Origin of the sequence: Pseudoalteromonas sp. B160, from assembly GCF_037162485.1 — a bacterium.
Taxonomy (GTDB): Bacteria; Pseudomonadota; Gammaproteobacteria; order Enterobacterales; family Alteromonadaceae; genus Pseudoalteromonas; species Pseudoalteromonas rhizosphaerae.
The window spans coordinates 1,845,486-1,903,156 of the sequence record NZ_JARLUX010000001.1 but is presented as its reverse complement, the minus strand read 5'-3'; the positions used below and the strand labels follow the sequence as shown (position 1 = coordinate 1,903,156).

The following is a 57,671-nucleotide window of genomic DNA, read 5'->3' as shown; positions in this document are numbered from 1 at the left end:
GCCAAACACGTAATCATTGCTGGGTACGGCCGTTTTGGACAAATTATGGGGCGCTTACTGAGCACCCAAGGGTATGATATTAGTGTCCTTGATCACAGTCCTAGCCAAATTGATCTGCTGCGCCGCTTTGGTAATACGGTGCATTATGGTGATGCAGCACGTAAAGAACTACTCGAAGCCGCTGGAGCTGATACCGCACAATTATTGGTTATTGCTATTGATAATGCCGACAAAACTCTCGAAATAGTTAAACTTGTCCGCAAACACTTTCCGCACTTAAAGATTGTGGCGCGCGCTAAAGATCGTCGCCATGCTTACCAATTACTTAATTTGCACGTTGATGCGTTTAACCGAGAAACCGTTGACTCCGCCATCAACCTTGCCGTTGAAACCCTAGAACTATTAGGAAATTCAAAGGAAGACTCGCAGCGCGCAGGACACTTATTTAGAGAGCACGATCGTGCTTCAGTACTGCAATTAGCAAAACTGTGGGGCGATGATCACAGTTATGGTGTAGCGGTACGCCAACGTACTGAAGATCTAAAACAAGTACTCAATCAAGATAAACGTGCCAGAGAATCACTCAATACCTGTGACCAAGGTGACTGCGAGGACAACCATAAAGATGCTTAAAATAACTTTAGAGCAATGGCGTATGTTTAGGGCTGTGGTTGAACATGGCGGTTTTAATCAAGCATCACTAAAAATTTATAAAAGCCAATCAAGTATTCACAATGCTGTTGGTAAAATTGAGACCGCTTTAGGTGTTAAGTTATTTACTATTGAAGGACGTAAAACAGTGATCACCGAAGCTGGTGAGATGATGATGCGCCGCGCTAATTACCTACTCGATGAAGCCGCCAAAATAGAAGCAATTGGGCAGACTCTCAGTGAGGGGATTGAAAGCAAATTACGCATTGCTGTTGATGAAGTTTTTCCGCAAGCACTGCTTTATAAAGTACTCAACAATACCTCGGCAATGTATCCATTATTACGTATTGAATTATACGAATCAGTACTGACTGGCGCGAATGAATTACTAGAGAACACCAGTGCCGATATTGCAATATCGGGATTCACTGGCAAAGCCGGGTTTAGTGAAGAGTTGTGCAATATCGAGTTTACTGCTGTTGCGCACCCAGATCATGCGTTACATAGCATCACTCGACCTATCACCCTTGAAGATTTAAAATCGCACCGACAAATTGTGGTACGCGATTCTGCCTTACACAATAAACAAGACGGTGGCTGGTTAGGTGCCGACCAGCGCTGGACAGTAAGCCATATGCGGACTTCCATTGATATGATCAGCAACGGCTTAGGCTTTGCTTGGCTACCTAGCACAGCGATTACCAATCAGTTAGCACAAAATCGGCTCAAGCCCCTTAATCTTAGCCACAATAGTAAGCGCAGTGCCATGCTACATTTACTATTTAAAGACGGTGATCGCCTTGGCCTGGCAGCGCGCACATTCATTGGCGAGTTACGATATCAAGTAATGCAGGCTGATCTTGATTGCTAACCAAGGGCTTTCATTCTATTAATTAGAACGAATAGTCCTTTTAAAAGCGATTTTAATCTTCCTTATAAAACTTATACTGCTGCTATTCAAATTAGCGTTTAATCAGGAGTTAAGTTATGCACTACATACGCAAAGCCAGCGAGCGCGGCCAAGTTGATCTTGGTTGGTTACAAAGTCAGCATAGTTTTTCATTTGGCCATTACCATGATCTAAAACACATGGGGGTGTCAGTACTTAGAGTGATCAACGAAGATAAAGTACTTGCAGGCCAAGGCTTTGGCACTCACGGACACCGAGATATGGAAATAATTTCCTATGTCATTTCCGGCGCATTAAAACACCAAGACAGCACTGGTAATGAATACATTGTTCCTGCTGGTGACGTGCAACGGATGAGTGCCGGTAGTGGTATTATGCACAGTGAATATAATGCTTCAAATTCAGCAACAGCGCACTTTTTACAAATTTGGATACAACCCAAATTGCGTGGTATAGCCCCTAGCTATGAGCAAAAAAGTATTCCGCAAACAACTCAGCTTACACCACTTGTTACACCAAATGGCGAACACGGCAGCGTGAGCATCAACCAAGATGCCAGTATCTATCGTTTAAAACTTGATGAGGGTCAATCGCATACATTGCAAACAGCGGATAGAAAAGGTTATTTGCATATTATCTGCGGGCATATAGACGCAAACAAGCAAAATTTTAGTAACGGCGATGCCTTTGCACTAAATCGCAATGAACGGGTAACATTAACAGCCACCAGCAGCTTAGAAGCGCTGTGGTTTGATCTACCAGCATAAAGTAAATAATCAGTAAGTAAAAAAACCAATGACAGTAACAACCCTCTCTATCATCGCATTTGTCGTATTGCTCACCGGCGTGTCAAAATCAGGCTTTGCAGGAGCGCTTGGAGTGTTTAGTGTCCCTTTACTAATGCTAGTGATGCCCCCGTTGCCGCAATCGGTTTGATGCTACCGGTACTTATTGTTGCCGATGTCTTTAGTTTAAAAAGTTACTGGCAACAATGGGATATACAGCAACTTAAACGCTTACTACCGGGTTTATTGGTAGGCGTAGTTATTGCACATGCGTTAATTGGCTGGTTAGATGCGGCGTTTATAAAAACAGCGATTGCTATTTTATGTATAGTGTTTGCTATTCGCAGTTTAGCCTTTAGCAAGTTTACTTTTAGTGCCTTAAATAGCCGTTTAGGTGCCTTCTCTATGGGCGGTTTAGCCGGTATTGCAAGTACCTTAGTACATGCTGGCGGCCCACCTTTAATAATGTATTTCAGTACCATTAAGTTACCACCGAAACGATTTGTCGCAACTGTGGCGATTATTTTTGCGATGATGAATGCCGTCAAGCTTATTGGCTTTATTAGTCTGGGTTTAATCGAAATAAAGTGGGCATTAATTGCACTTGCCAGCTTGCCGATTGCTTTTTGTGGTAATCGTTTAGGGATCTGGTTGCAGGGCAAACTCAATACTTCGCAGTTTCTGAAAATAATGAATATACTACTCTTGTTGCTGGGTATTTGGTTGTTAGTGATGTGATCTGGCTAGTTAAACATTTCGTAGTTAGGTAAACTGATTCAACAAACGCTATTTAAGGCTCTATTTTGTTAAATAACCAACCACTTCGTAAACCCTTCTCTGTACTGGTTGTTATTTATAAAAAAAATAAAGACTGTTTACTGATCCAACGTACCGATGATGCTAACTTTTGGCAATCAGTCACCGGCGGGATTGATGAAGGCGAAACGCCTGTTGTGACAGCTTACCGTGAGCTATTAGAAGAAACAGGGATAGATGCCCGCGCGCTGGGTTTAACAATACGCGATCACCAAAAAACCAATCAATATACCATTAGAGAGTCATGGCGACACCGCTATCAAGCCAATGCGTTAATTAATACTGAGTATGTTTTTAGTATTTGCGTACCCAATGATATCGCCATTACTTTAGATCCGAATGAGCACACCGATTTTATTTGGCTAACGCAACAACAAGCGGCTGACAAAGCCTGGTCGCCGAGTAATCGCGATGAAATCTTGGCGCTATAGTTTATTTAATTGTTATCAATTAGGTTAACTGCTTACTTGTAGCACTTATTGAAACAATAAGCCCATATTGATTGCTTGTGGCAACCACATCATTGCGTCTGAGGTCAACTCATCGCTAGAAACCTCTAGCTGTAATGCTGTTTGCTTAATCGCCATATTAAAGCTACTTCCTTGTATACAAAAACCGAGTAGCAAATACTGCCAATGAGCTAAAGACCAGACTCTAAATCTATAATGTATACGTGTTAAAGCAAGGTAACATGTTTGCTGAATAGGTAAAATCAACTCATCAGGCATTACTTCTAATTTTACTATGCAGGCTTCAATTTGTGAAATGAGCTCTAAAATAGGGTAATCTAATGTTATTACCCGCAAACAAGGCGCCGCTTGAATATCAGTATTATTTACTAAACACGTGAGCATTTGCTGTTCGATAGAAAGCTCGGTTGCCGTTACATTTTTTTCAAGACCTTGGGCTACTAACACCTCAGACTTGGTGCGTTCAAATAAGGCTATTTGAGCAGGTAAATCGACCATAGTTTGTTGAGCAACATCGATTATACCTTGTGGTTTAGTTTGTGCTAAAAATTCGGCAAATTGCTCACCTAAATAATATAGACTCCAACTTTTAGAAGGCACCGTCACAATAAATGCTTTAGCAAATGTGGAAAATAACGAATCTCCCATATACTGCGCCAACAATGAAAACTCACAACGTAAACAATCCACAAGCCTTAGCACATAACCTGCAGCGTAAATATCTACTCGCTGCTGGGCTGAAATTTTATCTGTACTTTTAATTAGCGTATCAAGCATAACGCCATCATGCGCATATGCCTGTAAGAGTTTATCATCCAAATCACCACGAACAATTAATACTGTTTGCAACCAATGTTGCACTTGCCTCAATGAATGTTCACTCATAATTTCTCTTTAGCTAAAACCAGCGGTGTAGAAATACAACCTTGTTGATGGTTATTTTGTACTGGAGCATGAGGAATTTGACCCGCTAATACAGTTTTAGCTTTGTTTAACTCAGCGACTAATTCAGGAAACGCAGGAATATTTGCATCCCATTCCAGTAAAGTCGAGACAGGCCCACATAAAGATTGCGCGAGTTGATACAATTCCCATACAGGTTCAGGAACTGGTTTATCATGGGTATCTATCAAACAATGCCCGCTGAGTGTTGGCCCCGCCAAATGCATTTGCACAATACTTTTAAGCGGTAAGTTTTTTATATATGTCTTTGGGCAAAAACCGTGATTATACGCCGACACATAAACATTATTAACGTCTAGCAGCATAGCACACTGTGTTTGTTCGACCAGCTGCGTAAAAAACTCCGGCTCCGTGAGCGACGAGTTTTGAAACTCTAAATAAGTAGAGGGGTTCTCCAGCACTAATGGCCGCTGTAAAAAGTCTTGTACCTGATTAACCCGGTTAATAACATGCTTTAAGCTTTCCTCAGTAAGCGGCATAGGTAGTAAATCGTGGCTATTTACTCCTGCAAAGCCTGTCCAACATAGATGATCTGATATCCACGCTGGTTTTACAAAATCCGCCAATGCTTTTAACTTTTCTAAATAGTCAAAATCAAGCGCAGAGCTACTGCCTATATTCATAGACACACCATGCATAACAATAGGGAAATCAGCCATCAATTGTTCTAATACATGACGGCCATAGCCATAATTATCGATGTAATTTTCACTAATGATCTCAAACCAATCAACCCCTGTTACTGGTTTTTGCATTAAGTACGGATAATGCTCACTGCGCAACCCCAAACCAAAGCCTAGCGGGTTTATTTGCTCAATAGCAGAAGCAGCAAAAGGCTGCTTCTGTATGTATGATGTCATGTATTCAATCCAATTAAGTTGAAGGCGGAAGCGCTAAGCGAATATCATCTGCAGGTGGCGGCGTAGTTTGCACTCCTTTTGCATTACAATAGGCCTGCCACGCGATACTGTAAACCGCATCACCTTCTTTAAATGGCATTTGCTCTAGAACTTTACCTGTTTCTGGGTCGGTATATGGTTTAGCCGTAGATGCATAGTCTGGTCCATCACCAAATTCAAATAATTGCATCTGGGGTTTTGCTGATGGCTCTTTTGGGAATAGCTGCGAGGCAGAAATCGGCACAGCACAGCCACCTAAATTATTACATTTGTTATTTGCAGGAGCGCTAAATGGACCATCAGCAGGGGCGCTACCACCACAGCTTCCTCCTGGTGTTGTGCTATGCACAAACCCACACCCACCTTGCGCTTTGCAATTGTTCGAACCTTTACAGCTGTGGAACACTGTTGCGGGAGGCAAATTATTTGAATTTTCTTTTGTATAATCCATACCTTGGCATGCATGGTATAAAACATCCTTAGACATATCCGCAATACCCGCAACCAGATCTGGAGCCTGCCCTGTTGTAGCCCAACAAATAGATACTCGATCGCCCGAACCACCCATTGCAGGACCTGGAAACTCAGTCGTTTTACCACCCCAATAGCGATCCAATGCTGTGGTAAGTCCTTTTAAAGTGCCAACCGCTGATTCACTAAAAATTTGATGTGTTTGTGCACGACGTTCAGGGCTAGAAAACAAATTATTCAATGCTTTTTCTACATCAACTACAGCAGGTAAATCTGGGTGCTTATGCTTAGCCTTATCGCCACCTTGCGGGTTAAGCATTGCTACTGTAAATTTACCGCACAAGTTATGCCACGTTTGCCAGGTCATATACACTTGGGCCGCGTTGTTATCACTGTAAGATTGACCCTCTTGGTATTCATATTGAATAATCAAATCAAGTACATCAGCAAAGGTAATAAAATGATCTTTTTTAGTATTTGTAATACGTGCGCATGCAATACCAGATAACGGAAGTGGCTTTTGCCCAGCGCTATCCGCTGGGTAATCTTCTTTCAGGTTATCAGCATTAGGTTGAAACTTAGCAGCGACCTGATGATCATCTGCCTCAATCGGTGTGCTTTTCAATGCTACCGTTTGTTGCTGCAAATACGTTATTACCCAACTCTCTGCCGCCCAGCGGCTGCAGATTTCAGAAACAACACCTTTACCTTCACCTTGATCCGTTATTGCATTGATATTATTAACAATTTCAATTTTTAACTTATCTAGATCATTACTTTCATTGATTGAACCATTAATCCCCGGGTATTGCGGTTTATATTCGGCTGAGTCACGAGTATTAAAGTAATCACGTTGCACGGAATCAGGTTTAGCTGGATTCACCAAAATATCAATTAAGCTACTACCATCCTCATACACAATTTCAAGATAGTCCCAATAACAGCAATACATATGCCCGATAGAACCAAACATAGGTAAATCAACTTCTGTATCTGTTGCTTTAAACCAATCAAAAGGAGCTGTTTCAAAGTATTTAGGGCGAACTCCATCTAAATCTTTATTAATTATTAATTTTTTTGCACTTTCCTCGGTTTCTTCAATCAATAAAAACAGTAAAGCCTGCTCTTTTGTCAATGCAGCTGCATTGACTCGCATATCTTGTAGTGTTTGCCCCTGAAAGTGAGTTGTAAAGTATTCTTTCACTTTAGGGCTAAGTTTTGATAAATCACGGCTGCAGTCTTTAAAATCTAAGATATGCGGGATTTGCGTTGTATCGTCATAACAATGCCAACCAAACTTTTCTGTTTGCAGTGCATTACTGGTAAATGAAGGAGTTAGATTTAGTTTACTGGCGATATTAGAAGCCAACTGTAAATGCAGCATTTCTTCTATAAACACACTATAAACAGCATTAAACGCCTGTTCATTTACGCTCAGTGGCTTGCTGGGTTTTGGCGTTGGAGTAATATCTAATTTTGCTATTCGTTCATTAGGAATAAAGCCTGCTGTTGCCCCTAACCCAGGCCATAAACGCTCGGGATACAAGCCTTCATCCCCACCTATTGCATGCATGCCTTGTATTGAATACAGACCTGTCATATATAACGGGATGGTAAATAACTCAACGTTAATCGCAGCTTGTGCGATGGCTTTTATACACGCAATATCAGCGTCTTTGTAACTTACGGGACGCTCTTTAATTTTTTTGTATTGTTTGATGCTGACTTTAAGATCAAGATCGAGGTTAATCCTTACCGCCTTTTGTGCACTCTGCATTTTCAATTGCTCCATGATGACAGTTATATGCGACCAAGAAACTTGTCGCGTAAGTCAAATGAGTGTAGAAGGTTTCATCAGCGATGCAGTATTACAATACATTACAAAAGTAGATATTTGGCACAGAAGTAAAACTAATACTTTAAAACCAAAGAAAAAGTGACTAAAAAAACATTGATAATAAAACCACTATTTTAAAAGCATTTAGATAAGTAAGTCCTTATTGCGATTGCAGATATTTCGCACTATATGAAAGCTAATAATTTTTTAGTCCCAAAAGCTCACAACCTACAACTTTTATTTATTGCCACTCCCATGCTATCAAAAGCATTATCAAATTTACTCCAATAGACACTCTAACTTTGTTTGGCTAGCATAACGACAAGCGGCCGAAAAGCTTGCTCACTCAGTAGTCGCGGTGAAATACTCACGCTAAATGACACAGTAAAGCTCTACTATTTGTCAAATTTATTGATACGTTTATTTATTCTGTAAATTTTTAGACTTATCAGCCATAGTAAAGATCTTATTTTATCTAAAAAGTACTCCGTATGGATAGTGAGTTTTTTCCAAACAATTTGAGTCTGTTTGGTTATTGATCCAATCAATGCTTAGCCAACAAGCAACGTATCTACAATTATTGGTGATCATCACCAGCTATGCTGCCGCCTATTGGATTTATTCTAAAACAGTTAAAAAGCGCGTTGATAAGCACACTAAAGTGGCGTCCGATCACCCAATAAACATTATGCTGTTTCGACTTAGCAATATCGTTTACCCGCTAGTAGCAATCATTTTACTACGAATATTTACCTCTATCGGCATCACTGTAGACTTGCAAGTGTGGTTAATGAATACCGCGCTCAACATTACTATATTGCTGTTTGCTTACTCAATTATTAAAGAGTTTGTTAGCAGCCCTTTTATGTCAGCACTGTTTAAGTTAGTTGGCCTGCCCGTTTTGCTGTTGCACCTACTGGGCTTTTTGCCAGCATTTATAAAAACCCTTGAAGCGGTTTCGATTAATTTAGGCAATATTCAAGTCAGTTTATATGGCCTAACTCGGGTATTGTTTTTTGGCGCTATTTTATTTTGGTTAGGTCGCGCTTCCAGTAATGTTGGTAAGGTTATAATTCGCAACCAGCAAACTCTGGATATCAGCACCCGCGAAGTCTTTACCAAACTCTTCGAAGTTGGCCTGTTTTGTGTCATCGCGTTATTACTGCTTAACATTATGGGGGTTAACCTCACCGCCCTTGCTGTGTTTGGTGGTGCGTTAGGTGTTGGCCTTGGTTTAGGGTTGCAATCAATCGCCTCCAACTTTATTTCTGGCATCATTATTTTGCTCGATAAGTCCCTCACCATTGGTGACTTTGTTGAGTTAGAAAACGGCAAAAGTGGCTTTGTTCGAGAGTTCAAAATGCGCCATGCAATTTTAGAAACTTACGACGGCAAAGACATACTGGTTCCTAACGAAACCTTTATTTCATCACTGCTGACCAACTGGACCCATAAAGACCCAAAACAGCGCTACCGTGTTGATTTTAGTGTGGCATACGCCACCGATGTTAGAGCCATGGTAGAAATAATTAAACAAGCTGTTGCCGAGCATCCACAAGTAATTAGCGGGCCTGATGTACCATTTGAAGAGCGTCCTGACTGTGAAATAGATAGCTTTGGCGATAATGGCATTAATATGTTTGTGGAATTTTGGATGCAGGGAATTGATGATGGTAAAAACCGAGTTGGTGGTGATTTACTATTAATTATTCTAGAAACCCTCAAAGCTCATAATATTGCGATACCATTCCCACAACGCGAAGTTAGAGTGCTTAATGAAGACATGCTAAAAAAATGTAAAAAATAAAGGCATAAAAAGCGGTGTTATAAACTTATAACACCGCTTTTAACCACTAAGTAAGTGTTATATCTCTAAAGATACTTTAACCAAGGTTTATTTGCTTTGCGCTTATAGTGACTAAATGCCTTAGTTGGCCAATATAACGTAACGGCTAACACAACCGTAATTAACCAAATCCATGTAATATCATTTACGGCAAAATATGCACCATGATTAGCACCAAAAATAGCTCTGCAAATTGTGTATAAAATCAATAAAACGTAAAGATGAAAAATATAAAAGAACATCGGCACCGAGCCATACACTCTTAAAGCATTACTAAAGCGATTTAACGGACGCTCAAAAAACCATAAGCCAAAAAACATCAGCGCTAAAGTGATTAATAAAAAGCTTAGTGAAGGTGGATATTTGGTAACGTTAAATATCGACATAGCCGTTTGCACTGCTGTTGAAAACTGCTGCCAAGGTAGCGTTTCGCCATAGATATTTAAGCCGCGTAAAATAGCAAATAACGCTATACACGCTAAGCCCAAACCAATCAGCCACTGTTTACGATCTTCACTGTCTCGATTATGTGCGTACAGTGGGCCTGCGCAGTAACCAAGTAATATAACCCCAATCCAAGGTAATACTGGGTAACTGATTTTGACATTAACTAAACCACCTTCAGAGATAAAGCCGCGATCGTGCAGAATAGTCCATAAGGTATAACCCCACTCATCTGGACTGAAGGTAATTGGTGTGAGTAAGTTATGGCCAAAAACGATCAATAAACCCAATGCTAACAATAGTCGTTGCGGTAAGTTAATTAGTAATGCCAGAGCCAGCATACACAGGCCAATAGCCCATATCACTTGTAGAAAAATAGTCGGGATAAACCAAATCCACAAAAAGCAAATAACCGTAACTTCAAGGGCAATTAAAAACAACCCCCGCTTAACTAAAAAACTACGTGCAGAGCGTACTTTACCTGAGCTTGGGTGGCTATAAAGCCACGCCGAAAGCCCTGTTAAAAAGATAAAGGTTGGCGCGCAAAAGTGCGCAGCAAAACGGCTCCAAAACAGCCCTGGAGAGGTAACGTCAACATCCATTGGGTCTAATACCGGCATTTGCGAGAAAAAACGCTCTCGCACATGATCAAGTAGCATGAGTAAGATAACCACGCCACGCATAATATCGATACTGTGAATACGGTTTTTAACTTGTTCAGAAGTCATATGTTATACCCAATTTAAACTGTGTTGGTGCACCAGGGTAGGCCCATAATGCGTTGTAGCTACTGGCTATGTAGCTTTCATCAAATACATTATCAACATTAAGTGAAACATTTGTCCGTTCAGTCGCCTGCCATTGAGCAAATAAACCCACCAGCTGATAACTTGGTAAGTTAAAAGATAAGCTTATTGGGTCGCCCAGTCGCTCTGAAATATATTGATAATGACCACCAAATTTAATGTCTTGCTCAAGTACACGGGTATTGTGATTTAAAGAAAGCGAAAAATTATTTTTTGGTACGTTAACTAACGGGCTACCTTTAGGAATAGGCTCTAACCACTCAACATTAATCATGTCTTTGGCCGTTTCAGCCTTTACGTAAGCATACGAAAGTGTGTACTGAGTGTTTTCACCTAAACTACCAGTCAGATCAACCTCAATACCTTTACTGGTTACTTTACCAATAGGTTTTGAATAACCCTTATCATCAGCCACCAACATGTTGCCTTTGCTAGCATCAAATAAAGCGATGGTACCGCTAACGTTGTCAAAGCCAAACTTCACACCCACTTCAAAGGAATCACTTTCTTCAAAACCAAACGATTTACCCTTAGCATCAGTACCACTTAAAGGTATAAACCCTTCGGAATAGCTGGTATAAAGGTTAATCGCATCATTTAGCTCATATACCATCCCTAGCCGTGGGCTAAGTCGGTTCATCGTGCTATCTGAGGCAACGCCTGACTTAGTCTCGAAAATATTCTGCTTAATTTCATCAAACCGCAATCCCAGCATTAATTTAAAACGCTCGGTAAGGTCTAACTGATCTTGTACATAAATACCGTATGCCTTTTGCTTTTCGTTGTTTTCATACAGTTGCGCAACATCGGGGCCTTGCCCTTCACTGTAGTTTGGCTGATAAATATTTAATGTGTACGTATCTTTACCACCACGATAACGATAAAGCCCAGTGCGAAGCTCATAGTCATACCCATCAACACCAATCAAAACATGGTTAGTGATATCAGCAAGATCAAAATGACCACTTAATTCTGCGCGTACTGACAAATCATTAGAGTAATAATCTCTATAACGGTGTTGACGCGTAAGCATAGGATTATCTAAAGACAAAGTCTGTCTTGGAGGAGATAGTTCAGCATCAGACGAAAAACCTGTTAACGTAGCGGTACGATGGTTAGCGCCCAATAAGAGTGACCAGTCGCGATTAAAGTCATAGTCATAATTAAGTTGGTGTCCGCGAGAGTGCACTTTAGTTGGCGCATCATTAGGGTTACCTAAAAAGCGACTTCTAGGTACGGTGTCAAAATTATCGTTAAGTACAACAATACCTCGGTCATACATTTGCTGCTGGTCAACGTACTCAAACTCATACGTTAATGACGATTTATCATTGATGCTGTAATACAAAGAAGGCGTGATCACAAACTTATCATGATGTACGTGATCTCGAAAACTGTCACTATCTTGCCATGCACCATTAATTCGAAATGCAATATCTTCAGTTAGGCCGTTAGTGTAATCACCTTGCACACGTTTATGATCTTCACTGCCAAGTTCAGCTTTTAACTGGCCTTGCTGATAGAACTGTGGTTTTTTAGTAATGATATTAATTGTACCACCTGGTTCAGAACGACCATAGAGTGCAGAACCAGGACCTTTTAACACTTCAATATATTCAATGTTAGATACATCACGTGGTCCCGCAAAACCTCGCCCACCACTAAAGCCATTAATTAAATAGCCGGATGGCATATTTTCATTACCCGATAGCCCCCGTATAGAGTAGCTATCCCACAATGCCCCGCCATTATTTTTACGAGAAATACTGGCAGAAAAATCCAGTGCATCTCTAAACTTGGTAATGCCATTATCAACCATCATTTCTTTACTTAATGTGGTAATTGACTGCGGTAATTCTTTAAGCGGAATATCGCCTCTAAAGGCTTGCTTATGTGCAATGGTGATGGTTTCTATATCTGATTCTGTGGCATTAGAGCCAAAAGAAAGTGCTGCAAAGACAAGAGTTAATGCTGAGTACTTCATGATCCACTTTTAATAATAGCTAGGTTTATTTGGATATAATATAACATACTAAAAATAGTGATACATTATAACGTTTAGTTTAATAAAAAATAAATAAACCTGTCTAAAAATCAAGCTGTTAATTATAAGCAAATTACGTTAAGGTTTAGCTCTGAGCAATATTTAAGGATGATTATGAAAGCCCTCGTTTACATAGCCTGCTTAATTTTTTCGTTTAATACTTTATCGCAAAGTAATGATATTTCAGATAAAAGGCCCATAGCAGACATTCAAGCTCAATACTTAGATCTACAAGGTGTTTGGCACCGACTACAAAAAATACCTAATCATGAATACCCGCTAGAATTATTGAATATTCAGGGTAAAGGCTGTGCAGAAACCAGCTTTGTCATTTCAAAAAGCGGCACAGTGAAGAATATAATAATAAATAATACCGATCCAAAACGCTATGGCCGCCAGCTACAAACGGCTACCCGACAACTTGTTCGTAAATGGCATTGGCCTGAGCAAGAGCAAGCGACTAACCTCACTATGCGCTTTGATTATTGCTTTGACAAAGATGTCACTCGTGACGAAATAATTAGCCACTGTATTAAGCAATCAAAGCAACTGTGCAGTTAATTTATTTTGATCAGTATATTGAGCCTAAGGCCTGTATTGCCTACAATGGCACACAATATATTCAATGCAGATCACAATTATGACTGATACAAATAAACCAGAATTACCAGATCAACTTTCGATCAACCCACGTAGCAAATTTTATGTAGAAGAAGTATTCGAGCATGAAATCGGCATTACACTTAACGGCAAAGAGCGTTTTGACGTTGAAGAGTACTGCATCAGTGAAGGTTGGATCAAAGTAGCCGCACCTAAAGCACTAGACCGCCGCGGCCAGCCATTACTTATGAAAGTAAAAGGCACAGTAGAAGCGTTTTATAAGTAAACTAACTGTTTACTGTAAATGAAAAAAGCCGACTGAAGTCGGCTTTTTTGTGTTTGTTACTTACGACGCCAGCCGCTCCATACATCATCTATATCATCGGCTTTATTTCTGTTCTTTTTCTTACCAGTACCTTCAGGCTTGGCCATTGGCTTGTCGTTTTTAAGCGCAAGTGCTGCATCAAGGTTGGCTTGGTTTACGGCAAAGCCTGTTACTTCTTCACGATCTAAACGTAGCTTGTTTTTCTTCTCGATGATTTTAAAGTGATGAAAGTCTTCATAATCAATCAGTGATAACGCTAAACCTACTTCACCAGCACGGCCACTTCGGCCAATGCGGTGCATGTAATCAGCTGGGCTGCGTGGTAAGTTAAAGTTAATCACTACTGGCAGTTTGGCAATGTCTAAACCACGGGCGGCAATATCCGTGGCTATTAGTACTTCTATTTCGCCATCTTTAAACTTTTCGATTACCCGAGTACGTTCACTTTGGCCTTTATCACCATGGAACACTTGCGCATTCACGCCGCGTTTTTCGAGCTTACTGGCTAAGTGCTCACAATCTTTTTTAGCGTTGACAAAAATAAGCGCCTGACGCCATTGCTGCTGTTTAATTAAATGCGCTAAAACCGTAGTTTTTTCGCCTTTATTAACCGTAAATACGCGCTGTACAAGCGTGCTCTCTTCTTTGCTTTGAACTTGTATTTCAACCGGATTATTTAACAGCTCTTGCGTTAATTGTGTGACCTGCTCTGGGAAAGTCGCTGAAAACAACATAGTTTGTTTTTTAGCGGGCATAAGCGCTAATAAGTTAGCCAATTCTTCGGTAAAGCCAAGGCTTAACATGCGGTCGGCTTCATCAAGCACCAATGTACTTACTTTATCGAGCTTAATCGCATTGCTTGAGATTAAATCGAGCAAGCGACCTGGGGTTGCCACAATAATATCGGCGCCACCACGAAGTGCCTGCATTTGGGTATTAACCGACACACCACCAAATACCGCCACGGTTTTAATCGCGCCATTAAAGTTTGCAGAGTATGATTTAACGCTATCAGCCACCTGCACTGCCAGCTCGCGTGTAGGCACTAAAATAAGCCCCGTTACAAAGTTACCTTTACTCGCTGCTTTTTTAGCGCCTTGCTCTAAAAATAGGGTTTGTAGCATAGGCAAAGCAAAGGTTGCTGTTTTACCTGAACCGGTATTCGCCCCTGCAATTAAGTCACTGCCCGCCAAGATACTTGGAATTACTTTTGCCTGAATCGGCGTAGGTTGCGTATATTCAAGATCAGACAATCGAGCTAGTAGCTCTGGGATAAGGCCAAGTTCGTTGAAATTACTAGGATTTGCGGCTGAGGTCATAAAAAGTGCGGGCTCATTGCTAAAAATAGCCTATAATTTTAGCGTATTTAGCGCTTATTAAGTAGAGATTAGTGATTTTAATGTTTTCATAGGTAACAGCTGCGCGATTCGAGCCAAGTTACGAGTAAATTTGTGATATTTGTAGGCTCGGGTTTATCCCGCGCTTTTATAATTGTGTTTAGAGTAGTTCTTTTATTCAAAGTACTTAAATGAATGAATTAAATGTTACCCAATAAGCTGCTCTGAAATTACTTTAAATGAGGCAATGCAAGTATCAAAGTCATGAGGATTTTGGCTGTATACCATTGGCGCAACAAACGCATTAAAACGCTCACGAAACTTCTCATTATTTTGAAGCTCCTTCAATCCCAGCTTTAGCTCATTACAGGGATCGTCAACAAACTCCTGATGTTGATTGCCAAATCGAAGTCTATCTTCCTCCAAAACAAAATAAAACATTGGCTTTAACACATCCATATCAACCTTATGATTAATAAAAATACAATGAACATCATAGATGTGACGAACCAGTGTATCATCATCCTTACGATTTGGATTACGCTTAACAGACATAGTACGGCGTAACATAGAAAGCACTTTTTCAACCAGCGTAGAATCAATCGATATACACAACATAGCCTTCACTTCAGCAGGTTGCTTGTAGCTCTGAGCCACCAACGATGAAATAGAGCGAAGCTCAGTCCCATGCAGTTCAATAGTCTCAATAAACTCTAATTTTATATACGGGCGTAGACACGGTGCTTGATGATATTGCTGTGGGTATTTTATTTCTATTTCGACATAGCGATACTCATCATTCACCGTTTTATCATTGTAATTAAGATAAGGATGGTCAGCCAACTTCATTATGATATGTTCAATTAGCGCTTTACGAGCTTTTTTCTTTGCTCCCTTACCCTTTTTGATAAACTCATCTGTAGGAATTAGTTTTATGTCGACGTCTTCAGACATTCGCAGGATTTTAATATTGGATTTAGCCAATGCAGTTCCGCCAGAAAAAACCAGTTGATGGCTTTCACTTTTTACACATTCCAACATTGCAAGAAGAGACACGACCCAATAGTCTTTTTCTGGAATTGATGGATTACCTAAATCCAATGCATTAGATACCTCCAAAAACTGCTTTTTCAGTTTTGGTATACTCATCTGCGATAACTCAACACTCTATTACCAACTTTAAGATTTCGATTAAATTGCTTAGAGTCCCAGCTGTACTTAATAGAAGCAGGTATTTGGGTAGATTTACCGTTAATACTCCTAAGTGACATTGCATCCATTTCAAAATCTACACCACGCAACTTTAAAATTTCACGCATGATTGCGTCAGTGCCACCAGGGTTTGTTGGCATAGGCTTATTAGTGAGACTATTGATCGTCGCTTTAGTATATAAACCATAGCCAATTTTTATCAGTTCACCTTTATCAACTAATTGCTTTAGTACACGCCCAACCTGATCGTAGCTCGCATAATTGTCGAAATCTTTACGTTCAAACACATAGCGGCGAGAACGCTTTATTTTTTGATAAATGCGGTCAATTGCAGTCATGGCTAATTCTCCTACGTAATGATTTGTTTTAGTATAACTCAAAACCACCTCTGCTTAAAAATAATACGGCGCTGAAAAAAGAAAAAACACGACAAAAACTATCACTGAAAATACACAAGCTGTTGTTTAAAAGCAGATATAAGAAAGTTAAACAAAACTGACATAAACTTTAAATTGCAGTCGACCTAATTATTGATAAAACCTTAGTAAGCAACGTAATAATGTTCGTTGAATAAAAAGCCAACAACTAAGTTAACAATATTATTAGTTCTTGCTAAGTTCTGCTTGTAACCTAGCTTTTGTTTCTTTTAAGTAGTTTATATAAGGATATGAATCGTCCGCAATTGCTAAAGCAGACTCCATCTGTTCAAGCGCTTGGCGAGTATCACCTTGTATTTCATAACCATAAGACAGGGCTGAAAGCGCATCGACTGATTTGGGGTGGTTTTTTATATTGTACTTAAACACCTCAATAGCACGGATAAACTGCTTGCTGCCCGTTAAGTTATAACCGAGTGATCTAACAGCGCGATCTGGTGGCGATATCTGCTCACCCCATTGTTGAGATAAGTTTTGATAATAAATATCAATAGATGCTACATCGTTGCTCAAAGCACTTATGGGCATTTGTTTAGGTAAAAATAAGTTGTGATAGGCATTAAATGCGCCAGCAGCAGACGTTAAGTTATGCGAGATGCCAGCAAACGCATCATTAAAAAAGCGTAACCCCCGCACTTTAGGCAATTGCATAGCTTGCAGCAATTCATCATACCTTTCACGCATGATGCCGGCTTCTTCGCCGATATTGATGTAAACGTAGCTGTTAAGCTCTTTGGTTTTAGTTATAAACGATTTTGTACTTTTTACCGATGCACCATAGTTCCACCAAACCGCAGGGCTATACGCAATATACGCTTGAAATAGTTCAGGGTTTGCCTGCAACGCATATAGCGCAAATACACCACCAGCAGATGCGCCAGAAATCACTTTATAATCATGCGTACGATAATTCTTATTAACTAAAGGAATGAGCTCTTGTTCAAAGAACGCTAAAAACTTATCAGCACCGCCCCCTTCACCGACAGGCCCTTGTGGCTCTTTATTCACTGTAGGATAAAAATCTCTGAGTCGATTAGTGCTTTCAATAGCGACAATAATAACCTCAGGCGCACGATTATCATTTTGTAAACGCTCAATAACAGCACTGGCAAGCGGTATATTACCTGCTCCATCTAGGCGATATATAACAGGATACACTTTATTTGGCTCAGCTTGATAGCTCTTTGGTAATTGCACTGTAACTGTGCGCTCTTCATTTAAAACAGCCGATTTAAAAGTATGCGTGTGCACAGAGTAATCTGTACTTTGTTGTTTAGTGTTAGATTGTGCAAAGGTATTTTGTGAACTAAAAACAAAAAAGCTAACAAAACACAGAGTGGTGAGTAAACGCATAACTAATCCCTTAGAGAATAATGAGTTACTTAAGCTAACAGAGTTTCAGGCACAAAAAAAGCGCATTGAGCGCCTTTTTATCTTTAACTGTGCACACGTTAAATAATGTTAGCAACTGGGATATGCTCTAAATATATAATCCTACATAAAAAGTACGATCCCAGCAAACTTAAAATGTATGCTACCAGCCCATGCTTATTAAAGTTCGCTACTAGGTAAGTTCGCAACTAAACAAAATTAGCTTTATGTTGTGATTCAATTAAACTGGACACTAATTTAGGTGGTATTATTACCACTCAAACAGAGGTGTTCTATGACAAAACAACGTCGCTCTTTTTCTCAAGAGTTTAAATTTGATTCAGCAAAATTAGTCCTTGATGATGGATACTCATTTCCAGAAGCTGCTCGTTCAATAGAAGTCGGTGAAACAGCCTTTCGACGTTGGGTTAAGCAATTACGAGAAGTCCCACAACCCTAAAAAATCGACTGTGACATTTTTGCTATGATTTTCAGTAAGGTTGTTTTCAGATAGATATTGCAAAACCGAACTGCGCCGCTTAGCCAAACTTCGATGGTCCCCAATCTGAGGTATTGTTCCCCAGAATCGTTTGTATTTGTAATAAATATCATCGACTACGTCGACTCGAGTGCTTTCTGGTAACCGGTTTAAATCTGGTAATCCAGCTACGTAGAGCATCGCCGATAAAATTCTTGCACTCCAAGCGCTCCGACTGAAACCAAATATATAAACCTTATCACCATCTTTGTAATTTTCAGCCAGAAACCGATATGCCTTCTGAACTCGCTTTGCGTTGCCCAACTCGGTCGTCATACCCGAGAACACCCCGCCAATACTTGTGCCTGCACCATCGATATAAATAATTGTAATGTTCGGAGATTATTGAAGCGTCCCTAGATTATGGAGCTTAGCTACGTTGGTGCGGCTCCAAGCATCATTTGCGGTTCCATCTAAAAACACATAGATTTTTTTGGCTCAGCTTCGTGGGCTCGCTGCGGAATATGTTTCGTAGAAATAACCGAACAGGCCGACAAAAATGTTGTAAAAAGCACTGTGATAAGAAGTTGCATTCGCAGATAAAGCATTCGTTTTCCCTCACGTTGATAAAAGTGTGTGACTGCTCTTGATGCCTTCGTAACTGCTTAGGTTCAAAAAGTACTTCCTGTCAAATTTTAGAACACTACTGGAATTGTACAGAATCTAAACAAGTTGCTATTTGAATAAGGTTTTCCTTAGTGCCAAGTGTGAGAAAAAATTGCGATTATTTAAGAATGTACTAATTTAATGAGAGCATATATTTTTCGAATTTTACTTAAAACGATAGATTTGGGTACGATACTAGAGTGACAAAAGCCAAGCAGTCACTCTAGGCGGGGTCAGATGAGTCCTGCATAGGTAAGACTCGAAAACCAAAAACATTGAGAATACAAAGAGCAACATGCTCGCAATAAAAAGGGATTTTTATGAATTTTAGAACTGTTGTTACCATTACAATAGTAATGCTCTCTTATCTATTGTTGTGCACAGCATGCGCACTCTAAAAGCCTAGACTCTAAAAATACTACAGAGACAGAAGTTGGTAGCAATGCTTCCAAAAACGCCTTAGTCATATCAGGAGGCGTTAGCTTAGGCGCGTATGAAGCAGGTGTGAATTACGCGATTTTAGCGGCAACGCGCACTAAAAAAGATGAAAAATATATCCTCCCCCAAATAGACGTAACTACAGGCGCATCAGCAGGAGCAATAAATGCTATTGCTACGGCGATACAAACCTGTACAAGCAAAGACATACCTTACTCACTTCATAAAAACATCTTCAGGGAAATTTGGATTGATGTGGGGTTCGATAATTTATTACCCCATGAGTTCTTCAACTATACATCGATCGAGCTTGCAGGTCTTAGTGCTTACGACGAGCAACAGAAGATTGAAGACGCTTTGTTTAACAGAGGCGCGTTTAAGTCAGTGATTACAACTCTTAAAGATATTGTTGATACGCATGAAGCCAAACCAAAGTGCAATGTGCTTGTTGGCTTGATGGTAACAAAGGCTCAACCAGAAAAAGAACTGTTGACACTTTCTAAAGGTCAAACCGTTAACGTAGATAAACAAAGCTATGCTATTCCAATCAAAGTGTTTACTAAAGAAAATAGTGAGGGCAAGCAGCGAATACACTTTTCTACTTTGCCATTGAAAAAACTTGAAAAGTTTAATGCGACAAATATAAAACGAAACTACATCAATTTAACCTCAGTAAAAGAAGAGATCCGCTTCGACGCCGTAATGCGTGCCACACTTGCTTCAAGCGCATTTCCTGTCGCGTTTAGTCCAATCAAGTTTGGGTACTGCGATAAAGAAGGTCCATCAATCTTCAAAAAAAACAAAAGCTGTCCCGATGATTTGTTTTATAAACAAGCAGATTTTATTGACGGAGGGTACTTCAATAATATACCGATTGGCTTTGCAGCAGAATTAGTTTCATACTCCTTAGCCGGAAATAACCTACATTCTGGTCAAAACTTTATCTATTTAGATCCCGATAACTCCATAGCACCCGAATTCCAAGAGCCTCAAGAAAAATCGAGCCCCTTAGCGCTAGAAGGGCAACTATCTAATACACTTCACGGACTAGGAACGCTCAGAAAACGAGACCTATATGAAGATTTAAATCTATATTTTGTCGATGAAACAACTCCTTGTGTGGACAACGACGAAAATAGTGTTTGCGCTAAGGTTGATGAAAAAAATGAAAACCGCGAAGAGCATAAAAAAATCCTCGCCAATACTTACCAACCCAACGAAGAGCAAGGTTAACGGGAAACTTTTTTGGTGCATTTGGTGCATTTTTCGACAAATCGTTTCGTGAGTATGACTATGCCGTCGGTGTATACGATGGTTTGCGATTTGCATCAGAACAATTTTGCAATAAAAACGAAAAGATGGATTGTGAATCAACAGCATTTGATTCAATGTTAAGCTCTATCATTAATCAGTCTGTAGGTTCAAAGGAAAAAGAAACTAAGGATTTTCTAGCACTTATTGGCGCGTTTATTCGCGATGATATTGTAAACGAGCAATCAGATACATGCTCGCCTCAAAGCTGCCAATGGTATGACATTAAAGCAAGGTTTTATCAAAAGGATTATCAATCTAAAACATACGCAATCTATCAGGCTCTTAAAAATACCCAAGAAAACGACTTTAATAAATTCTTAGCAACGCTCAAACAAACGGCAAGGCCTGATGAGTTTGCAACTGAAAGTACGCAACTTACTCAATTGGAATACATGTTATACCGGCCAGACTATTGGGCGAGCCTTTTAAATAAGCGAGTACTGAATCGCCTGATATATTTAGAGGATAAGTATGAGGGTGAGAATGCGAAACTGTTGACTACAGCTTATACCTTTTTGCCACGCGATGAATATGCTTCGAAGGGAATCGGTAATATGCAAGACCCTGATTTACTTGGTGGATGGTATCGTTTTATCCCCAATCATTTAGGTCTTGATGCAGTGCAGACTGGCGTGGTGGTTGGTAAAAGCTGGATGCCAAACTGGGACCATTGGGTCCCTTATCACGGAAATGTAGAGTTAGGAGTGTCTTTGCACTCTCAAATAAAAGACCAATCTGAAAATCGTGTGGATTACATCAATGGATGGGCTGGACTACGATGGAACAGACCATCAACGGCATTCTCTTCATATGGATTTGCATTAACGGTCAATCGAAACATCAGCAATACCTCCAACTTTGGTAGTGAGGAAATGATTGGCGCAGAGTTTAATGTGAGCTTTCTTTCAGACAAGCTTCGATTATCAATCGGTACACGAGATACGATCAGCAACTATCGAGGTGAAGATTGGAGCGTTCAACTCACGGTGACAAATATCGACGAGCTCATTTGGGCATTTGGAAGGTAATGCGAAAAAACATATGACGCTGCAATTCCGGTGTGTAAAAACAGGACACATATCGTGACCGTTTTGTTTCGTACTATATACCAGTAGCGAACTTATAAGTTGCGTACTTTCAATTTGTTGCGCACATTAAACATTGTATCAATCTTTATTTAACGTGCACAACAGATGTGGGTCAACAATAAAGTCTCATACTAAACAGAGGCAGAGGTTTTGTTTGTTTGTTATTCAAAGTGACTGAGTAATTAATAAAGTATCATACTGAATTTAGTCTTACCTATATAAATAAAGCATTTGAATAATAAAGTGTCATACTAAAAATCAGCTTTGTTCATAGTATTTGGTTAACTGAACAATTCAGCCGAAATACGCAATTGCTCTAATTAACTAAACTGTGACTTACTAATATTTTGACGTCTATCCATAAGAGTTTTTCTAATAACCTTTAAAGATTCGATTGCATCATCAGTCATTCCAAGTTGAGCTGAAAGTAATATCGCATCGTTACGATCTATTATTTCATCAATGTTTTTCTTATTATGAAAAGCTTCAACAAATTCATTGAACTCCTCTGTTGTAACTTTCATGTATGGGATAGGTAAAGACTTAAACTCTGATGGAGTCAGCTCTAAGACTCCACCACCGTAATACCTACCTTGCACTTCTGAAAATGCCAAAGTTAAAGAGTTATAAAATGAAAAAATCAAAGAGCGAATATCATATCCTTCTTTCATCTTAATCCTATATGATGAGTCTGTTACGAGGGCGTCAGCATCATTGTAGATAAATTTAGGGTAATCATGGCACCTTTTAAAGAAAAAACCGTCAGATACCCAAGCACCCGGCACCTCATACCATTTATTCCTAAGAGTGCACTTATAGCGCTCATCAATTTTTCTTTCTTTTCCTATACTGATATAATTTTTATGCTTTTGGTTTGTTAAATCAGCTTGTGACAAATCTAAAAAATGTGTCGGCTTATCTTGATCAATCAAACTTTTAAATTTATCTTTACTAAGACTCACACATCCATTAACAAAAATCCCTTTCTGTACAATAGGTTTTGATAAACTTTCTAACTCAAACTCATCCACTATTGACTTACTTACAATAAAATAGTCATTTGCAGCAGTAACAATCCCAGGAATAGTTTCACAATAAGAAATTATTGGAGGTAATTTTTTCTTAAGGCTCACAACACTTTTTATTTGCTTTTCCATCAATGGATAAGCACTCCACTTTAATTTCATGGCTTCTAGTGAGCGTTTCCTCTTAAGTTTAAATCTATTATTTATTAAGCAATTGGTGTCATGTATTGTTGTAAAATATAACCCTTCTTCGTTACTTTGTTTATACAAAAAAAGAATTACAGTGTCCTGCTCAATATTTGGAAATACATTTTTAGAAAAAGTGAAAATTTCAATTCGTTGAAATGATTTGAGTAATGCTCTTTGTATTTTTTCACCAAACTTTACTTTAAGAATCTCTGCTGGTAGAACAAAAGCTAATGTTCCATCAGAGGTAAGTCTTTCTACTCCATCGCATAAAAATGAAGTCCATATGTTATGAACTTCAGTACCAAAATCGCTATTCTTGGCATGTATATTTTTACAACTTTCTTTTTGAACTTCTGTTAAAAGCTTTTTAGAAATATAAGGAGGGTTACCAATGACTAAATCATACCTCTTGTCGGTATTAACACTCCAATTTAGATAATCGGCTTTAGTGACTGTATATTCACCGTGAAGCGTACTAACTACTTTCCTTGTTTTTTCTATCGCACAAGCATCAAAATCAATCGCATCAATAAATATGGTTTTTTCAGCGAAGTGCTGACTTATAGCTTTCAGAAAAGCCCCATCACCACAACTAGGCTCTAGAATATGAATAGGTTCATTGGAAAAAAGTTATTTTCCTGCACATACTTAACTATAAAATTAGCTAAATTTGCTGGAGTGTAATAAGAGCCGCTCTTTTTACTCACTTTGTATTAAGTCCTTGAGCTCATTATTCAAACAAGTATTTGCTTGATAAAACAACCGTTGATGTATTATTAGATATTACAGTAATTGTGGGGGTGTTGTCTGCAGGTAAATAAAATTTTTAAGGTTTCCTTTAGACACACTTTATTTATTTCCGTATTCGCAAATATAGGTTATCAAATTTCGATATTCCGAAGACAATTGTTGATATATCTGTAATTGTTCTGTTGATAGCTCCTCTATCTGGGTGTCCATTTTATCTAAATTTGATTCTATATGCTGAAGCTTCCACAAAACACTATGCCGTGTTAACCCTAATTTCAAAAGTTTGTGTATAAACCCGCCTAAGTTTGTAAGTGGATAAATGTAACCTTTCTCATTTCTAGCTAGATGTTCATCGTATTTAGCTTCACAAGGATCAATCACACCTTCTTCTTTTAAAACAGAAGTTTGGGAGCAATCTGATGGCCAATAGTCAGATTTTGAACCATTACAATAGCGACAAGAGTATATTAGGTTAGTATAATCAGTCTTCCGATCTTCAAATTTTTGAGGGGCAAAATGATCTACATGAAACGCAGCGCTTGCTCCTAAGAATTTATCATCTGCATCACAATAACCACAGCGTTTATTGAAGTCTTCTCTTAGATAGGGTTTGTAACTTCTATGTGATGCATATTGCTTAATTTCATTCCGTCGTTGAGGAACTATCCGTCTTAATAACATAAAGAGTCCTTTCTACTTTTCGATGTTTTTATCTATTTCTTTTAAAAGCTGATCTGACAACCTAATCAAAGAGTCTAATTTAGCTAACCCGTCGTAAGATTTTATTTCATTTGGAATCTTCTTATCGTCAAAAATGAACAACTCTATCTCATTACTTAACTCGACAAGTTCTCGTTCTCCTTCGACTGTTAATTGATTTTGCTGTAGTTTATTAAATAGTTCTTGTTGCTTATTAAGTAAGTTATCCAACAACCCCCTATTTACATGAATTTGTTGAAGAACTTTCTGACTAAATACAGGCCTATCATTCTCATCTTCATGAATTTCTTCTTTATCGTGAATCCAGTTCACGTCTAAAGTGACGTTGATTGCTTCCCCCTCATAACTTGTTAAGACAAAGCAAGGAAGCTTTGCTTTAATACTTTTCAGTTTTTTAACTAAATCAACCCCATCATATGTTACACGCGGCTCTTTGTCTTTCAACCGAAAATCTGAAACTACGGCTTCTGGACCTTCTTCTATGATAAAATCTACCATTTCATCAAGTTGAAATTTAGGGTGAACAATCACAAGATCACACATTTCTTTATTTACAAAATTTAGTTCAAACTCTTTTCGGGCATCCGGATCTTCATCAACGTAGACCACTTTAAACTTAGAATTCATTTTCTTCCTTTATATATTTTTTGGAATTTTTATTTCTAATCCAAATCCACTTTTATCTAGTAGCAGCTTTGTACTTCCCCTATATTCGTTGATGGTGCTTTTAACCATCCACATTCCAATACCAGTCCCCTCATCTTCTCCACTATGTTCATTTACCTTTGTAGTGAAAAAACATTGAAAAATACGTTGTGGATTGATGATATCTTTTGACAAACCAGGTCCTGAATCCGAATAAAATATAATAATGTCATTATCGCTACTTTTTATTTCTATCTTGATTATTCTTGTTGGAGGAGCGTCTTTTTGAGAAAAGGCTTCCACGCTGTTCACGACTAAGTTGTTAAAGATGCAATCTAGGTCAATTTCAAAGCACTTCAAGGCTGACTCATGGGATATTTCATCAATATCAAAGTCTACATCTCTATCTTCAAACTTTTTTGCCCACACTTTTTTCAATTGTTTAAAATATTGTTCGAAATAAACTTTACGTCTTCTTCTTTTATCTTTCTTGACTCCCAAGAGTGAGAAATTTATCCAATCTTTCATAGAGCTATCTTGGTTCTTGAACATCTCAACACGTTCCAATGAGTCATGTAAGCCTTCAGTAAATTGAAGATTATTATCAATGGAGTATCGATGATTTAACTCTAAAACTTTTTGAACAGGAATAAATCTCTTTATCAGTTTTCCATGTAAAAGTTTTAGGTCATGACTAAAAGATGAGCTAATCGTTCCAATAGTAGCCAAACTCCTCAAAATTTTCTGCTCTTCCATTAACTCTTCCAGTTGTTCTTTTTTCTTCTCATATTGAGAAGCTAGAAGCTTTAAGTTATCTTGTTCTGGAGTTGTTTCTTCTGTGCTAGTATTCCTATTCCCACTATTTGCACCTTTTAATAACTGCTTAGAAAGTGTATTTGCTTGCTCTTCTTTGAGAGCGTCTGCATTTTTACGATCATAAATAGCTTTAAGTTCAGCACCAATTTCCGCACGATCATTTTCAAAAATTTCTATTATTTTTACTATTACAGACTTAAATTGCGCAAACTCATCGTTTTCCTGTATCCCTTCACGACTTGATTTGTCTGCTAGTTTTGGGTTTTTAACTCTTGATATATTCACAACGCCTGATATCTGGTTTGGCCTCACCCTCCAACCACCGTCTGAATTACCAATACCTGCGGGGCTACTTGCAGCCCTATCACCTAATCCAAGCCAATCTTTCGCCGAGCCTGGTTCACCATATGGCCTAACGCGGAAGTTGTCCCTAAAAATTCTAAGACCACCAAAAGTCTCTGCCCAACTTTTTCTCGTAGACAAGTCAAATGACTTATACATGAATTTATCAAGATCGACTTTTGCGGGATTACCTTGCTTGGAAAAGTAAAAGCTAAGCGAGAGGCTACCAATTGATTCGAACTCATCAATTTTTGGAAAGAGATTTTTTAGAGTTAGTTTGTGAACCTGTACTCCTTTTTTGAAATCTTCTACTGACGTATCTAAATTTTTAAATTTTTCTGATTCATAAAACTCTTCGGGAAACTCTGATACTTCAAATTCATTTCGGTCTATTTCTATGATAATCGAATGATCATCGCTTAACCTCGCATTGACCTTATAATCGTAATTTGTATTTACTGCAGACGATACTTTTTTATTAAGATCACTAAATTTATTTGAAACAAAAAATAAAGAAAAATTATCCTTGTCTGTTGGAGGAATAAGAGTTTCTAGGCTATCACTGAGTCTCTTTTGTCTTTCTTTATGCCAATTTTCTTTATTGTAATCACAGCAAATAATTACACCATGATTCTCAAATTTAAAATCTAATTCATTTATGAAAATTTCATTTGGTAGGTAATTTAAATGAAATAACCTATCTAATGCACCATAACCAAGACGAGCCTTAACATTATCAAGCGTCTTACCCTCTTCTAGAAAGCTTTCCCATTTGTTGTACCACTCCATAGTTGAGTTTTCTTTATTTAGCTGATAATACTCCAAATCTGGACATATATAGACACTTGATAGGGCACCCAGCTTATCGAGGGCAAATCTACCAAGCCCTTTAGCTCCGGATTTGATCCTTTTAAATTTTTTAGTAACAGGTGATTTTTCTTTGTTATTTGTGCCAATTGTCATCCAATTGTCTTCAATAGTCTTTTCATTCATTCCATGACCATCGTCAACAATCCAAATCCGACAGATATTACTTAACCAATCAATTATTGATTCATGTAGCTCATCTTTTGTAACCCCTAACTTTATATCTTCCTCAGTTAATATTATTTCTATTTCATAAAGATTTTCTGGTAACGTTTTGAAATGGAGTGAAAAATCATTAAAAGCAGGAGCAACACAAAGATATTCGAACTCTTGTTTAGTAAAGAAGGAAGGGATTTCATTGAAAACATGCTCAAAATAAACAAGGCAAGTTTCAGCATCCGCATCATATGAGTTCTTGATCAACTCTATAACTGCGCTTTCAGCATTGGCAATATTCTCTGCACCAATCAGACGGGCAGCTCGAGCAGACACTTTAAAAGGTATTTCTTTCATTTCAATTACTTATTCCCTTAAACCAACTTGAGATACTTCGCTATCAAGGTAATAAAATTAATATACCTTATCTTTGAATATTATTCCTACATATAAAACTTAAATTATTACGTCAGGCTCGCTAAGCTTTTGATAAAATCTTTTACTCCAGTTATTAATGTCTTCTTGGGCTAAACTTCCACTCTTATTTGACTGTTGATGAGAAATGCTCTTGTGCTTAGTTACTCCAACTAATTCATCAAAATACTTTTTAGGCCAACTAAATTGATTACTTAGCAAACGCCTTTCTATTTCCGGTATAAAATCTATTAATGGTCCTATTGGTTGTAATGCCCTAGCTGAAATTACTTTTGTAGCGATTGATGCTCGACCATCCGAGGTATCTACCTCCAACAAAAAATAGCCTTCACCTTGATGTTCAATTCGCACGATAGTCATGCATCTTGGTGACCAGTCAGTCATTAGATGGCTTTTACTGCGACCTATTTCTGGCAACTTGCGAACAACTGGCTTGCTTTGTTTAACACCTTGCTCTTTTTCTAATATTTCCAGCATTTTAAAGAAACTATCAAACTTATTCAGGTATAAATTGGCGTTGTCGGTTTGATCATCTAAGCCATCAACGGCGGCTCTAGGTATGTCGCCACGAGAGTTTGAATCATCTGTGCTTACCTCTGGTGATAATGTACTAGGTTTTTCTTCATCTTCCTTACCACCTGATTTAGCTTTGGCTTTAGCATTAACTTTTCGAGTGCGAGGAGAGTTATTGAAATTAATTAGTGTAGCTTCACAGAATATTAAAGCTAATTCGTTATCTGAGCTACCATCACTCTCTTCGTCTATTTCTCGCTGTGTAGGTAATTGAGGATAAGTGCCACCTGTGCCTTTGCTAGAACCAGGTGTGTTCTCAGTAAAATTTGGATGAAAGTAACCAATATCTGCAATGTCTGGAAACGACAAGTTTTCTAGCGCTTCAATACGATTAATAAACCAAATATTTTCATCCGGTGATTTCCAGCCTCGTGCGGCGATTTTTACGCCCTTCAATTGAGGTGGATCAAACCTAAATGTCCAACGTTCAAACCTGTCTGTTTTTATAAGCTCTTGTGAGAAATACCTATAAATACTTTCAAACGAATCCTTTACATCACTGTCTAGCAATATCCAAGCAAGCAGATATCTAAATCCTTCATTATCAAATAATACTTTTGGGCAATTTGTTGTAGGCAAAGCGTTGATTAATACATCAAGTGGAAACTCTTCATCATCACTTGATGGATTGTGTTCAACGTCAAATTCAAAATCGAGAGCATTGTTAATCAGCGCTGCGTTAGCAAAATAGTTATTAGTAAAAAATAGTGCACGGGCGAGCTCCAATTGTGGGAGATAAATAGTTTTATCTTCACTTTCAAACATAAAGCAATTTTGAGATTGCTCATCACCAGCTTTGAATTTAACTAAACCACAATCTTTAACAGTAGCCATTTGCCAAAGTGCATTATCAGGTAAGGTAAATTTAAGTGGGAAGCCAGGAGGAATGGCTGCAGTAGTCTGATTTAATACGACTTGCCTGCTTAAATATGGGAGTTGGCTAAATTTAAGAGCTTGACGGGTGGAATTCTCAATACGAACACCAATATCCCATGTTAGACGGTCGCTGTATTTAAACAGGTTACCCATAGCCTGTATTCTGGCATTGTCTGGTAGTTTTTTAAATCGATCAACTTGCTTCATACTTTACTGCATATCCTAACAGTTGCGACACAATTGGTCGGGTTCTTTCCTTGCTTAATCCTGCTATACGCTCAATTCGCCATGCTTTCAATTGCTCGTATTTTTTTAAACTATCAATGCAAGCTAATGCAATTCTACGACATTGATACTCTTCTATACTTTCACAATATTTTTCAAAAAACAATTTACATAACGGTAACTTTTCTAAATGTTTGATCTGAGACAAAGGGATACTTGCATGGGTAACCAACCAGGTTACTGTATGGCGGTCTGAATCTAGCTGAGTTTCTACTTCATTTATCAATGAAATAAGTTGTTTTACATACTTTTTGTCTCTGCAGGGCCAATCAACTTTGTTTATTTTAGCAATACTTGGGCGCACTGAGTCTTGATTAAATTGCATTAGCCATTGCTTATCATGCCGATATAACCATATGTATAAGCCTGCAAACCCTTGGTTTCTCGCACCTTTAACGCCAAATTTAGCGACAACGTGTTGCCATTCTGTGCGACGTACTTGATCTACTATTACCGGCTCAATATGCGCAGGTACATCATCGTAATGTGATTGTGGTAATTGTGAGACTTCAAAGAGTATTTTCGCTAGATCCAGTTGTTGCTCATAGCACGCTTGCCATACAATCAAGTGCTGAAGATAGCTAAACGATTTTCTGTGTTTTCTAAACAAACACCTTAACCAATTGTTCTCATCTACTTTACTAATATTGAGCGAAAAACTAGCTAAGGTATGAGCTCCCCAGTAACCTAAAACCAAGTTTGCAATTAGATTATGCTCAACACGCTTTCTCCTAACAAAGCCTAACTGCTTAGCTAATTGATAATAAAAACAACTCCATTGCAACGAGTGAATACGCTGCTCAGGCAAGTTCAGTAATTGCTGAGCATACGCTGCAAGCATTGCAACTTTTTGGTTGTAAGCCGTGGGCTTGAGTGTAAAAGCACATGAGGACTAAGTGCGATAAATTGATGCCTGTGTACTTCGCTAATCAACACAGGGCTTCCTATAAGATACATTCCGTGCTCTGCACAAACTGATAAGCCAGGAAGCTGCCATCGCCTTGCCCAAAATGCCTCTCCATATTGTTTTACTTGTGCCCCTACGCATAACGGGCAATATCGCAAGTAGTGAGGACTTTTAACTTTGGATGCCGCCTTGCCTAGCTGTACTTCTGCAGAATGTCTGCAATCAGAGAGTAACTCATGCTTAGCGTGTTCGGTAATGTCTGGATGAACAAAAGATGAATATAATGGAAATAGTGTGTGAGCTTGTAATAACTTGCATGGCGTTAAATCAGCATTACCTTGATAATGTATAGAGATCTGCGATAAATGTCCTTGAAACGCAACTGAGGCGATTATTTTACGGTTTTGAAATACATCATCAAGTAATTGTTTGGGAGAGGTTATGCCTGAATGTACACCGTATCTTGCAATAACGCTATAAAGCAGCTCATCTGGATAAGGCACAGGTAAGCACGCCATGCTACACGCTTTGCTTAAGCCAAGCGGTTATATCAAAAATATTTCCTTGTTGCTTGTAGCGCTGATAAAGCTCAGTTGACTGCTTTTTGTGTTGAGAGTAACCAAACCGTAAATCGTTGCTTGATAGTGTATGCCAATCTTTAAGTTTGATTAGCTTTGGTTTTTCTTTGGACTGTTCAATTTCGTCTGGCGTTTGCTCATACCACTCAAGTACGAGTGGAATAAGCCCTCTTACCTGTAAGTTTGGGTGGTCTTTAACTGCTTTTTTAACTAATGGTACCAATAACTCCGAGTCGCACCCCATCCCGAGCAGGAGATTGTAAAGCCTCATTGCCTCTGAATCACTGGCGAAAGGTAGTGAGTCTAACTTAGTAGCTTCAACTTCAGAGATCTGCTTACTGAGCTCTAACAATCGTTTATCTATTTCTCTAAATTGTAAGTCTGAGTATTTTGCAATACTACCTGCTTTACCAGATTTAAGCGCCTCAATCATCGGATGAATAGGCTGCAATTCTGATTCATACACTTTCACAAATAGTTTCGATGATATGCGTTCAACACCCGTGATAATGGCGCGTAGCTGCGCAAGTACAAATAACTTAACCACAATGTCCAACACACCTTGGGATAATTCAAACCACGTATTTCGGATCTCTTCGGTGAGCGGTTCATCGCGGTGAATAAGCCACTGGTACTGCCAAAGCTTATCAGTCAATAATCGCCACTCTGTGGGCTTTGGCTTCCCCGTTTTCTTATCAATTCTATTTTTGTACTGCGGTAAAGGCTCCCAAACCATAGATCCAATTCCAGTACTGCGCCTTGCAGATTGCAACTCTAGTTCGAATATCGGCCTAGCTTTAGGGGTACCAACTAAAATCACCGGCACACCAATAATATTCACTAGTGCTACAAAGAACTCGAGCATCCGCTCTTGTCCTTCTTGTTGCTTACGTCCTAAGCGCTGAATTTCATCAATCACTAACACGCCAATAGCATATTGGTTGGCTACCTGCCCCATAAATGATAACAGTACCTCTGTACTATGACGTTTGCGACCGTACCTTTCAGTAAGGTCAGTATGAAGGTACTTATCTACCTCTTGGAAGAAGTTTAAGCATAAGCTCTTTAGAGACCCATCAACTGGGCACTCAATACGCAAATAGGTTAGCTGATAAGTATTATATTGCTCGTGATAAATCGTTTGTGGGTAGGTGGCTAATATCCGTAATACACTGGAACTTTTACCGCACCCAGAGCAACCGATTAGCGATAAACAACGCGCAGTTGACGGAGCTTCAGCGAAACGAAAACTATTGATATCTCCTGTCATCATTCGTTCGTAGCCATTTTGCAAATGTTGTTGCAGCTGACCAGTCGCGATGTTTCTGGCAACATAGCCACCACGGATCATTAGAGCTATTTTTTCCTCGAGTGCCACATGTATAGATAGCGGCTGAAAAAAGTCATCAAGTAAGCCACATAGCTCATGTGCTCGTTGCCTTGCATCTAGATAACCTGCTGCTGGGTCGTATTTAACCTTACCTTCTAGCTTAATTTTAAGCTCATTGATTTTGCTAACTTTTGGTAGTGCCTCAATAAACGGGTTACTTTTGTAACGCTCAATGTCAGATTCCTGATAAACGGCTCTGAAGATGTTATGTGGTAAATTCATACGTCGTCATCTTCCTTGAACAGTTGATCCGAAAAGTCAGGGAAATCCAAATCCTCATCAGGCTCTGAGAGGTAATGCACTTGAGCTGATTTACTGGTATCAATCTCAACTGGCTTATAAGCTCGTGTTTTGCGTTCTTTGGCCTTTTCATCAGCTCGATTATCACGGATATTGCGTATTCGTTCAGCATTTGACAAACCAGTTTGTTTTGGTGCTATTTTTTCTGCTTGTTTAACAACACCTATTACTTGCCGCTCCAAAACGCGCTTGCGTTCATCGGCAATTAGCTTTGCATCTGCCTGAGTTTGCTTTAGTTCATCATTTTGTTGCCATACATCCCAGAAACTAGCTCCAGAAAACTGCCTTGAGCGTGTTGATAATTGGCAGGCAAAGTAGCTGTTGCTTTTAGTGTCAGGGTATATGTATATGTAATCTGCTGTTGCTAAATCATATGCTACATCAACTTTTTCAGGTCGCTTAACTTCCTTACTTCGGTGCATCCAGCCAAGCCTTAAGAGCTCAGAACTGGTGTAATACAGGCCAAAAATGCAAGCTCCCGATTCTGATATCGTTGCGCGTGTTCGCGGCATGAGCGCCACACGTAGATATTCTGCTTCAGGCTTTTTTAATCGACCGGTGCGATGTTGTAAGCCCCAATTCCATAATGCTAGAGGGTTATTTGGTAAATCGGTTGGCATATCAGCTGCTTTATCATAGCCTTTAATTACGTGATATTGGTTGTGGTACAGTACTGACGCTAAAATAATTTTAGTGAACTCTTGAATCGTAAGCTTAGCGTCTAAGCGATAATCTCTGTCGCCTTGCTTTTTGATCTTGGTCCCTGTGACAACACCCGGTGAAAAAGGCTTAAACACTGCTTGAAAAGTGTTAAAAGAACGCTCAACAACACCTTTCGCCTCACTTCTAAATGGCGATGTATTTTCAATACGCACCCCAAATCCTTTGTCTAGGCATTCAATCTGATGCCCCATTAATTCACCTCTATCCGCTAAAAGTGCGGAAGGTAAGCCAATACATGGCCATTCTTCTGGGGTTATATCAAAGCCAAACTTACGACAATATTCAGTTTTATCAGTAGAAGCCATATGTAGAGCTTGGATTGCTGCTGCATATGATGGGTTTTCAAAGCCGATATAAAAGCCTGCCACCATACGGCTAAATACATCTATAACCATATAAATGATTGGACGACCAACAATATTGCTTCTTTCCGTGTCTGATACTAAATAAATATCAGCTATTGTCGCGTCAATTTCGTAACGCATACCTGGTCCCAAAACATCTGCTGCAGCAGTACCAGTAAGCGGCCGTATGTCTTTCTTATTTTTAATTTCGCCAGCCTGTGCTTCAATCTTATCAACTTGGCGGTATTCACGTTTGAAAAAGTGCTCCATTTGCCTAAGCGTCGGCAATTCTTCTTCAGGTAATTCAGGAAAATATTGCTCGTATATGTCTTTAAGGCGATTGTGTGCGTACCTAAATGATTTACTTTTATCAGTTAATACATGACGCTCAATGGCAATACGAAAGAGCTTCTCAGTAAAGTCATCAATTAAAGCGCCAGTACCAGTCATATACTTTCGAGGTCTACCTAATTTCGTAGTCGTTGCGCGGCGCTTTTGGCCTTTTGCACCTGAATTTTTATAGTCAGGTAACAATGCGTTCGGGATCTGACCGCGCTGCCAATACCTGCGGGCAAAGCGGTAAATAGATTGTTTGGTTTTACCTGTATCAGCTACTATTTGATTAACTACTCTGCCACGAGTTTTTGATTCATAGCAGTCTTCAAGCTCTATTAAGGGTTTAATTGCTGCATAGTTTTCATCACGCTTTATCTGAGCGGTAGAACCAAGTTCAGGAATAACTGTGAAAATATCACTGTATGGATCATTTTCACGTTTGATTACTTCATCTTGAAACCCTTGTTCTAGTTCAGCTATTTCAACAAACTCAGGAAAGGCCTTATCATCATTTACTTTTATCCAAAGTACGTAGTAATCAAACACCATTAAAATACGGTACAAAGTTTGTTCGTATAGTAATACTTCATTGATTTGAAACACGCAACACCTCCTTAATCTGATCAACATCACCTAAATTAAGTTGCCCAACTTGAAGCTTTTGAACTGGCGTAAAAATATCAAAGGTAAAATACCTATCTGCCATTAAGCAGCGTATTTCATAGAGTGACTCTCCTAAATCTAGTTCGTAGGCAGAATCAATTTCCTTACAGATGTTTATAAGAGTTTTGGTTGGATGTTTAGCAAAATAGTCCGCATAAAATCGAGCTTGCTCAATAGCTGATTCGGGTGTTTCTTTATGCGCCCCCTGCATTGAGTAAATCCATTCTATATTAATTTTCACTACGCGCGGGATTTCGGCCTCAGTTACTATTTGCCAAGGGATCTTTTTTTCATGCCAATAACGGCGTTCTAGTTCAAGAATCTCTATTTTTCGTAGCTCTTCAAACGAATTCACATACTTAGCTTGTAACGCAAAATAGGGGAGATCACGGGAGCTGGTTTCAACAAGAAAGTCACTTGATAAATATTGCTCTAAACCGCGCAAATTCGGGTGTTTAATACCTGCCGATTCAGCAAGCTCTTTAGTAATATCACGATCAAGCGGAAATTGTTCCTTTACTTGCAGCACATCTGACCGCCATTCAAGTAAGTAAAACATAGAAAGTTCGAGGTCAGATAATAAATGGTGTGTCCGCTTGGACTTATAACCAAAAACACGATGCACACGACCGTCGGATGGTACATCGTAAACGGTTAACCAAGGTTTATAATCTTGATATTCTCCTGAGCCACGCCCTTCTTTAATCCATTTACTATATTGAGCTTCAGTATGACCAATCTTCCTAGACATAATATACCGTTATAACTGATTCAAATTTGAGCATAGCTAGAGTCGAAGTGTGATGCAACCTTATTAATTCTATCCCTCTATCTAAACAGAAACTAACAGCTTGCAAAATCGACTTTGTAACCCCAGTATATATTTTGTGCAATGTTGCACTTGAAAAGTAGGGAAAAATAATGAACGATTGGGATTATGTAAATTTTAGCGAAGACCATGAAATGGATTACCATTTAGGATTAGTAAATAAATCAAAGTCTCACGCTAATCGAGCATTTTTGAGAGAGAATACACAATGGACCGCAAAAAATGGATTAAATAAGAAAATTATTACACACACTGAATTTAAGCCATTTGTGATAGCCGACAAGATTAATCTAGAAGACCCTAGATAAACATAGCTTTATCGCAGGAGCTCTCGAGAAATAAAAACGTAAAAAGTTAATAATTTAAGGCCGACATAATTGTCGGCTTTAAATTACTTATAAGAATTAAACTTTATTGTTTGAGATGATACTTTATTGTATGGGGTGATACTTTATTGTTCATCCACAACAGATAATTACCAGCTTGTTGATTTTATTCAACAGTAACCGATTTCGCTAGGTTACGTGGTTGGTCAACGTCAGTGCCTTTAATTACTGCTACGTAGTACGAAAGTAACTGTAGTGGGATTGTATATACAACTGGAGCAATTACGTCATCAACATGATTTACGTTGATCACACGCATGGTTTCGTCTGACTCAAAGTGTGAGTCTTTATCAGCGAATACATAGATGATGCCGCCGCGAGCACGGACTTCTTCTACGTTTGATTTAAGCTTTTCAAGCAATTCGTTGTTTGGTGCTACAACAATAATTGGCATGTCTGCGTCAATCAATGCTAATGGACCATGTTTAAGCTCACCTGCTGCATAGGCTTCTGCGTGAATGTATGAAATCTCTTTAAGCTTAAGTGCGCCTTCCATTGCGATTGGGTATTGCGACCCGCGACCTAAAAACAGTGAGTGGTGTTTATCAGCAAACTCTTCTGCAAGGTCTGCAATGCCATCAGCCAATAGTAGCGTTTCTTCTAATTTAGCTGGAAGCAATTTAATAGCGTTAACAATCGTACTTTGATCTAAGCCTTTCTCTTGCGCAATAGACGCAGTAAGCATTAACAAACCAACAAGCTGTGTAGTAAATGCTTTAGTAGAGGCTACACCAATTTCAGCACCGGCTTTGGTCATAAAGGCAAGGTCTGATTCGCGTACAAGCGATGAGCCTGGTACGTTACAAATAGTCATTGACCCCATATAGCCTTGCTCTTTAGCTAAACGAAGCGCAGCTAAAGTATCAGCCGTTTCACCCGATTGAGAAATAGTTACTAGCAGGCTATTTTCGTGTACAAACGACTGACGGTAACGGAACTCAGAGGCAATTTCTACGTTACAGCTAACACCTGCAAATTGCTCAAGCCAGTAGCGGGCAACCATACCTGAGTGGTAAGACGTACCACAGGCAATAATTTGTACGTGTTTTACGTCTTTAAATATTTGCTGAGCGCTTTCACCAAAGGCATCAATCGCTACGCGGTCGTCGTTTAAACGTCCTTCAAGGGTGTTACGTACAGCAAGCGGCTGCTCGTAAATCTCTTTAAGCATGTAGTGACGGTATTCACCTTTACCTGATGCATCTTGTGTGATGTTTGATTCAATGACTTCACGTTCAACGGCATTGCCGTCTACATCAAAAATTTCCACACTGTTACGGGTGATACGCGCTACATCACCTTCTTCAAGGTAGATAAAGGTACGAGTTACTGGTAATAATGCAAGTTGATCAGAAGCAATAAAGTTTTCACCAAGGCCTAAACCAATAACTAACGGGCTGCCTGAGCGCGCTACAATAATTTCGTTATCGTTGGCTTTATCAAATACAACTGTACCAAATGCACCTTCAAACTGTTTAACAGCTGCTTGAACTGAGGCTAATAAAGTGGTGTGCTGCTGGCGAAGTTGATGAATTAAATGCACCATTACTTCGGTATCTGTGTCTGATAAAAACTCGTAACCATCGCCTTTCAGCGCTTCACGTAAGCTGGCGTGGTTTTCAATAATACCATTGTGCACTAAGGCAATTTCGCTGTTTGAAATATGCGGGTGCGCGTTTGCTTTCGTCACGCCGCCGTGAGTTGCCCAGCGAGTGTGTGCAATACCGGTAGTACCTTTTACGCCAGCTTCATCAAGCGCGTTTTCAAGGTTTACTACTTTACCCACTGCTTTTACAGTATTAAGTGTATTACCATCTAAAAGTGCCACACCAGCTGAGTCGTAACCACGGTATTCAAGACGCTTAAGGCCTTCAACTAAAATTTTATTTACTGGGCGTTCTGCAACTGCCCCAACTATTCCACACATAATTTCTCCTTTTGCACATGCCAAAGCGTCAACTTTGGGTTTGTATGTGTTGTTTAATATTTAAATGAACATCACAGGTGTTGTCGGCCTGTAATAAACACGAATTTGTAAATTTATAGCTCAGCGCAGATCAACTGCACACCACACGCTTGTATTGCTTGGCGAGTATCGAGTGCTAAGTTGCTGTCGGTGATAAGCGTAGTCACTTGCTGCCAAGGTAATTCTAAATTAGGGATTTTTCGGCCGATTTTTTCTGACTCCACCAGCACTATAACTTCACGAGCAGCGCCCGCCATAACTTGGCTTAGGCCTACAAGTTCATTAAAGGTAGTGGTACCGCGCTCAACATCAATGCCATCAGCACCAATAAATAGCTGATCAAAATCATAAGAACGTAAAACCCCCTCAGCAACTTGCCCCTGAAACGACTCAGAATGCGGGTCCCACGTACCACCGGTCATCAAAAGTGTTGGCTCGTTTTCCAGCGCTAATAAGCGATTAGCCACTTTAATTGCATTAGTCATCACCACTAAACCGCGCTTATTACCCAGTTCAGGGATCATTGCTGCTGTAGTACGACCACTGTCGATAATAATGCGGTTATGATCTTTGATTAGTGCTGCTGCGGCTTTGGCAATCGCCACTTTACGTTTTGAATCAATATCATCGCTTACAATTTCTTGCGGCAATGCAATCGCGCCACCGTAGCGGCGCAGTAATAGTCCGCTTTTTTCAAGCGCTGTTAAGTCTTTACGAATGGTTACTTCAGAGGTTTGAAACTGCTCAGCTAAAATATCTACGGCTACTTCACCTAACTCATTAACTTGAGTAAGAATAAGGTGACGACGTTGCTGGGTGTTTCGTTTAGTCATTAAGTAAACCATTTAAGTTTCGTTTCGAAAGTTACGAGATTTTAAACGAAACTATGAAAATGGCAAGGTGTAGATCAAAAAAAGCGCAATATGCGCTTTTAATTAACCCCAAAACAATGGATTTCAAACGCATTTAAAACTATTGCATTAAAATCACTCACTGAATTTCAATTGTAATTATTTCACTAGTCCTACTACCTAAACGTTCAACTACAACCGTATTATTTATTTTGTCCACATAAAAATTTGGTCTGATCACACTAAAGTCAAACGTTTTAGAGCTTAGGCTAGAGCCATCAACATCATCTATATCGATTTCATTGAATGTTGTATTTATTAAGTTGTGGCTGCTCCATAAAATTTTACCGTTTACAACATCCCAGTTAGTATTTTTTTCTTTTGAAACAGTTATCTGCAGTGGGGTCATTGTTTTTAAATTAACATTAAAACGAGACAATTTGCCTGAATTATTACCTAATATATAGTCGCCTTTAAATTCTCTGACGAAACGATATCCCTCAAAAAGAATGGATTCTGTTTCTTCCTTAATAGAGTATTCAAAAACCAACCATTCACCATTACTTTTTCTGGTGTACAAAATAGATTTTTCATCTTCTGAGAAAGCAATATCGCCAATTAATTCATCCACTTTAGATATATCGGTTAGATTATTATTAAGCGTATTAAGTATAGCTATACGACCTTGGAGTTTAATTAATACATATTGCCCTGACAGAGAGGGTGCTATCAGCTCAAGCGACTTTTTCGTACTTAAAAACACCACCTTTTCCTTTGGCTTTTGTTTTTTATAAGAAGCTAAATCGCTTATACCTTTTAGTTTCTCGATCGCCCAAACCTTATCTCCCAATGGTTGATAATCTACAATACGACGTTGCCCTGATTGCTCACCATGAAACAATTCGATATCTTTAAAATTACTTAACGGCAATTTTTTCTCAGTAATTGTACTGATTCCATAGGTATCTCTAATAGCAAACAGCATGTTTGGGATCACCACATCAAGTGAGATAATACCTTGGCCTGTAGTGGCGATTTCATCTAAACGCCCAGTTTTAACATTTATTTTAGCTAGCTTTTTATCATCTAATAAAACAATGTGTTCATCATCAAGCCAATGAACATCATAAATAACCTCATTTTGATCATACTGAAAAAGTACACTGCCCGCCTTTAAATCTAAAACTCGAATAAAATTACGCTTACTATCCATATAAACTCGAAGTACAACCAACTTACCTGAATCTGGTGAAATATCAGCTCGGCTATCATGTTCTCCTTTTTGAGAGACAGAGGTCACTTCTTCTACCAAACCAGCGTCAGTATTGAATTTATAGATAAGCATTGCGCTTTCTCTACTTTTTTGAGCTGAAAAATAAATAACCTTACTTTCATTTTCATCGATAAACACATCTGAGATAAAATAAAAATGTGTCACTAAAACATCTATTTCATATTCTTTACTTTTAAGAGCTACCCGCTTTAATGATGCTGCATCACCGACATTATCAGAGAAAAATAAGTAATTTCCATCACGTGAGAAAGCTAAGCCCCCAGGTAACCTTGTATCATCAACTAGCACTTTTACTGTTTGACTATCTTGATCTTTTAAATAAATTTGATAGTCATTTCCACGTCTTAATTTACTTGTAAATGCGATAAACCGACCATCATTTGAAACTACCAGCGCTTTTTTATCAGAGATAATCGAGTCTATAACTTTTGTAACGACATGTGATTCGTCATCAATATTTTCATATATAAAATAGGCTAACGAAATCAATAAAGCTATAATTGCAAAAAGCAGAAAAGTTTTCGTTTTTTTTGTGTTGTTACTTTCTGTGGAGCTCAGTTTTTTACTGTCTTCTGAGACCGACAATGTAGAAAATTTAGAGACAGGACAAATTAATTTATAGCCGCGCTTAGAAAGTGATTGTAGGTATTTAGGATTTTTGTGATCATCATTCAACACTAAGCGTATTTTACTAATAATCCGCCGTACAGCCGCATCTGAAACACAGCGGTCTTTCCATAAGTTTTCATGCAACTCATCCATTGATATATAACGCTCATGATGCTCAATTAAGTACATTAATACTGCAAATACTTGGGGCTCTAGTGTCACCACTTGCTTATCAAATTGCAAAGACATTCCATCTGTATCTAAGCAATATTCACCTAATTGAATCAACATACTTCCATTACAGCTCTTAACGGCCAATTTCTTTTACTTAGTCCAATCATAACCTACGCAACCTATCATTACCACAACAGCTTAACTACTTGATTTTAAACATAGTCACAGTTTGGTTACAGTAAAATTATTAATACATTATTGCCTAATTGATACGTTGCCGTATTTTCGTTTAAAAAAGGAATAACTATGAAATTTACATCCAAACTAATCTATCAAGGGTTGATAGGTTTATCTGTCATTATGCTTATCTCTGGCTGGCAATTAGGCTTTGCAGATAATGCCGAAGTTATATCAAAAGACTCTGTCACCATTGCGAAGGTTGAGCGCGGTGATTTTTCAATTAAGGTTGATGGCTATGGCTCATTGCAATCAATCAATAAACGGCTTCTCACAGCTACAAGTAATGCGGTGGTTGACGAAATAAAACTAAAAGCGGGTGCTGTGGTTAACCATGACACTGTGATCCTCACTTTAAATAACCCCGAGCTAGAAAGTAAGCTCCGCTTGGCGTTAGCAAAGCTTAAAAATGCCAAAACCCAAAAACGGCAAACCGTATTACTGCAACAGCGTGAGTTGTTAAATAACGAGTCAACCGTGTCAGAGCTAAAAGCACAATCTGAAATAGCCATGCTGCAAGTTGAAGCAGAACGTACACTGGCTAAATCAGGTATTGTATCGGGGATCAGCGCGAAGAAAAATGAGCTCGAAGCCAAACAGCTATCAAAGCGTATTAACCTTGAAGAATCTAAGCTTGATAAATTAGCACAGATGCAAAAAGAGTCGCTTTCAATTCAAGATGACTTAATAGCCCAAGCGCAAGACGAGTTTGATGTCGCCAAATTAATGGTAGAGCAACTTTCAGTTAAAGCGGGAATGAATGGTGTTATTCAACGCTTGCCTTTAAGTTTAGGGCAAAGTGTCAGTGCAGGCTCTGAACTGGCACTAATAGGGAGCCTCTCCCCTCTAGTTGGTGAAATAAAAGTACCGCAAATTCAAGCTCATTTAATTCAAATAGGTATGACAGCCCAAATTAGCACGTTGAATGACCAGGTGCGCGGCCAAGTAGTGCGTGTAGATCCTGTGATCAGCGAAGGTGCTGTACAAATTGATATTGAGCTCGAGGTTTCTGAATCAGACACCATGAAACCCATGCAACAAGTAGATGCGACTATTTTTGCCGATGTACAAAAAGAGGTGAATTATATAAAACAACCAACAGGTGCAAGCGAAGGCAGTTATGGCTCATTATTTAAACTCACAATGGATAACAAAGCCGTTAAAGTTGAAGTGCAATACGGCAAAGCATCTGGCCAACTCATCCAAGTGTTGTCAGGACTTGAGCCTGGTGAACAAGTCATTATTTCTACATTAGATATCCCCGCTGAAACAACAACAATAAAAATTGCTGGTTAAGGAAGAATAATATGAATACTGAAATTTTAAGAGTTAATAACCTAAGCAAGTCTTTTTCTAATGGCGAACAAGTCAGTCAAATTTTAAAAGGGATTAGCTTTACCGTGTACGACGGCGAGTTTATTTCTATTTCTGGGCCTTCTGGTTGCGGCAAGTCAACACTCCTTAACATTATGGGGCTGCTCGACACCCCTCAAAGTGGTGAATATTACATTGACGGTTTACTCGTCTCTGATATGGACTCAAACCAACGTGCGAAAGTACGCGGTAATCGCATTGGCTTTGTGTTTCAATCGTTTAACTTAATTGATGAAATGACCGTACTTGAAAATGTCGCTTTACCATTAAAATATCGGGGAGACTCGCTATCTTCACGTCACGCAAGAGCGTTAGATTGCCTAGAAAAAGTAGGTTTGGCTGATAAAGCTGACTTACATCCGAATCAAATTTCTGGTGGTCAACAACAACGCGTATCGATTGCACGCGCACTAGCTGGCGATTCTGGCATCATGCTGGTCGATGAGCCCACAGGTAACTTAGACTCAAAAAACGGCGATGCAATCATGGCGTTAATAAAAGATCTTAATCAGCAAGGCACCACCATTGTATTGGTTACCCATGATCCCCGTTATGCCGATATGGCTACGCGCAATATCCAGTTAAGAGACGGTACTGTAGTTGCCCAAAACGATGAACTCGTGCCAAGCACACCTGCAAATGTAGAACAGGTTGCTCAGTCATGTTAAAAACTGCCTACAATACTTTTAAACGTGCCAAACAATACTATTTCACCACCGTTTTTACACTGGCACTTACACTGTCCATGGTGCTTAGTTCATTTAGCTTGGTTGATCTAGTGTTTTTCGCCCCACTACCTTATCAGCAGAGCGATAACTTATATTTGCTTGAAGGCACAATTAATTCTAAAGGTTATTCAGGGCCCGCTAGTAACTCAAAAATAATGAGCTACATACAGAGTGAAAATACCGTTTTTACTGATGTTGCTGCTTACCATCGATGGACTGACTACAAGCTACTAGATAAACCAACAAGACCTGCTGTGGACGTAATACTTGCCACACATAATTTATTTGATCTACTCGGCGTACAACCCAAACTTGGTCGGTTATTTAACAAAACAGAAGCACTCGGTACTCAGCAAATGTCGGTCGTATTAGGCTACCGCGCTTGGCAAACCCACTATAGTGGTGACCCGAATATTGTTGGTAAAAAAATACAGCTCAATCAACGTCGCTTTACCGTTGTTGGTGTCGCCCCCGATGATCTTATATTACCCACTTATAGCAATATAAATGATGCAATATGGCTTCCTATTGATGCAGACGAAGCTTTTAACCCTAAAACATCTAACGGTTTCATGGGCGCGTATAAGAGTGTTGTTAGATTTAAGCCCACAGCCTCAGAGCAAGAGATCACGGAACAATTAGCTGACTTATCACTTAAAGGTGCACAGTTACATGCCGCTGATATTTTAAAAGATTTTACTGTCAATGCGCGTGTTATTGCATTTAATGATGCACTTAGGGGTGACAGCGGTAAAATTGTATTAATGCTATTATTGGGTGTGTGCTTATTAATGCTCATTGCACTTATCAACCTTTCTAGTATGCAGCTCGCTAAAGCCATTACGCGCATCAACCCCCTTGCAATCAGCTTTGCATTTGGGGCAAGCAAAAAACAACTAATTATTGAAACGTTAAAACACAATATTTTACTTATTAGTATTGCAGTGTTACTTGCTTTAACACTTACTCAAATCGGCTTTATCGTTATTCAAAACCTAGCAGCTGACGCCATTCAACGTTTAGACACGCTTTCTCTTAGCTTTAATACTTTGTTATTTTCAGCTTTTCTAATTATTAGTATTGCCTCACTCTATTCATTTATAGAACTTAGTGTAGTGAAAGAGCAAAACTTAATGAGCAGCCTACAAAGCAGCGGTAAAGGCACGGGCAAGCAAATGAGTTCAGCCACCAGCCATTTACTTGTTGGTCTGCAAATTTTGTTTTCGTTTTTAGTATTAACCACTGCTAGCCACGTAGTTTTAGTAACACTTTCGGAAGCACTCAGAGATAACGGACTGGATACAGAAGGTAAATATTCATTAACAATAAACTATAGTAATGTCGATAAATCCGGCGAACGTATTAATTTACACAAAGCAATTAACCATAGGTTGCTGGCGCTTAATAATGTGAGCAGCTTAGCTGTGTCATCCGAAATGAGGCTGCCAAAAACGGTTAATGTCAATCAAATATATAACGAAGCTGGACAGTATATTGCCCAAGCACGTAATAGCTTAGTAACTGCCAATTACTTTACTGAACTTAACTTAACGATAACGGGTAATGGCTTTGCCAAAGGGGATGAACAATTAGAAAACCCACCGATCATTATCAATCAACGCCTTGCAGATTTACTTAATAAAAACAGTAATGAAGTACTAAACAGTAAAGTGAGTTTTGATAATAAAGATATTACTCAATCATAGGTATTGTCAGCAACACCTATGTACCGGGCAGCCCTGAAAGTGAAGACTTTGAAGTTTTTACACCTAAAGATTACCCTGGTTGGCAACAATTTACATATTTGATTACTGTTGCAGATGAAAATAATGCAATTGCCCATATTCAACAAGCAGTATTAGAAGTAGATCAACGATTAGACATTAATAACATAGCCTCTTTAACAAGTATGTTTGATGAAAAAAGGCAACGTCACTTAAATGCAGCATGGCTGGCTATTGTGTTGGCATCAACATCGCTGCTGATGGTGTGTATTGGCATAAACGGTATTGTTAGCTATTTAGTTAAAGTGCGCAGATATAGCTTAGGCGTAAAACTTTCTATGGGGGCTGACAATTATAGGTTACTAAAAGAAAGCTTATTAGAACTCATGCAACCCATAATAATGAGCTTAGTGTTAGCCTTTTCGTTGGCATTTTTAATTATAGGCTATTGTATGTCATTACCTGGGGTTGACTTGCCTATAGACTGGTGGTTAACAACGGTCATTTGGCTGGGTTTATTAGCGATATCAGTACTTGCCAGCTTTTTTCCGATCAACCAAACGTTACGACAAGATCCAATAAAGGCATTACGAAATGAGTAAAAAATGATACTCAGTCGCCGAGTATTTATAAACATCACCCGACTTTAATTTATTTTGCTTAAAGTCGGGTTTCATTGGATCACAACGGGTAATCCCGTTTGGTTAGCAGTCAATTTTGTTTTATTATCAATACATACTCATTAACTCCCTAAAACGATGACTCATCTAACTAGATTCAATAGCCTAGAAAAACCACTGATTGAGCAACGCAAAGTCGCCCATGAGACTTGTCGCTTGTTTGCAAAAAGTCCCAGCAAAGGAAATTTAAAACGCATTAAGAGTTTGTTTACAGTGTGTGGTGAAGGAGTGATCATTGAGGCTGGCTTCCACTGTGACTATGGCTCGCAATTTGAAATTGGTGATCGTACTTTTATAAACATTAATTGTACGGTGTTAGATGCCCCCATTAGTGAGGGGGCAATTACGATTGGCAGTGATTGTTTAATTGGCCCGAACGTTCAACTATTGGCCGTATCTCATGCAGTCAATCCAGCCGAGCGACTCAATAAAGAGAACTTTGCAGCACCGATTACTATTGGCAATAACGTTTGGATTGGCGCGGGGGTTATTATTTTAGCAGCTATTACCATTGGCGATAATGCTGTTATTGGCGCAGGGTCGATAGTAACAAAAAATGTGGCAGCGAATACAGTTGTTGCAGGAAACCCCGCTGTTAAGATTAAAGATATTTAAGAGGCCTAAACAAGAAAAAGGTCTATCGGTGTTCTGATAGACCTTAAGTAGGGTTATTTACTCGTTATTACTCATATCTTAGTGTTAACGATGGCCGTGTGCTGGCGGCTTTAAAGGCGAGGCTTGCAACCGTGAGCCAAGTAATTGCAGCAACACTTAGAGCTGCAACCAGATAAACCCACAGCGCTTGATCAACACGCTCATTAAAGTTGGCTAACCAATCGCCCACCAGCCAATAAGTTAGAGGAAAAGCGATTGCGATACTTGCGGCAACTAAAATCAAAAACTCTTTTGCTATTAAGTTCATAATGCTGATGCGTGATGCGCCAAGGACTTTGCGTACCGCGACTTCTTTTTGGCGACGAATCGTGGAAAATGAAGCTAAACCAAAAGTACCTAAGCAAGTTAAGAACACTGCAAGGCCAGTAAATATAAGTACGACAAGAGAAACACGCTCATCACCTTTTAATACCGCTTTATAGTTTTCAGCTAGCAGGTTTATTTTTGGCTCATAAATATTAGACACTTCAGCTAAAGCTGTGATCACTGCTTGCTTTATAGCAGGGAGGTTTTGTACGTTCACGGTTAAAATCACTTCAGATACTGGTGCTAAATAGTTAAAGCCACATAAAAACATAATGTTAGAATTCGCATCTTGTGCATTACCAACCTTTACATCTTTTACAACACCAACAACTCGCATATCCACATTACGCCCCGTGTCTTTAATTGTTTGTCCAACAATATCAGCCACATTGCTATAACCAGCCTGCTTGGCAACGGTTTCTGTAATAATTGTACCTACTGTTGTAACCCCATTTGCTCGCGTCGCCCAGTCTGAGGAAAACTCACGGCTAAAGTCTCTGCCAGCAATGAGCGTAAGGCCTAGCCCTTTTACTACATCAAAACCAGAACCTATCACAGGGGTTATTCCACCTGAAAATTCACCATTGGGCCAAGTAGGCTGTAATGTATTATTAATTGAAACGGTTAAACGAGTATCAATAATCGTTGCTTGCTCTACACCATCTATAGCCGTCAAGCGATTAATTAGTGCGCTAGGCTGCTGCGTAAATACCGACTGCACAGGCAACTCTGAAACCACTAAGCGTTGCTGCGTTTGATAGCCTAAAGGAAGATTTTGTAAGTGAGATAATTGTTTTAACAACGTAACCGATGCAATGATCAAACCGATTGCCAATGAAGCTTGCAAGGTCAATAAACATTTACGTACCCAAATGGCCGTATTACCGCGCTGTAAATCGCCACTTAACACTCGTTTTGCGCTAAATGATGAGATAAACAATGCCAGGTACAAACCTGCAAGTATGCCTACAGCAATAACGACAGCCATAATGCTCAAACCAAAGGCTGAAAAATAATTCACTATCAGTTCACGATCGACCAGCTGGTTAAAGCTTGGCAATAACAATTCCACTAACACACAGGCAATAATCATCGACAATAGAGCAACCAAAGTAGATTCAGCCAAAAACTGTGTTACTAACTGCAGCTTACTTGCACCAAGTGCCTTACGCACACCCACTTCTTTAGCGCGCTTTGCAGACTGTGCTACTGTCATATTGATAAAGTTAAAGCCAGCAATCAAAATAAGTAACACGCTCAACCCTGCACAAATCGTTACAACTTGCTTTGCGCCGCCTGCTTTCATTTCAAATGGCGATTTTGCTGTTAAATGTAAGTCTAGTAATGGGTGTAACTCAATGGCAATTTGACCCGCCATTTGCCCATTGAAGTACTGTTTAGACAGTGTATCAGCGAGTGCTTTTGGATCGGCCTGTGGCGCCAAGCGCATATAAACATAGCTACTATTAATCATCAGGTTATTTGGATCATGTTTTACATAAACGAGGTTTTTAAATGCAAAGTGAGTATTGCTTGGTAAATCTGCAAACACCGCCCGTACAGTATATTGCCCTTGTTCGTGCTGTAGCGTGTTACCAATAACATTTATTGTACCGAAAATACGTAGTGCTTCAGATTCACTAAGAGCCAAGCTCTCAGGTGTACTCATTGCATTTTTTAAATCACCAGCCAATGTGTTTATATTGATAAAGTTCTCAATATTTGGCGTTGCCCCATACAAGTCATTAAGTTTAAAACCCTGATCCCGATACTGCACGTCAACCATAGCTTCTCGAGTCAGCGATACCATCGTCAAACCAAACACTTCTTCAACTTGACTATATTCAGTGGCTTTTGCCGCTTGAGAATAATTAAAAATAGGAATGACTGATAAGCCCAACTTTGAGAAATCTTGGCCTACACGGTAAACACGTTCAGCGTGAGGCTGCTGACTATCGTACGATAGCTCGTTTTGTGCAAATAGTGCCACTAAAATAGCCGCAGCTAAGCCAATACTTAACCCTAAAAGGTTTAGGATAAAGTGCTGTTTTTGTTGCTTGAATGATCTTAAAGCAGTGACTAAATAATTAATAAACATATTAAGCAACCTCAACAACGGCTTGCTGTACAACATTCGCCTTATCAAGCATCACTTGGCCATCTAGTAAGCGTACTAGGCGGTCAGCATAGGCACCTTCTTTTTCTGAGTGAGTCACCATAATTACCGTGGTGCCTTCACGGTTTAATTCGCGTAGCATGGCCATCACTTCATCACCGTTTTTAGAATCGAGGTTACCAGTTGGCTCATCGGCTAAAATAAGTTTAGGGTTAATCACTAATGCACGCGCAACGGCTACCCGCTGCTGCTGACCACCTGACAGTTGCTGTGGTAAATGCTCGCCTCGGTGATCAATACCTACGCGTTTTAAAATGGCTTCAACGCGATCTTTGCGCTCGCTTTTGCTTATTTTTTGATACTGCAATGGCAGCTCTACATTCTCAAATACTGTTAACTCATCAATCAAGTTAAAGCTTTGAAATACAAACCCTATTGAGGCTTTACGCAGCTCTGCTAACTGCTTTTCGCTATAGCCTGCGATGTCTGTTCCAGCAAATTCAAAGCTACCTGCACTTGGTGAATCCAACATACCTAAAATAGACAGCAAAGTTGATTTACCACAGCCAGAGGGCCCCATAATCGCTAAAAAATCGCCTTCGGTTACGGTTAAGTTAATATTGCTTAGCGCTGTTGTTTCAACATCTTGAGTACGAAACATACGGCTTAAATTAGTTAGTTTGATCATTGTTATTTTCCTTAAAATTGTAATTGCTGTGCTTTATCAAAGTTGCTGTAGCTTGAGGTAATCACTTGATCCCCAGCATTGAGCCCTTCAAGCACTTCAAAATAGTTTTGATTCTTTTTGCCTAAGCGAATATCACGACGCACTGCTTTATCACCACCTTGCTCAATAACATAAACCCAGTTACCGCCCGAGTTGGTGAAAAAGGCGCCACGTTTAAGCAGTAAGGCATTGTTTTTGTCATCCCCTAGCATTAACTCAATATCAATGCTTTGGCCGCGCTTAATGCTTTTGGTGTTATTTGGTAAATCCACTTCAATTTGAAATTGCGACTGCTGTACGCGGCTATCAATTTTGCTCACCTTGGCGTTCACTGTGCCGCTTTCAAGTTCAATCATCACGGTCATATCACGCTGTACTTGGTTTAAATAAAACTCATCAAGGCGGACCACTAATTTATATTCATTTGGAATATCAATTTGGCCTAATCGCGCGCCACTGTTTTTAGATTCACCAATTTCCACATCAAGCTCGCTTAGGTAGCCTGAAACAGGCGCTTTGATTAATAAATTGTCGAGATTTCGACGCGCAAACTGCAGGTTTTTTTCAAGCATTTTAGCGCTGTCTGAAAGCTGTGCGACTTGCACCTCACGGATTGAGTTTTCTTGCTTTTGGCGCTCAATAGAGAGCTCTTTACGAGCTCGGTAATAATTTAAATCTTCTTCTAACTCTGCAAGTTGATCCTGCGCTAATACGCCACTTTTAACTAAAGGTTTAGTTTGCTTTAAACGACGGGTAAGGTTTGTGATCTTTAGTTCGACTTCCAATAAGTCACGGCGTAGGTTTAACCGGCTGGTTTCCATGGTCATTTGCGTATTACGTAAAAAATTAAGCTGTTCAGTTACTTGTGCTTCGCGGCTCATTACATCAAGTTGTAAGTTGGTATTGCTCAAACGCACTAGTGGTTGGCCTTTCTCAACATATTCGCCTTGCTCAACTAAACGCTCCTCAACTTGCCCACCGGCGATGGTATCAAGGTAAATACTGGTTTTTGGCACCACTTGACCGCGTAAGCTTAAGGCATCTTTAAATGCACCTTGTTTCACCGTGCTAACGGTTAAGCTACTGCGCTCAATATTCTGGCTACGACCTGTATTACCTGTTTGTGTAAACCCATACGCAGCGGCAGCAACACCCAATGCCAATGCTGCAAAGGTGAATTTCTTTAAATACTTTTGAGTAAATGAGCGTTCTATTTTCTTATCCATGTTGGCCACCTTGATACAGGTTTAATAAACTAATTACCGATAGTTATTACAAACGCTGTGCCAACTTTATTTAATATTAAAATTCAATACCTTATAATTAAATGAAATTATTATTATGTTTGTAGTGTCCGTTAATAGAACACTTTTTTATTTTATAAACGTCCATTTATGGACACTGTTCCTTTTTTGTTTTAGGCTAAATAAAACTCTATAAAAATAAAAATCATGAAACACACAGGCTCGCTTTTAATTGTTGATGACAACCCTGATATTCTCATTGCCGCGCGACTACTGCTAAAACAGCACTATCAAAGCGTTAAAGCTACTGACAACCCATTTGATATTGCAGGCATCATTAACGAGCAACGCAAAGCTGATCAGCCAATTGATGTGATCTTACTCGACATGAACTTTACCCAAGACTCAATAAGCGGCAAAGAAGGTTTTTATTGGCTAAAAAAATCATCGAGCAAGACGCTAATATCGTTGTTTTGTTAATGACCGCCTACGGCGACATTCAACTCGCGGTGGATGCTATTAAAGCCGGCGCATCTGATTTTATTGCTAAACCTTGGCAAAACGAGCAACTACTTGGCGCTGTGGCGGCGGCTTTTTCACATGCCAAAGACAAACAGCAAGTGGGTAAGCTTACCCGTCAAAAGGACGGCCTTAATCAAGTACTCAATAATCAGCCATTTGAGTTTTTAGGTCAAAGCGCCGCTATGCAGCAGGTATTCACCACCATTGAAAAAGCCGCACAAACTGATGCCAATATACTGATCACCGGCGAAAGCGGCACAGGTAAAGAACTCACCGCGCATGCCATTCATCAAGCAAGTATGCGCCATAATCAAACCTTTATGAGTTTAGACATGGGTGCTGTGGCACAAAACCTATTTGAAAGTGAGCTATTCGGCCATAAAAAAGGCGCATTTACCGATGCCAAAAGCGATCGAATTGGTAAATTTGAGCTCGCCCAAGGCGGTAGTTTATTTTTAGATGAGCTGGGTAATTTACCCTTAGAGCATCAAGCTAAACTGCTTGCCGCATTACAAAACCGCAAAATTACACCTGTTGGCGGCAGTAAAGCAGTTGATATTGATATCCGCCTAATTTGTGCCACTAACGACAATCTTGATCAAGCTGTCGCCGAGGGGCGTTTTCGCCAAGATTTGTTATACCGAATAAACACCGTTGAAATTCGCTTACCGGCTTTACGTGAACGCAGTGATGACATCCCAATGCTAGCAGATTATTACCTCAATCATTTCGCACAAAAGTACAAGCGCAACTTAACCATAAAAACACATGATATGAGCTTACTTTGTCAATATGCATGGCCAGGCAATGTCCGCGAGCTTGCTCATGCTATTGAGCGGGCTGTTATTTTAAGTGATGGCAATAATCTTGATGTTAGCTCAGTGATTGGTAGTGCTGGTGCTACTAATCATACAACCACCAATGACAACGAGGCATACGACACCTTTGATCTTGAGATACTCGAGCAGCGCACTGTGCGTGCAGCGCTAACACATTACCAAGGTAATGTTAGCCATGCGGCCAAAGCCTTAGGGTTAACGCGTGGTGCTATGTATCGCCGTCTTGAAAAGTATGGGCTATAACAATGCGCCCTCATTTATTATTAACTATTAATATTGTGGCACTTATTAGCGCCAGCGCACTCGTTAGTTATCTATTACAAAATAATGGGCTTTCAGCAACTTCGCTGTTAATTATATTAGTCACTGCGGCCTTGATAACGCATATTTTTACGCTCTTTAAGCGCCAACAAAAACAAGCAGAAATGGTGATCCGCGCCTTAGCCAATGGCGACAGCACCTTAGGTCTTGGCCAACAACATCCAATGCGCCAACAATTTGAGCAAGTAAAAACGCAAATGCAAACAGCACGCTTTAATGCCGAACAACAAGCGCAGTTTTTGCAAGCACTGCTTATTCATGTTGATTTAGCGGTTATGGTATGTGACGACAACGGCAAAGTGATTGAATCAAACCCAGCAGTCAGCAAACTACTGGGTAAAAGCTTCCAGCATCTACGAGAATTAGGCGCTGTTGGTGAACTAATTTTGAACGCCAAGAACAATATGCGCAGCACCACCTATTGGCAAAATGGCGAGCAGCACGACACGCTTTCTATCCAACTCAGTATCGCTGAAATACAAGGTAAAGTGCGTCGCGTAGTGAGCTTACAGTCAATTCACGACCAGTTACAACTCAAAGAACAACAAGCGTATAAACGCCTAACTAAAGTACTTACGCACGAAATTGCCAACTCTATTACCCCGCTTTCATCGTTAGCTGATACGTGCAGCAATTTACTGCCACAAGAACTGTGTTTTATTGATATTGAAGATAAACAAGACTTACAGCTTGCACTAAGCACCTTAGCATCAAGAACGGCACATTTAGGCGACTTTATTGCTCGTTTTCGCCAAGTTAGCAGCTTACCTAAACCTAATTTAGCGCCTGAAAATTTAGCCGATATGCTAGCGCGTATTGTCACCTTGCATCAACAACAGTCGCGTGAGCTGCAAATCAATATAGAACTTACAATTAAAAGCCAGCAATTAGTGATGCTAGACAGTAGTCAAATAGAGCAAGTATTAGTAAATCTTATAAAGAACGCATTTGAAGTGCTAAGCAGCAACAAAAAATATAACGCGCAAAGCCCCGCTCAGCCAAACATCAAGCTCAGCTTGGCACAAAACGCCAGCCAACAACTCTATGTTGAAGTGAGCGATAATGGCCCAGGCATCAGCGAACATGTGGTGGATATGATCTTCGTACCATTTTTTACCACTAAACAACAAGGATCAGGTATTGGCTTGAGCCTATCAAGGCAAATTATGCTCAACCACGGCGGTGATTTAATTTATGTACCAAAACCACAAGGCGCATGCTTTAGATGTGTGTTTGGTTAAATTAACTTAAAGATCAGTGGGCTTACCAATATAAGCTCCGTAGCAAAAGCCCGCTTTAACTTGCCATGCTTTATATTTACCTGTGACTTTAATCCCTATAAATGGGCTTAATAGATCGATACGACGCGCACCAATAAACACCAACCAACAAATAATGAAAGTGAGGCTGAGTATAAGTAATGGCTCTACAAAGCCACCTAATTGCAGCTTCGACAAATAAAAGGCAAGGCCAATAATTACACTTTGATGTAATAGATAAAACGGAAATACGGCTGAGTTTAATAACGCTAATTTAGGGTGTTCGTGATTCAAAAAGCGTTTTGCTAATGCCAGCATTAACATCACACCCACTAATCGTTGCGCGGTATACAGCATATCCATGCTGGTAATTTGCCATTGGCTCGTAGCTGGGTTTTGCCAAATCATGTGATAACCCAGCACGACAACTAAATAACCTAAAATGAATACCACTAATAACGCCTGCCAGTGACGTAGCAGTTGGCTGTAAAATGCAGGCTGCCAAGCAAGCAAGTAACCGTAAAGTAAAAACAACGCGCCCATGGGGTATCGGAATGTATCACTCGGCCAGCTCAGTTTTAAAATACACAGCGGCAATAGCAATACAATAAAAACAATAACTAACGATCGCTCACATAAACGCGTCATTATTGCTTGCACAGTAGCATGATGAAGCAGCGGTATCATTAACACCAGCAATAAAGTAAATTGCCATAACGAACGCAAGTACCAAAGATGGTTTACATCAACATGTGGCCAAATACCTGCTTGGTAGTGATTAAATAAAGGGTTAGTTAAATCAAAGAACTGCTGGTAGAACTGCCAAAAGCTCATAGCTAAACCAACCTCTTGGCTCATTTGCGCATAAAGCTGAATCGGCACTATAAACCAAATGCCAAACAATAAAGGCAGTAATATTTTTACACTGCGCGTAATTAAAAACATATCTAAACTAAAGCGCGCAATAATAAAGCGCAGCGCTACTCCTGAAATAAACCAGATTAGTCCCATTCGCCACGGTGACAGTAACAATATGACATTTTCAACACTGCTAGACAAATACTGGCTTTTAAAATGAAATCCCCAGTTTTGGCTGTATAACATGCCGGTGTGATAAAAATTAATAAACCAAACGCAATCACCTCGTAGCCAATCAAGATCATAACGGCGCTTTGGCAGTTCATCATGCTGATTAAATACATTTAGCCATGGCTGTAATAGCGTACGTGTTGTGTTTTTAATTACTATTTTAAGTTTCATGGTAGATTTAGCTTACGACTAATTAATAACAAATATGAACAACAATCTGCGTTAAGCAATCAGAAAAGGCTGATAAAACAGTCAGTAGGGATAAACGGTGGATATCAGGGATGATAAGTTTGGTGATCTATCACTATCTTGCTAGTCTAATTATGGTCTTTTAAAGAGTAACAATAATAATGATCTCCTTAACGCATTTTCAGCGCTACCAGAGATGGTATGCGGCATTATTTTTATCTAGTTATATTTTTATCAACAATACTATAAATGCCAGCTCAAACATTATGGAAGCCCAGCGAGATGGCGAACTCCCATTTATGATCTGGGAGCCGTTTGTATGGGAATATTCCAGCGCTATTGGCACCTTGTTGTTGTTTCCCGCTTTAGTTAGGCTATTAAAACCCAGCCTTTTAATTGGCAAAAAATCCCCCGCTCATTACTGCTATATCTGCTGGCAAGCATTGCTTTTTCGTTATTGCATATTGGCATTATGGTCACCATTCGCAAGCTCATTTACACCGTACAAGGCATGTATTATGACTTTGGTTTGGTCTGGTTTGAATTACTTTATGAATACCGCAAAGACTTGTGGGGGTTCTTATTTTTAATTGCTGTTATTAAAACCTATCAATATGTAGTGAGCCAATTAAGTGGTGAAGCAGCACCGATCAGACAAGGCGAAGATACGCCTGAAAATTTAAATTTCGATAGACTACTGGTAAAAAAACTGGGAAAAGAATTTATTGTCCGCGTAGCACAAATAGACTGGCTTGAATCTAGCGGTAATTATGTAAATCTACATATTGATGCAAGAATTTACCCGTTACGTGCAACTATGAGCCAACTTATAACTCAGTTAGAACCGCAAGGGTTTTGCCGTATTCATCGCTCCCATGGCGTTCGGTTAGATGCGATTGAATCAATCACGCCACTACCGAGCGGAGACAGTGAAGTAAAACTTACAACCGGCAAAGTACTTAACTTATCGCGTCGCTATAAAGAGCAATTTAAGGGACAGTTAAATTCAACTACAAGTCATTCTTAACTCACGCTATGTTAAGCTAGCCTGATTTAAGTTAACCGCATTTATATTTTCGGAGTAGTTTAGTACGTGTCTTTAAATCGATTTATCCGCATTCTGCCATTGATTGTTATTTTATCCGGTTGTGAAACCACACCCGAAAAACCATCTTCACAACCTGATATTAAGGCTAACCCAAATATTGTTGTTAAAGAACAAAACGAAAATATTGAGCAAATAGCTCCCTTAAGTCCTCAGGAACTCGATGATGTGTGGCAACGCATCCGAGCGCAGCTTACATTTTCCAATTCTAGCCACCCAGATGTGCAACAACGCATTGCATGGTATTTATCTCACCCAAACTATATGGATGAAATTAGTCGCCGTGCTGAGCCTTACCTTTATTATATTGTCACAGAGGTTGAAAAACGGAACTTACCCATAGAATTAGCGTTAATGCCGCTAATTGAAAGTGACTTTGATGCCAGTGCCTATTCGCACAAGCATGCATCTGGGCTTTGGCAATTAACGCCTGCCATTGCTAAGTACTTTAAGGTAAAAATTAGCCCTTGGTACGATGGCCGCCAAGATGTGATCGACAGTACCCGCGCTGCTCTGGATTTTATGGAGTACTTATACAAACGCTTTGATGGTGATTGGTATCACGCTATAGCAGCCTATAACTTAGGTGAAGGCCGTGTACTTAGAGCGATCAGCAACAATAAAAAGCAAGGTAAACCAACTGACTTTTTCAGTTTAAAACTCCCTCAGCAAACCAGTCAGTATGTACCTAAACTACTTGCTGCGGCACAATTATTAAAAAGCCAAAAAATGGCGTTCCCTGCAATAGCAAATAAAGATGCAATTGCCAAAATAGCCATTTCTGGCTCAGTTATTTTAGATAATAAAGCCCAATGGCAACAGTTAGAGCCCTTAAACTACGGGGTCATTCGCTTTCCGGCGATTATTGATGCACCGCATCTCGTCGTTCCTGCTAGTGAGCAAAAGCAATTTGAGACTATGATTGCTGATCAAGATTCTAACGACTACAGCCAATGGCAACATTATACAGTTAAGCGTGGCGATAGTTTGAGCGTGATCGCTAAGCGCTACAAAGTAACTTTAAGCCAACTAAAAGCATTTAATAATTTGAAAAATAGTACCATACGTATTGGTCAAAAATTAGTGCTACCGCAGTTAGCCGATACGCAAATAGAGCATAAGGTTAAATCTGGCGAAAGCTTGTGGAAAATAGCCAACCATTACAAAGTCAGCATCACTAAGCTAAAACAATGGAACAGCCTTTCAAGCGATCGCTTAAAAGTAGGCGATAAGCTAACCGTATTTTTATCAGCAAGTTAATAACATGAACGCTGGATAATAAGCCTATCTTCAGCGGCT

The 57,671-nt window shown here is 39.4% G+C and carries 45 protein-coding genes and 4 pseudogenes (1 of these 49 only partly in view); 21 read left to right on the top strand and 28 right to left on the bottom strand.

Translation table 11 applies throughout. From position 1 onward, the window contains the following. The 5 genes from P4S61_RS08865 to nudB all read left to right on the top strand — a co-directional run. A protein-coding gene (locus P4S61_RS08865; RefSeq protein WP_145240191.1) for a monovalent cation:proton antiporter-2 (CPA2) family protein crosses the window boundary here: on the top strand, positions 1 to 633 show its 3' portion. It extends 1,221 nt beyond the left edge of the window; 633 of the gene's 1,854 nt are visible here — the last part of the coding sequence; its start codon lies off the left edge, out of view; its stop codon occupies positions 631 to 633. Beyond that, positions 626 to 1,522 (top strand): LysR family transcriptional regulator, encoded by an 897-nt coding sequence (locus P4S61_RS08860; RefSeq protein WP_337118153.1) that lies wholly within the window; start codon positions 626 to 628, stop codon positions 1,520 to 1,522. Before P4S61_RS08865 ends, P4S61_RS08860 begins: the two co-directional genes overlap by 8 nt. A gap of 116 nt (positions 1,523 to 1,638) precedes the next feature. Continuing rightward, a complete protein-coding gene (locus P4S61_RS08855; protein ID WP_182757865.1) occupies positions 1,639 to 2,328 on the top strand; it encodes a pirin family protein in 690 nt (229 codons plus the stop codon). A gap of 168 nt (positions 2,329 to 2,496) precedes the next feature. Then, complete coding sequence (locus P4S61_RS08850) at positions 2,497 to 3,084, top strand: sulfite exporter TauE/SafE family protein (RefSeq protein ID WP_337118152.1); 588 nt, start codon at positions 2,497 to 2,499, stop codon at positions 3,082 to 3,084. Positions 3,085 to 3,149: 65 nt separating this feature from the next. Then, complete coding sequence (gene nudB / locus P4S61_RS08845; protein ID WP_182757863.1) at positions 3,150 to 3,593, top strand: dihydroneopterin triphosphate diphosphatase; 444 nt, start codon at positions 3,150 to 3,152, stop codon at positions 3,591 to 3,593. Between the two features lie 45 nt (positions 3,594 to 3,638). Here nudB and P4S61_RS08840 read toward each other — a convergent pair whose 3' ends face one another. From P4S61_RS08840 to P4S61_RS08830, 3 genes are read right to left on the bottom strand one after another with little or no spacing between them, the layout of a single operon-like run. Next, positions 3,639 to 4,517: an HvfC/BufC N-terminal domain-containing protein gene (locus P4S61_RS08840; protein ID WP_337118151.1), complete on the bottom strand. Its 879-nt coding sequence runs from the start codon at positions 4,515 to 4,517 to the stop codon at positions 3,639 to 3,641. After that, a complete protein-coding gene (gene bufB, locus P4S61_RS08835; RefSeq protein ID WP_337118150.1) occupies positions 4,514 to 5,455 on the bottom strand; it encodes an MNIO family bufferin maturase in 942 nt (313 codons plus the stop codon). Before bufB ends, P4S61_RS08840 begins: the two co-directional genes overlap by 4 nt. Before the next feature lie 13 nt (positions 5,456 to 5,468). Continuing rightward, positions 5,469 to 7,742, bottom strand: a complete 2,274-nt coding sequence (locus P4S61_RS08830; protein WP_257325195.1) for a ferritin-like protein — start codon at positions 7,740 to 7,742, stop codon at positions 5,469 to 5,471. A 607-nt stretch (positions 7,743 to 8,349) separates the two neighbouring features. Here P4S61_RS08830 and P4S61_RS08825 point away from each other — a divergent pair. Beyond that, entirely contained in the window at positions 8,350 to 9,609 is a 1,260-nt protein-coding gene (locus P4S61_RS08825; RefSeq protein WP_337118149.1) for a mechanosensitive ion channel family protein, read from the top strand. Positions 9,610 to 9,674: 65 nt separating this feature from the next. Here the strand turns inward: P4S61_RS08825 and P4S61_RS08820 are convergent, their stop codons facing one another. Together P4S61_RS08820 and P4S61_RS08815 are read right to left on the bottom strand one after the other, a co-directional pair. Then, positions 9,675 to 10,820, bottom strand: a complete 1,146-nt coding sequence (locus P4S61_RS08820) for a DUF1624 domain-containing protein (protein ID WP_182739472.1) — start codon at positions 10,818 to 10,820, stop codon at positions 9,675 to 9,677. Then, positions 10,810 to 12,882 carry a TonB-dependent siderophore receptor gene (locus tag P4S61_RS08815; RefSeq protein WP_182819449.1) on the bottom strand — a complete coding sequence of 691 codons (2,073 nt, stop codon included), beginning with the start codon at positions 12,880 to 12,882 and terminating at the stop codon, positions 10,810 to 10,812. The genes P4S61_RS08820 and P4S61_RS08815 overlap by 11 nt, the downstream gene beginning before the upstream one ends. A 174-nt stretch (positions 12,883 to 13,056) precedes the next feature. On the opposite strand from P4S61_RS08815, the gene P4S61_RS08810 reads away from it, so the two are divergent. Together P4S61_RS08810 and P4S61_RS08805 are read left to right on the top strand one after the other, a co-directional pair. After that, positions 13,057 to 13,503: an energy transducer TonB gene (locus P4S61_RS08810; protein WP_182734996.1), complete on the top strand. Its 447-nt coding sequence runs from the start codon at positions 13,057 to 13,059 to the stop codon at positions 13,501 to 13,503. 79 nt (positions 13,504 to 13,582) lie between these two features. Further along, complete coding sequence (locus P4S61_RS08805; RefSeq protein ID WP_149982278.1) at positions 13,583 to 13,828, top strand: DUF3297 family protein; 246 nt, start codon at positions 13,583 to 13,585, stop codon at positions 13,826 to 13,828. A gap of 56 nt (positions 13,829 to 13,884) precedes the next feature. On the opposite strand, the gene P4S61_RS08800 is transcribed toward P4S61_RS08805, so the two are convergent. The 4 genes from P4S61_RS08800 to P4S61_RS08785 form a co-directional block, all read right to left on the bottom strand. Further along, a complete protein-coding gene (locus P4S61_RS08800) occupies positions 13,885 to 15,186 on the bottom strand; it encodes a DEAD/DEAH box helicase (RefSeq protein ID WP_337118148.1) in 1,302 nt (433 codons plus the stop codon). Positions 15,187 to 15,411: 225 nt separating this feature from the next. Then, positions 15,412 to 16,353 (bottom strand): nucleotidyl transferase AbiEii/AbiGii toxin family protein, encoded by a 942-nt coding sequence (locus P4S61_RS08795; protein WP_337118147.1) that lies wholly within the window; start codon positions 16,351 to 16,353, stop codon positions 15,412 to 15,414. Beyond that, positions 16,350 to 16,754, bottom strand: a complete 405-nt coding sequence (locus P4S61_RS08790; protein ID WP_145240161.1) for a DUF6088 family protein — start codon at positions 16,752 to 16,754, stop codon at positions 16,350 to 16,352. Before P4S61_RS08790 ends, P4S61_RS08795 begins: the two co-directional genes overlap by 4 nt. Before the next feature lie 264 nt (positions 16,755 to 17,018). Beyond that, entirely contained in the window at positions 17,019 to 18,206 is a 1,188-nt protein-coding gene (locus P4S61_RS08785; RefSeq protein ID WP_337118146.1) for an alpha/beta hydrolase-fold protein, read from the bottom strand. Positions 18,207 to 18,519: 313 nt separating this feature from the next. Here P4S61_RS08785 and P4S61_RS08780 point away from each other — a divergent pair. Next, a pseudogene (locus P4S61_RS08780) lies at positions 18,520 to 18,669 on the top strand (transposase); the annotation flags it as partial. Here the strand turns inward: P4S61_RS08780 and P4S61_RS22930 are convergent. Continuing rightward, positions 18,661 to 19,038: a T6SS phospholipase effector Tle1-like catalytic domain-containing protein gene (locus P4S61_RS22930; protein WP_442961556.1), complete on the bottom strand. Its 378-nt coding sequence runs from the start codon at positions 19,036 to 19,038 to the stop codon at positions 18,661 to 18,663. The pseudogene P4S61_RS08780 and the gene P4S61_RS22930 overlap by 9 nt on opposite strands. A 696-nt stretch (positions 19,039 to 19,734) precedes the next feature. On the opposite strand from P4S61_RS22930, the gene P4S61_RS08775 reads away from it, so the two are divergent. Together P4S61_RS08775 and P4S61_RS08770 are read left to right on the top strand one after the other, a co-directional pair. Further along, the gene (locus tag P4S61_RS08775; RefSeq protein ID WP_337118892.1) at positions 19,735 to 21,039 is read left to right on the top strand and encodes a patatin-like phospholipase family protein; all 1,305 of its coding nucleotides are present in this window, start codon (positions 19,735 to 19,737) and stop codon (positions 21,037 to 21,039) included. An 83-nt stretch (positions 21,040 to 21,122) separates the two neighbouring features. Continuing rightward, complete coding sequence (locus tag P4S61_RS08770; protein WP_337118145.1) at positions 21,123 to 22,148, top strand: hypothetical protein; 1,026 nt, start codon at positions 21,123 to 21,125, stop codon at positions 22,146 to 22,148. Positions 22,149 to 22,528: 380 nt separating this feature from the next. Here P4S61_RS08770 and P4S61_RS08765 read toward each other — a convergent pair whose 3' ends face one another. The 11 genes and pseudogenes from P4S61_RS08765 to P4S61_RS08720 form a co-directional block, all read right to left on the bottom strand. After that, complete coding sequence (locus P4S61_RS08765; protein WP_337118144.1) at positions 22,529 to 23,395, bottom strand: hypothetical protein; 867 nt, start codon at positions 23,393 to 23,395, stop codon at positions 22,529 to 22,531. A gap of 36 nt (positions 23,396 to 23,431) precedes the next feature. Then, positions 23,432 to 24,028 (bottom strand): annotated as a pseudogene (locus tag P4S61_RS22925) (Eco57I restriction-modification methylase domain-containing protein); the annotation flags it as partial. Positions 24,029 to 24,271: 243 nt separating this feature from the next. Continuing rightward, complete coding sequence (locus P4S61_RS08760; RefSeq protein WP_337118143.1) at positions 24,272 to 24,853, bottom strand: HNH endonuclease; 582 nt, start codon at positions 24,851 to 24,853, stop codon at positions 24,272 to 24,274. A gap of 12 nt (positions 24,854 to 24,865) precedes the next feature. After that, a complete protein-coding gene (locus P4S61_RS08755; protein ID WP_337118142.1) occupies positions 24,866 to 25,519 on the bottom strand; it encodes a hypothetical protein in 654 nt (217 codons plus the stop codon). 9 nt (positions 25,520 to 25,528) lie between these two features. Continuing rightward, a complete protein-coding gene (locus tag P4S61_RS08750; RefSeq protein WP_337118141.1) occupies positions 25,529 to 28,075 on the bottom strand; it encodes an ATP-binding protein in 2,547 nt (848 codons plus the stop codon). Positions 28,076 to 28,174: 99 nt separating this feature from the next. Next, positions 28,175 to 29,809 (bottom strand): Tn7-like element transposition protein TnsE, encoded by a 1,635-nt coding sequence (locus P4S61_RS08745; RefSeq protein WP_337118140.1) that lies wholly within the window; start codon positions 29,807 to 29,809, stop codon positions 28,175 to 28,177. Continuing rightward, complete coding sequence (locus P4S61_RS08740) at positions 29,796 to 30,728, bottom strand: TnsD family Tn7-like transposition protein (protein ID WP_337118139.1); 933 nt, start codon at positions 30,726 to 30,728, stop codon at positions 29,796 to 29,798. Before P4S61_RS08740 ends, P4S61_RS08745 begins: the two co-directional genes overlap by 14 nt. Next, positions 30,698 to 31,312 (bottom strand): TniQ family protein, encoded by a 615-nt coding sequence (locus P4S61_RS08735; RefSeq protein WP_337118138.1) that lies wholly within the window; start codon positions 31,310 to 31,312, stop codon positions 30,698 to 30,700. The genes P4S61_RS08740 and P4S61_RS08735 overlap by 31 nt, the downstream gene beginning before the upstream one ends. Before the next feature lies 1 nt (position 31,313). Continuing rightward, entirely contained in the window at positions 31,314 to 32,984 is a 1,671-nt protein-coding gene (locus P4S61_RS08730; RefSeq protein ID WP_337118137.1) for an AAA family ATPase, read from the bottom strand. Further along, on the bottom strand, positions 32,981 to 35,068 hold the full coding sequence (locus P4S61_RS08725; RefSeq protein ID WP_337118136.1) for a Mu transposase C-terminal domain-containing protein: 2,088 nt from the start codon (positions 35,066 to 35,068) through the stop codon (positions 32,981 to 32,983). Before P4S61_RS08725 ends, P4S61_RS08730 begins: the two co-directional genes overlap by 4 nt. After that, a complete protein-coding gene (locus P4S61_RS08720) occupies positions 35,052 to 35,879 on the bottom strand; it encodes a TnsA endonuclease C-terminal domain-containing protein (RefSeq protein WP_337118135.1) in 828 nt (275 codons plus the stop codon). Before P4S61_RS08720 ends, P4S61_RS08725 begins: the two co-directional genes overlap by 17 nt. A gap of 170 nt (positions 35,880 to 36,049) precedes the next feature. On the opposite strand from P4S61_RS08720, the gene P4S61_RS08715 reads away from it, so the two are divergent. Beyond that, complete coding sequence (locus P4S61_RS08715) at positions 36,050 to 36,265, top strand: hypothetical protein (RefSeq protein WP_337118134.1); 216 nt, start codon at positions 36,050 to 36,052, stop codon at positions 36,263 to 36,265. A 184-nt stretch (positions 36,266 to 36,449) separates the two neighbouring features. On the opposite strand, the gene glmS is transcribed toward P4S61_RS08715, so the two are convergent. From glmS to P4S61_RS08700, 3 genes are all read right to left on the bottom strand, one after another. Beyond that, positions 36,450 to 38,270 (bottom strand): glutamine--fructose-6-phosphate transaminase (isomerizing), encoded by a 1,821-nt coding sequence (gene glmS / locus P4S61_RS08710; protein WP_182734993.1) that lies wholly within the window; start codon positions 38,268 to 38,270, stop codon positions 36,450 to 36,452. A gap of 113 nt (positions 38,271 to 38,383) precedes the next feature. Beyond that, the gene (locus tag P4S61_RS08705; RefSeq protein WP_182730667.1) at positions 38,384 to 39,142 is read right to left on the bottom strand and encodes a DeoR/GlpR family DNA-binding transcription regulator; all 759 of its coding nucleotides are present in this window, start codon (positions 39,140 to 39,142) and stop codon (positions 38,384 to 38,386) included. Positions 39,143 to 39,299: 157 nt separating this feature from the next. After that, positions 39,300 to 41,354 (bottom strand): winged helix-turn-helix domain-containing protein, encoded by a 2,055-nt coding sequence (locus P4S61_RS08700; RefSeq protein WP_337118133.1) that lies wholly within the window; start codon positions 41,352 to 41,354, stop codon positions 39,300 to 39,302. 189 nt (positions 41,355 to 41,543) lie between these two features. On the opposite strand from P4S61_RS08700, the gene P4S61_RS08695 reads away from it, so the two are divergent. The 5 genes from P4S61_RS08695 to P4S61_RS08675 all read left to right on the top strand — a co-directional run bounded on the left by P4S61_RS08695 (position 41,544) and on the right by P4S61_RS08675 (position 46,595). Continuing rightward, positions 41,544 to 42,770 carry an efflux RND transporter periplasmic adaptor subunit gene (locus P4S61_RS08695; protein WP_337118132.1) on the top strand — a complete coding sequence of 409 codons (1,227 nt, stop codon included), beginning with the start codon at positions 41,544 to 41,546 and terminating at the stop codon, positions 42,768 to 42,770. Between the two features lie 11 nt (positions 42,771 to 42,781). Then, the gene (locus P4S61_RS08690) at positions 42,782 to 43,516 is read left to right on the top strand and encodes an ABC transporter ATP-binding protein (protein ID WP_149982302.1); all 735 of its coding nucleotides are present in this window, start codon (positions 42,782 to 42,784) and stop codon (positions 43,514 to 43,516) included. Continuing rightward, positions 43,510 to 45,282: an ABC transporter permease gene (locus P4S61_RS08685; protein ID WP_337118131.1), complete on the top strand. Its 1,773-nt coding sequence runs from the start codon at positions 43,510 to 43,512 to the stop codon at positions 45,280 to 45,282. The genes P4S61_RS08690 and P4S61_RS08685 overlap by 7 nt, the downstream gene beginning before the upstream one ends. A 98-nt stretch (positions 45,283 to 45,380) precedes the next feature. Continuing rightward, positions 45,381 to 45,902 (top strand): FtsX-like permease family protein, encoded by a 522-nt coding sequence (locus P4S61_RS08680; RefSeq protein WP_337118130.1) that lies wholly within the window; start codon positions 45,381 to 45,383, stop codon positions 45,900 to 45,902. A 156-nt stretch (positions 45,903 to 46,058) separates the two neighbouring features. Then, a complete protein-coding gene (locus P4S61_RS08675) occupies positions 46,059 to 46,595 on the top strand; it encodes a sugar O-acetyltransferase (protein ID WP_337118129.1) in 537 nt (178 codons plus the stop codon). A gap of 67 nt (positions 46,596 to 46,662) precedes the next feature. Here P4S61_RS08675 and P4S61_RS08670 read toward each other — a convergent pair whose 3' ends face one another. Genes P4S61_RS08670 through P4S61_RS08660 form a run of 3 tightly spaced genes read right to left on the bottom strand, consistent with a single transcriptional unit; the run spans position 46,663 to position 51,030 of the window. After that, positions 46,663 to 49,059, bottom strand: coding sequence for an ABC transporter permease (locus tag P4S61_RS08670; RefSeq protein ID WP_337118128.1), 2,397 nt, complete (start codon positions 49,057 to 49,059; stop codon positions 46,663 to 46,665). A gap of 1 nt (position 49,060) precedes the next feature. Beyond that, positions 49,061 to 49,765, bottom strand: a complete 705-nt coding sequence (locus tag P4S61_RS08665) for an ABC transporter ATP-binding protein (RefSeq protein WP_337118127.1) — start codon at positions 49,763 to 49,765, stop codon at positions 49,061 to 49,063. 11 nt (positions 49,766 to 49,776) lie between these two features. Then, positions 49,777 to 51,030, bottom strand: coding sequence for an efflux RND transporter periplasmic adaptor subunit (locus P4S61_RS08660; protein ID WP_145240132.1), 1,254 nt, complete (start codon positions 51,028 to 51,030; stop codon positions 49,777 to 49,779). Between the two features lie 225 nt (positions 51,031 to 51,255). Here P4S61_RS08660 and P4S61_RS08655 point away from each other — a divergent pair. Then, positions 51,256 to 52,652, top strand: a pseudogene (locus P4S61_RS08655) (sigma-54-dependent transcriptional regulator). Positions 52,653 to 52,654: 2 nt separating this feature from the next. Then, positions 52,655 to 53,971: a sensor histidine kinase gene (locus P4S61_RS08650; RefSeq protein ID WP_182757851.1), complete on the top strand. Its 1,317-nt coding sequence runs from the start codon at positions 52,655 to 52,657 to the stop codon at positions 53,969 to 53,971. 6 nt (positions 53,972 to 53,977) lie between these two features. Here the strand turns inward: P4S61_RS08650 and P4S61_RS08645 are convergent, their stop codons facing one another. Next, the gene (locus P4S61_RS08645; protein WP_337118126.1) at positions 53,978 to 55,249 is read right to left on the bottom strand and encodes an acyltransferase; all 1,272 of its coding nucleotides are present in this window, start codon (positions 55,247 to 55,249) and stop codon (positions 53,978 to 53,980) included. 182 nt (positions 55,250 to 55,431) lie between these two features. Between P4S61_RS08645 and P4S61_RS08640 the strand changes: the two are divergent. Beyond that, positions 55,432 to 56,294: pseudogene (locus tag P4S61_RS08640) on the top strand (LytR/AlgR family response regulator transcription factor). Positions 56,295 to 56,360: 66 nt separating this feature from the next. Continuing rightward, positions 56,361 to 57,632, top strand: coding sequence for a LysM peptidoglycan-binding domain-containing protein (locus tag P4S61_RS08635; RefSeq protein WP_182757849.1), 1,272 nt, complete (start codon positions 56,361 to 56,363; stop codon positions 57,630 to 57,632). Positions 57,633 to 57,671 lie beyond the last annotated feature (39 nt).

What these genes read in the sequence shown, in the direction of transcription:
- P4S61_RS08860 (WP_337118153.1), top strand. Translation starts at nt 626, where the DNA reads ATGCTTAAAATAACTTTAGAGCAATGGCGTATGTTTAGGGCTGTGGTT.
- P4S61_RS08855 (WP_182757865.1), top strand. Translation starts at nt 1,639, where the DNA reads ATGCACTACATACGCAAAGCCAGCGAGCGCGGCCAAGTTGATCTTGGT.
- P4S61_RS08850 (WP_337118152.1), top strand. Translation starts at nt 2,497, where the DNA reads ATGCTACCGGTACTTATTGTTGCCGATGTCTTTAGTTTAAAAAGTTAC.
- P4S61_RS08840 (WP_337118151.1), bottom strand. Translation starts at nt 4,517, where the DNA reads ATGAGTGAACATTCATTGAGGCAAGTGCAACATTGGTTGCAAACAGTA.
- bufB (WP_337118150.1), bottom strand. Translation starts at nt 5,455, where the DNA reads ATGACATCATACATACAGAAGCAGCCTTTTGCTGCTTCTGCTATTGAG.
- P4S61_RS08830 (WP_257325195.1), bottom strand. Translation starts at nt 7,742, where the DNA reads ATGCAGAGTGCACAAAAGGCGGTAAGGATTAACCTCGATCTTGATCTT.
- P4S61_RS08825 (WP_337118149.1), top strand. Translation starts at nt 8,350, where the DNA reads ATGCTTAGCCAACAAGCAACGTATCTACAATTATTGGTGATCATCACC.
- P4S61_RS08820 (WP_182739472.1), bottom strand. Translation starts at nt 10,820, where the DNA reads ATGACTTCTGAACAAGTTAAAAACCGTATTCACAGTATCGATATTATG.
- P4S61_RS08815 (WP_182819449.1), bottom strand. Translation starts at nt 12,882, where the DNA reads ATGAAGTACTCAGCATTAACTCTTGTCTTTGCAGCACTTTCTTTTGGC.
- P4S61_RS08810 (WP_182734996.1), top strand. Translation starts at nt 13,057, where the DNA reads ATGAAAGCCCTCGTTTACATAGCCTGCTTAATTTTTTCGTTTAATACT.
- P4S61_RS08805 (WP_149982278.1), top strand. Translation starts at nt 13,583, where the DNA reads ATGACTGATACAAATAAACCAGAATTACCAGATCAACTTTCGATCAAC.
- P4S61_RS08800 (WP_337118148.1), bottom strand. Translation starts at nt 15,186, where the DNA reads ATGACCTCAGCCGCAAATCCTAGTAATTTCAACGAACTTGGCCTTATC.
- P4S61_RS08795 (WP_337118147.1), bottom strand. Translation starts at nt 16,353, where the DNA reads ATGAGTATACCAAAACTGAAAAAGCAGTTTTTGGAGGTATCTAATGCA.
- P4S61_RS08790 (WP_145240161.1), bottom strand. Translation starts at nt 16,754, where the DNA reads ATGACTGCAATTGACCGCATTTATCAAAAAATAAAGCGTTCTCGCCGC.
- P4S61_RS08785 (WP_337118146.1), bottom strand. Translation starts at nt 18,206, where the DNA reads ATGCGTTTACTCACCACTCTGTGTTTTGTTAGCTTTTTTGTTTTTAGT.
- P4S61_RS22930 (WP_442961556.1), bottom strand. Translation starts at nt 19,038, where the DNA reads ATGACGACCGAGTTGGGCAACGCAAAGCGAGTTCAGAAGGCATATCGG.
- P4S61_RS08765 (WP_337118144.1), bottom strand. Translation starts at nt 23,395, where the DNA reads ATGAAATTAAAGTGGAGTGCTTATCCATTGATGGAAAAGCAAATAAAA.
- P4S61_RS08760 (WP_337118143.1), bottom strand. Translation starts at nt 24,853, where the DNA reads ATGTTATTAAGACGGATAGTTCCTCAACGACGGAATGAAATTAAGCAA.
- P4S61_RS08755 (WP_337118142.1), bottom strand. Translation starts at nt 25,519, where the DNA reads ATGAATTCTAAGTTTAAAGTGGTCTACGTTGATGAAGATCCGGATGCC.
- P4S61_RS08750 (WP_337118141.1), bottom strand. Translation starts at nt 28,075, where the DNA reads ATGAAAGAAATACCTTTTAAAGTGTCTGCTCGAGCTGCCCGTCTGATT.
- P4S61_RS08745 (WP_337118140.1), bottom strand. Translation starts at nt 29,809, where the DNA reads ATGAAGCAAGTTGATCGATTTAAAAAACTACCAGACAATGCCAGAATA.
- P4S61_RS08740 (WP_337118139.1), bottom strand. Translation starts at nt 30,728, where the DNA reads ATGCTTGCAGCGTATGCTCAGCAATTACTGAACTTGCCTGAGCAGCGT.
- P4S61_RS08735 (WP_337118138.1), bottom strand. Translation starts at nt 31,312, where the DNA reads ATGGCGTGCTTACCTGTGCCTTATCCAGATGAGCTGCTTTATAGCGTT.
- P4S61_RS08730 (WP_337118137.1), bottom strand. Translation starts at nt 32,984, where the DNA reads ATGAATTTACCACATAACATCTTCAGAGCCGTTTATCAGGAATCTGAC.
- P4S61_RS08720 (WP_337118135.1), bottom strand. Translation starts at nt 35,879, where the DNA reads ATGTCTAGGAAGATTGGTCATACTGAAGCTCAATATAGTAAATGGATT.
- P4S61_RS08715 (WP_337118134.1), top strand. Translation starts at nt 36,050, where the DNA reads ATGAACGATTGGGATTATGTAAATTTTAGCGAAGACCATGAAATGGAT.
- glmS (WP_182734993.1), bottom strand. Translation starts at nt 38,270, where the DNA reads ATGTGTGGAATAGTTGGGGCAGTTGCAGAACGCCCAGTAAATAAAATT.
- P4S61_RS08705 (WP_182730667.1), bottom strand. Translation starts at nt 39,142, where the DNA reads ATGACTAAACGAAACACCCAGCAACGTCGTCACCTTATTCTTACTCAA.
- P4S61_RS08700 (WP_337118133.1), bottom strand. Translation starts at nt 41,354, where the DNA reads ATGTTGATTCAATTAGGTGAATATTGCTTAGATACAGATGGAATGTCT.
- P4S61_RS08695 (WP_337118132.1), top strand. Translation starts at nt 41,544, where the DNA reads ATGAAATTTACATCCAAACTAATCTATCAAGGGTTGATAGGTTTATCT.
- P4S61_RS08690 (WP_149982302.1), top strand. Translation starts at nt 42,782, where the DNA reads ATGAATACTGAAATTTTAAGAGTTAATAACCTAAGCAAGTCTTTTTCT.
- P4S61_RS08685 (WP_337118131.1), top strand. Translation starts at nt 43,510, where the DNA reads ATGTTAAAAACTGCCTACAATACTTTTAAACGTGCCAAACAATACTAT.
- P4S61_RS08675 (WP_337118129.1), top strand. Translation starts at nt 46,059, where the DNA reads ATGACTCATCTAACTAGATTCAATAGCCTAGAAAAACCACTGATTGAG.
- P4S61_RS08670 (WP_337118128.1), bottom strand. Translation starts at nt 49,059, where the DNA reads ATGTTTATTAATTATTTAGTCACTGCTTTAAGATCATTCAAGCAACAA.
- P4S61_RS08665 (WP_337118127.1), bottom strand. Translation starts at nt 49,765, where the DNA reads ATGATCAAACTAACTAATTTAAGCCGTATGTTTCGTACTCAAGATGTT.
- P4S61_RS08660 (WP_145240132.1), bottom strand. Translation starts at nt 51,030, where the DNA reads ATGGATAAGAAAATAGAACGCTCATTTACTCAAAAGTATTTAAAGAAA.
- P4S61_RS08650 (WP_182757851.1), top strand. Translation starts at nt 52,655, where the DNA reads ATGCGCCCTCATTTATTATTAACTATTAATATTGTGGCACTTATTAGC.
- P4S61_RS08645 (WP_337118126.1), bottom strand. Translation starts at nt 55,249, where the DNA reads ATGAAACTTAAAATAGTAATTAAAAACACAACACGTACGCTATTACAG.